Genomic DNA, 54,546 nt, shown 5'->3' with positions numbered 1-54,546 from the left:
GTTGCTCGAAGCGCGGCCGGGCGTCGCGCTGATCGACACGCAGTTCCGCAACGTCGGCACGCAGGCGACCGACGTCCGCGCATGGAACGTCGCCGCGCACCGGCTGCTGCCGGCCGCGGCCGGCGCGGGCGGCTACTGGACCTATTCCGGCGCGAGCCACGCGGATCGGCGCGACTGGGTGCAGCCGGTGAAGACCGGCTTCGACCAGCGCAATTTCATGGGCATGAACGCGTCGGACTATGGCGGCGGCACGCCGGTCGTCGATGTGTGGCGGCGCGATCAGGGCATCGCGCTCGGGCATCTCGACACCGTGCCGCGCCTCGTATCGCTGCCGGTGAAGGCGGTGCGCGACGAAGTCTCGCTCGGCCTGCGCGGCGAGAAGACGATCACGCTCGCGCCGGGCGCGACGCTCGATACGCCGACCGCATTCGTGATGCTGCACGACGGCGATTATTTCGTCGCGCTCGACACGTATCGGCAGATGATGGGCGCGCAGGGTTTCCATTCGCCGCAGCCGCCGGCGAGCGCGTACGAGCCGATCTGGTGTGCGTGGGGCTACGAGCGCCAGTTCAGTCTCGACTACGTGCGTGCGACGTTGCCGAAGGTGCAGGCGCTCGGCTTCAAGTGGGCGGTGCTCGACGACGGCTGGCAACGGCGTACCGGCGACTGGGTGCCGGACCGCGCGAAATTCCCGGCCGGCGACGCGGACATGAAGGCGCTCGTCGACGACATCCATGCCAGCGGGCAGAAGGCGCGGCTGTGGATCGCGCCGCTCGCCGTCGCGCCGGGCAGCGACGAACTGCACGACCACACCGACATGCTGCTGCTCGACGCGGACGGCGCACCGCAGGCGATCACCTGGTGGAACAGCTTCTATCTGTGCCCGGCCTACGAAAAGACGCAGGCGCACGTCGCCGCACTCATGAAGAAGGTGATCGGCGAGTGGGGCTTCGACGGCGTGAAGATCGACGGCCAGCACCTGAACGGCGTCGCGCCGTGCTACAACCCCGCGCACCGGCATGCGCGGCCGGAGGATTCGGTCGAGCATCTCGCCGATTTCTACCGCGTGTTTCATGCCGCCGCGCATGCGGTCAAGCCGGACGCGGTCGTCGAAGTGTGCCCGTGCGGCACCGCATACGCGTTCCACAACATGCGCTACATCGATCAGGCGCCTGCATCCGATCCGCTGTCGAGCTGGCAGGTGCGCCACAAGGGCAAGACGTTGAAGGCGTTGATGGGCGCGTCGTCCGCGTATGCGGGCGACCACGTCGAACTGAGCGACGGCGGCCGCGATTTCGCGTCGGCGGTGGGCGTCGGCGCGGTCATCTCGACGAAGTTCACGTGGCCCGTCGATCCGAAGCCGAAGGATTCGTTCCTGCTGACGCCCGAGCACGAGCAGGTGTGGCGGCACTGGGTCGAGGTCTACGACGCGCACCGGCTCGCCGAGGGCCGCTATCGCGGCGAGCTGTACGACATCGCGTTCGACAAGCCCGAGGCACACGTCGTGGAAAAGGACGGCGTGCTGCATTACGCGTTCTACGCCGACCGCTGGAGCGGCCCGGTCGCCCTGCGCGGCCTGCAGCCCGGCCGGTCGTACCGGATCGTCGACTACGCGAACGGCAATCGCGAGGTCGGCCGCATCGCGCCGGGGCACGACGCGATCGCATTGCGCTTCGAGCATGCGGCGCTGCTGCGCGCCGAGCCGCTCGACGCGTGAGTGTCGCCTCGCAACACCGCGTACCACCGCCCGGCGCGCGTCTCGTCGCGCCTCACCGGGCAACCGGCAGTTCCGCAACGCGCAGTTCCATTCGTCATTCCGATCCCTCCACTGGAGATGCTTCGATGAAAAAAATTGCACGCAACCTTTCCGGTGTCGCGGCGCTCGCGCTGTGCGCCTCGATCCTGCAGGCCTGCGGCGACGGGTCGTCCGACCCGCTGTCGGCCAAGGCCTTTGCCGCACCGCCGCCGGCCGTGGCGGCGCCCGCGCGCGCCGCGTCGCACTGGACGCCGGTGGTTGCCGATACGTGGCAATGGCAGCTCAAGGGCAAGCTCAATACGTCGTACGACGTGGCCATCTACGATATCGACCTGTTCGATACCGATCCGGCGACGATCGCGGCGCTCAAGCAGGCCGGGCGCAAGGTCGTCTGTTATTTCTCGGCGGGGAGTTCGGAGAACTGGCGGCCCGATTTCTCGAAGTTCAAGGCGTCCGACCAGGGCAACAAGCTCGACGAGTGGGAAGGCGAGCGCTGGCTCGACATCCGTTCGAGCAACGTGCGCGACATCATGACGGCGCGTCTCGACCGCGCGGTGGAGAAGGGGTGCGACGGCGTCGAGCCCGACAACGTCGACGGCTATGCGAACGACACCGGTTTCCCGTTGCAGGACACCGATCAGTACGCGTTCAACGTGTTCATCGCGAACGAGGCGCACAAGCGCAATCTGGCGGTCGGGCTGAAGAACGACGTCGACCAGCTCGTGGCGCTCGAACCGTCGTTCGACTTCGCGGTGAACGAAGAGTGCAACGAGCAGAAGGAGTGCGACGGCTACACGGTATTCACCTCGAAGAACAAGCCGGTGCTGAACGCCGAGTATGCGGGCAAATACCGGACGCCGAGCGGGCAGCGCACGCTGTGCAATGCGGCGCGCGCGCTCAACATGCGCACGCTCGTGCTGGCGAAGAAGCTCGACGACAGCTACCGGTTCAGCTGCGACGCCTCCTGATCGAACCGCGCCCGTCGTGACGGGCGAACCCGTGTAACCGATGTCCGCGCGCGCACGCTCTGGGTCCGGGCGTGCGCGCCGCGAGTATCGCGATATCGCGAGCGGGTGCGCCATGCACGGCCGATGCCGCATCGATGTATGTCCAAATCGATTCGCACTACTTATCCATAAATACGATGAAAAATTGCATGCTGATTGCAGGCGCCGCCGTGGCGACCGCGTTGTCCGTCGCCGCGCGCGCGGAGGGTTCGGTCACGCTGTACGGCACGATCGACACGGGTATCGCGTATCTGAACCACGCGGAAGGCGGGAAGTCGCGCGTATCGATGTCGTCAGGCGCGTTGTCGGCGAACGAATGGGGATTGACCGGCAGCGAGGAACTCGGCGGCGGAATGAACGCGATCTTCACGCTCGAGAACAATTTCGACGTCGGGACCGGCCAGCTCGACGGCGGCCGGCTGTTCGGCTCGAAGGCGTTCGTCGGCATCGCGTCCGGTACGTGGGGCACGCTGACGCTCGGCCGGCAGAACGACCCGGTGACGGATCTCGTGCAGCCGATCACGGCCGATGCGTTCAGCGGGCTCTTCGCGCCGCCCGGCGACGTCGACAACTACGACAGCAGCGTGACGTTCAGCAACGCGGTCAAATGGACGAGCGCGGTGTGGCACGGCGTGACGGTTGCGGCGATGGTGTCGCCCGGCGGCGTGGCCGGCGCATCGGGGTCGGGGCTCGCGTATGCCGGCGCGCTCGGCTATGCGGACGGTCCGTTGAGCGCGGCGGCCGGCTACGTGCACGTCGACAACGGCAACGCGATCCGTTCGACGCGCGGCGTATCGTCGGCCGATTCGTTCTTCAACAGCGCGGTGAACCGCGCGTATGCGTCGGCGCGGTCGATCGAAATCGCGCGCGCCGGTGCGCAGTACGCGATCGGCAACGTGACGGTCGGCGCGGCGTTCAGCTTCAGCGAATACCGGCCCGACGCGTCATCGACGTTCGTGCATGCGCAGCGCTACCGGAACGGTTCCGCATTTGCGCAATGGCAGGCGCTGCCGTCGTTGCTGACGATCGTCGGCTACAACTTCACGTGGTCGGGCGGCGATTCGTCCGCGCGCTATCACCAGGTCAACGTCGGCGTCGACTATCTGCTGAGCAAGCGCACCGATCTCTACACGACGGTCGGCTACCAGCACGCGAACGGCTTCAACGGAACCGGGCCGGCCCAGGCCGTGATCGGGTCGTACAACGTCGATGCCGGCACGAATTCGCAGTTGCTCGCGATCGTCGGCATCCGGCACCGGTTCTGAGCCGGATGCTGGCGCGCGCGTTACTTCCGGCTTTTCAGGAAGGAGCGCCCTTCGGCCGTGATCGACGCGCCGGAGCGGCCGTGCGGGGGATGGCAGACGAAGCCGGCGCCGACGAGCTCTCGCGCGATCGACCAGCCGAGCGCCGGCGCGTCGCGACCGTAGCGAACATCGGCGAGGCGTTCGAGCGCCCAGATCGCGGAGGCCGACAGGTTGGGGGTGTTGGACGTCGGATTGTCGTTCATCGCTTCCTCGGGAAATGGCGTTTCGGGGTGGACGGCTCGCGGCCGCGGGATTGGCGACGCCAGGCGTCAGCTTGCCTGGAGCAACGGCAGCAGCGCGTGCAGCGCCGCTTCCTCGTCGGGGCCGGTGGCGAGCACCTGGGCCGACGTGCCGCCGTGAACCTGGAGCGACGCAATCGCGCCGCTGTCTTTTGCGTTGCTGCCGTGCCCGTTCGCGATCAGCTGGATGTCGCTGTGGAAGCGGCGCGCCGCTTCCACAGCCGCGTCGCGCGCGGCGCGACCCCGATTGCGGTTCCAGGCGGGGCCGATTTCAACGTACACAACGGTTGCCACGATGCTGGAAAGCCTCCGGACAGGTGGGCGGGGCGGCGCGCGACACGCATGCTTGCGCACATGTCGCGGACATCGGGCGGCCGGCATGTCACGATTTCCCGCAGGGTCGCGGAGCGCCGGCCGGGCGGATTGTACGCGCCATTCGGCGCGAACATGCCGACATCCGCTGCGAAGGCGCTTTCAAGTTCGCGGATTGTCGCAAGTGGGTGATTATAATGCATCGGCCTGCATCATGTGAATTGCATTATAATGCGGTGTGCGCCGACGCCGGCCCGCGGCGCTGCCGCGGGGCGATTCGCCGCGCGGCCGGGCGCGCAATCTGCTCGCCCGGCATCGTCGATCGACCCGAACTCCTCCCCGAATGGAAACCGCAATGAACGCCCCCGCCTGCCCGCAATGCGCGATGGAAAACACTTACCCGGACGGCGCGCTGACCGTGTGCGCGGACTGCGGCCATGAATGGTCGGCCGACGCCGGCGCCGAGGCCGGCGACGAGCCGGCAGGCGACGTCGTCAAGGACGCGAACGGCAACGTGCTGTCGGACGGCGATTCGGTCGTGCTGATCAAGGATCTGCGCGTGAAGGGTTCGTCGATCACGCTGAAGATGGGCACCAAGGTCAAGAGCATCCGGCTCGTCGGCGGCGATCACGAAGTCGACTGCAAGACCGACATGGGCGGCTTCATGCTGAAGGCGTGCTACCTGAAGAAGGTCTGAGCGCACGGTTCAGGCGACCGTCGCATCCGCGTTTTCATCCGCCGCGTTTTCACCCGAGTACCCGCACATGGCCGAGGATCGAATTTCCTACGACGCGTTCGTCAGGTTCCTGGCGACGCCGCTGAATGACGGCCGGCCATTCGTGCTGGAGACGCAGAACGCGGTCTCGCTGCACTTCGATCATCTCGGCACCCAGAGCTTCATGTCGCTGCGCGATCCGCTGCGGCTCACGCTCGGTTATACGCGCGTGATGATGGGTTTCCTGCTGCTGCAGGCCGAGCCCGCACACATCTGCATGCTCGGGCTCGGCGGCGGTTCGCTCGCGAAGTACTGCTACCGCCATCTGCCCGGCACGACGATCGAAGCGGTCGAGATCAATCCGGACGTGATCGCGCTGCGCAACGTGTTCAGGATTCCTGCCGACGACGCGCGCTTCAGCGTGGTATGCGCCGACGGCGCGGATCATCTGGAACGGGCGGACGTCCGCACGGACGTGATCCTGCACGATGCGTTCGTCGCCGACGGTATGCGCGGCCGCTGTACGGGCGGCACCTTCCTCGACGCGTGCCGCGCGCGCCTGAGCGAATCCGGCGTGCTCGCGATCAATTTCATGGACGACGATCCGGCATTGCCGCGCCACCTCGAGCAACTGCGATCGGTATTCGGTTCGTCGTATGCGCTGGTGCCGTGCGGCGACGACAACAACTTCGTTGCATTCGCATGGAAGGACGGCAGCCGGCTGCCGTCGTTGCGTATCCTGTTGGAGCGGGCGCTCGCCTGTCCGCAGGCCGGCGAACTGAAGCTGGCCGCCACCGCGAGGCGCATGAAGCACGGCGAGGGCATCGATCCGCGGCGGCTGGTCTGGCGCGCGCAGTCGCACGAACGCTGGGAGATCGGCGCGTAACGGTACTTCGGATACTTGAGGTGCCTGGGGTATCGCGGCGGCGCCGCGCGCGCCTTTGCGGCCGCGCTTACTTCACGCGCTTGCCGATCGCGCTCCGGGTTTTGTACGTGACGCCGTGCCGGTCGAGATATTCGCGGATCAACTGCCGCACGACTTGCGACGGCGTAAGATCCTGCTCCGCGCAGAGCATCTCGAAGGCTTCCTTCTTCGCGGGATCGATCAGGACGGTCAGGCGGGCGGTTTTCGTTTCCATGACGGGGCGAGGGTGGTCGGTATGTTAATCAAATTATAATCGATCCGCTTTCGGCGTTACCGCGCGCCAGCGCCGTCCGTGGTGCACGATCAGCGTTTGCCGCGCAGCAGCGCGAGCAGGTCGTCGATCACCGGCACGATGGCGAGCGTGACGAGCACCGCGGCGAGCGGCACGGTCGATATGTAGCCCACGTGCTTGAAACCAATCGCGCCGGCCAGGCCGCCGACGAGGAACGACGCGAGCATCGTCGCGTGAATCCTCAGTTTCGAACGGTTGGCGATCACCGCGTGCGCGTCGACGTCGATCGCCGAGCGGTTCCAGTAGAACAGCTTGCCGAGCTCGATGCCGAGGTCGGTCACGATGCCCGTCACGTGCGTCGTGCGGATCTCCGCGCCCGACAGCTTCGTGATCGTCGCGTTCTGCAGCCCCATGATGAAGCACAGCAGCGTCACGGTCACCGGCACGAAGAACGTTTCCCACAGCGCGAGGTGGCTGCCGAGCAGCCCGAACAGCAACAGCAGCGCGGCTTCGAGCAGCAGCGGCAGCATGAACTGGCTGTGCAGCCCGCGGCGGCGCCCCCAGTTGACGAGGATCGCCGAGCAACTGGCGCCGATCAGGAACGACCCCAGCGAGCTGATGCCGGCGAGCGCGAGCCGCACGTCGCCGAGCGCCGTCGTGTCGGCGATCGCCGACACGATGCCGCTCATGTGCGACGTGTACTGCTTGACCGCGAGAAATCCGCCGGCATTGGTCGCGCCGGCGACGAACGCGAGCGAAAACCCGAGCTGGCGGTTCGCGGTCGCGCTGCGGTGTTTTCCCGTCAGGGTTCGGAAGTACTGCGCTGGCATAAGGGTTTCGCTCAATCGTCGCGGATGCGCGGGTACGGGCGGAAAACCGGTGCGGGCGGCGTGACGGGCACGCTGCCCGCACCGGATGCCGGGGCCGTCGAATCATGTGATGAACATGATAATGTCATTATCATACTCTGTTGGCCGGATGGTGCTTTCAGTACAATGATGCGAGGCGCTGCCGGCCGGCTGTTCCGTTGCCGCGCGGCGCGTGCTTGCGATTACTTCTGCTCACCGCTTCATGACCCCGATCAAGTTCATCCTTCGCTACACGGCGATCCCGTTCACGGCCATCGTCGCCGTGGTGATCTGGACTGTCATACCATCGTCGAAAGAGATCGATGCGAGACAATATGCGGCGCTGTCGCGCGCGTACGCGAGTTTCCCGCTGCCGTTCCGGCGCGAGATCTCGGACACGATGGAGCACGGCACGATCAACGACCGGCGGTATCAGGCACTCGTGCGCGATTCGCTCGGCAATGGCGTCGCGCTGGACTGGCCGGCGTCGGGCGTCGGCGGCGTCGCCGACGAGCGGCAAAAACTGGCCGAACTGATTCAGGCCGATTCGGATCTTCAAAGGCAACGGCAATGAAAACCCTGCTGGTTTCCGTGGCATTCGCGATGATCATCGCGAGCCTTATCTTCGCGCTGTACTTCATGAATCACGATCGCGGCAAGTCCAAGCGGATGGCGTGGTCGCTTGCCGCGCGTGTCGGGTTGTCGATCACGCTGTTTCTGTCGCTGCTGATCGCGTACAAGCTCGGCTGGATCGAACCGACGGGCTTGCCGATCGGGCGGTAAGCCGGTGGACGCCTCGCGGCATGCGGGGCGTTTTCGCAAACGCAGGTTTGCGTGGCTGATGCGTCTATTGTGATAAGAATACTTATCCCGATGGTCGCGATGCGAATGCGTGGCGTCGACGGAATCGCAACATCGCGTGCCCGATGGACGCGGTAACGACGCTAGTTGCCCGACTCGTTCGTCACGTCATGACGATATGCGCGCGGCGAACGACCCACGATGCGTTTGAACGCATGGCCGAACGCGCTATCCGAGTCGTAGCCGAGCCGCTGCGCGATCGCCGATATCGACGCGTTCGAGCGGCGCAGTTCGCGCATCGCCACCTGTATCCGCCACCGCAGCACGTATTCGAGCGGCCCGAACCCGAGCCGCCGCTTGAAATGCAGTGCGAACGTGGAACGCGACACGTGGCAGCAGGCCGCGAGGGCGTCGACGGTCCAGCGTCGCTCGGGCGCGGCGTGAATCGCGGCCAGCGCCGCGCTGACCCGCGAATCCGCGAACCCGGCAAGCCAGCCGACGTCGCCGTTCGCGCCGGCGTCCACATAGCGCCGCAGGATCTGCACGAGCATCATGTGTCCGAGATGCCGAACCATCAGCGACCCGCCCGGCGACGACGCGCCGAATTCCCGCGCGAGCTGCTGCAGCGACCAACGCAACACCGCCGCCTGTTCGGAATCGCCGCTCACGATCACCACGGGCGGCAGGTTGCCGAGCAGCAGCGGCATGCCTTCCTCGTAGGCGAAGCGGCCGCCGATCAGAAAGCAGTCGGCCGGTTCGGCATAGTGCGCGATACCGTGCTCGACATGCCGGTACACGTCGGCGACCGGTACCGGCGCGACCGACGGATCGCTCGCCAGCGAAAATGCCCGCGGTGCGGCGAGCAGGAAGCAGTCCCCCGCGCGTAGCTGGACGGGCGGTCCCTCACCGTCGACGGTCAGCCAGCAACTGCCTTCGACCACCGCATTGAACTTGATCCCGCTGGGCGGGGGAAGGTCGACCGCCCATGGGCCGCCGGCGCGCAGGCCGGTGAAAAACGAGTCGCGCGTCTCCAGCAGCGACAGCACTTCCGATAGCGGGTCCACGCGCAATCCCCGGACGATCTCGACGAAAAACCGGATTCTATTGCATTCACAGTCCGGGGGTGCGGCCGGAGAATGATCTCGTGCAGTGACGCGGCCGATCGGCGGCCGCGTGCTTCGCGCACCCTTCCTGGAGCCTTCGATGACGAGCAGGCAGCACCCCCTTCATTCCGGATTCGACGCCGCGTCGACGGCGACCGACGTCCTGGCCGGCTTCGACCTGCGCGGCAAGACCGCCATCGTCACGGGCGGCCATTCGGGTCTCGGCCTCGAAACCACGCGTGCACTGGCGCAAGCCGGTGCGCACGTCGTCGTCGGCGCACGGAGCGCCGAGGCCGCGCGCGAGGCGACCCGCGGCATCGCCGGCGTGGAGATCGCGCCGCTCGAACTCGCCGACGCCGCGAGCGTGGCCGCATTCGCCGCGCGGTTCGTCGACGCGCGACGCAACGTGCATATCGTCATCAACAGCGCGGGCATCATGGCGTGCCCCGAGACGCGCGTCGGCGACGGCCGGGAAGCGCAGATGGCCGTCAATCACCTCGGTCACTACGCGCTCGTCAACCGGCTGTGGCCGGCGCTTGCGCACGGCGACGGCGCGCGCGTGGTCGCGGTGTCGTCGCTCGGCCACCGGCTGTCGCCGATCCGCTGGGACGATATCGGGTTCGCGCGCGGTTACGACAAATGGCTCGCGTACGGGCAGTCGAAAACCGCCAACGCATTGTTCGCGGTGCAGCTCGACGTGCTGGGCGCGCCGTTCGGTGTCCGAGCGTATTCGCTGCATCCCGGCAAGATCGCGACGCCGCTGCAGCGTCATCTGACGCGAGAAGAAATGATGGCGCAGGGCTGGGTCGACGAGCACGGCGTGCCGGTCGATCCGACGTTCAAGACGCCTGCGCAGGGGGCGGCAACCCAGGTATGGGCGGCGACGTCGCCGCGCATCGCCGATCTCGGCGGCGTCTATTGCGAGGATTGCGACGTTGCGGCGGTGACGCGCGGCGACGAGGAATCGGGCGTGCGGCCGCATGCGATCGATCCGGAGGAGGCGGCGCGGCTGTGGGCGTGGTCCGCGGCAGCGACGGGCGTCGATGCCTTTGCGGCGCGCCGCTGACGCTCAAGCATTCGCCGGGCGCGGGCGTCGTGCGCCGTGCGGGGTTCGGTGGCGGCACGACGCCCGCGCCCGGCAGCCTATCCGCGCGTCTGCCGCAGCACGCGCCCCATCTCCGCGATCGGCATGGCAACGATCGAATTCAGCAACCGCATTTCCCCGGCGTCCGGATGCGCGACGTTCCGCACTTCATCGAGCGTGCGCTCGACGTGACGATCGAGCGGTTCGAGAAAACGCTGCAATTCACTGGCGGCCGCTTTCTCCCTGAGGCCGAGCACCTGACCGAACGCGACCAGCGCGTCCACGTCGATATCGGCGAACCGCGTCGCATTCCCGAGTGGCATCGTCAGCTCGCAGTGCGGCCAGTGATCGCCGCGATGGTCGGGCCGGTGCGTCGGCGTGTGATACGCGACCGTGCTGACGATGTCGTAGAACGGCGCGAGCCGGTAGCCGCGCGCGTCGACGAAGAACGACAGGTTCTTCAGGTGCGCGTCGGCATTGCCGACCACCACGTTGAACACGGTCCAGCGGAACACCGACAGGCGTGTCAGCGCGCGCGTGCTGGTGCGGTCGATCGCGCGGGCGAGCTCCTGCGCATTGGCCCGCTGGTACTTGAAACCGCGGTCGTAGTTGAGCAACTGCATCGCGTCGATCGTATGCACGCGCCCGGCCGGTTCGGACGCGACGTCGCGGTCGAACCGGTCGATCACGTAGCAGGCGGACGGCGCGCGCAGGAAATGCACGTCGGGCACGTCGAGCCCCATCTTCTTCGCGAGCTGCATGCAGAAGAACTCGTTGATCGCCGAATGCGGATAGCCGGCCGCGCGCATGTCGGGTTTGAGCAGGTGCATCGACGGTTCGCTGCCGACCGGCTCGAACAGCGCGTAGTCGGGCGCGTCGCCCCGCAGCACCAGCAGCAGCTTCTGCTGTGCGCCGGCCGCCGACATGCGCTTGGGCGCCGTGGCCGTCAGCGCGCGCTCCGGCATTGCCTGAATCCGGCGCTCGAGCTCGTCGAGCGGCAGCGGTTGCAGGCCGCCGGCCGCCTCGTGCTCGCCGTCGGCCAGCAGCGTCAGCGCGCCGGCCGATTCGCGGCCGAAGTACGCGAGCAGGCCCCACGCGTCGGCCGCATCGACCTTCGCCTCGCGCGCGAGCGACGTGCGCATGCCTTCCTCGGGCAGCAGGTTGTCGAAGAACCATTGAACCGGGCGATCGGTCGACGTGTCGGTGAACACGCCCGCGCGGAGCGGGAACGCCGGCGACAGCGGGTAGGCGGCGGGTGACGCGAGCCAGTGCGCGTCGTACGCGAACGACCAGATGCCTTTGTCGTCGGTCAGCGTGCCCATGCGCACGCCGTTCGCGGACGCGATCAGCGTTCTAGCCGCCATGGCTGCTCCTGCGGCGTTGCGCGGCCTTCAGTGCGGTGGCTTCGGAAATCTCGATCGACGACTCGGCGTACAGCCGCACCCCCAGTTCGCCGAGCAGCAGCATGACCTTGCCGATTTGCGCGGTCGGCTTGCCGGCTTCCACCTGGCTGATGAATTTCGGCGACAGCCCGGTCGCGTTGGCGAGTTCGTCCCGCGTGAACCCCTGCTGGATCCGCGTCGCGCGAATGAGGTGGGCGAGCGCGCCGATCGTATCGACGGACTGCGACTCCGACATGACGTTCTCCGTGCTTCGTATCTGATCGGGAACAGTATTGCATAACTCGCCGCGACGGGCATTAATTCGTATTCGTACGGGAACGAATACAGGATCGCGACGGCCGGAACGTCATTTCGTACCCGATCGGGAACCGAATGTCGCGAAATGATTGCAGAGAGGAGGTCCGTATCTGATCGGATACGGAGAAGAATGGCGCGCGTCGCGCCTCAGCATGCGTGCTCGATCGGCCATGCCGGTGAGGCGGCCCGGAAGATGTCCGCGGGCGGCAGAGAGTCCGCCGCCGTCCCGCGCGACGAGCGGCGGCCCACGATCATTCGGCGAACAGATCCGGCCCGAACACCTCGTAGTGAATCCGCGTCTCGTGGATTCCGAGGTTCTTCAGCGCATCGTGCTGCATTCGCATGAACGGTACCGGGCCGCAGATGTAGTAATCGGCATCGGGCAAGAGGATCGCGCCCTTGATCGCGTTGACATCGACCAGACCCTTCAGGTCGTAATCCGTTCCTTCGATGTCCTGCGGTAGCGGATCGTCGTAGAACACGACGAGATTGAAGTTCGCATACGTGTTCGCGGTCTCGCGCAGCCGGTCGCGCATCGCATGCACGCCGCTGTTGCGCGCGCCGTGCACGAACACCACCTGCCGCTGCGGATCCTGGATCGCGCGCTTGAGCATGCTGATCATCGGCGTCAGCCCGACGCCGCCGCTGATCAGCACGATCGGCGTTTTCGCGTTGACGTCGATGTGGAAGCTGCCGTACGGCGCCGCCACCTTGATCTCGTCGCCGACGTTCACGTGGTCGTGCAGCAGGCACGAGACATAGCCAGGCGGATAGGTGCCGCCGCTTTCGCGCTTCACCGAAATCCGGTACGTATGTCCGTTCGGCATGTCCGACAGGCTGTACTGGCGAATCTGCTGCAGGCCGAGCTCGGGCACGTCGACCGCGACGCTGATGTACTGGCCCGGCTCGAAGTTCGCGACCGGCTTGCCGTCGGCCGGCTCCAGGATGAACGATGTGATCACGGTGCTCTCGGGCCGCTTCTCGCGCACGACGAAGCTGCGCCAGCCGGTCCAGCCGCCGAGCTGCCCCGACGACTGTTCGTACAAGCCGCTTTCCATGCCCATCAACACGTCGGCGAGGTTGCCGTAGGCCTGCGCCCACGCGGAGATGATGTCGTCGGTGGCCGCGTCGCCGAGCGTCTCCTTGATCGCCGCGAGCAGGTGTTCGCCGACGATCGGGTAGTGCTCGGGCCGCACGCCGAGGCTCGCATGCTTGTTCGCGATGTTCTTCAGCACGGCCGCGAGACTGCCCGGATCCTCGATGTTTTCCGCATAGGCATAGACGGCGCGCGCCAGCGCCTGCTGCTGCTGGCCCTGTTCCTGGTGCGCCATGTTGAACACGTTCTTCAGCTCCGGATGCGCGTTGAACAGGCGCGTATAGAAGCATTTGATGATGTCGTAGCCGTGTTGCGCGAGGACGGGGGCCGTGGCCTTGACGATGTCTTTCGTTTTCTGCGTGAGCATGGTCGAACTCCTTCGTAAGGGGGCGTATCGGGCGTATCGGGCGGGGCGAGCGTGGGCGGCGGTCGCCGCGGCATGGTCGGGCACGCGGTGCACGATTCGGGCCCGTGCAGCACGATCGACCGAACGCATATTGTCCGGTCGTCGCAAAGCGCGGGTCAAAACTGACGGCAGCCGTTCGCCACTCTGGCGCGGTGCTCGCGGAACGTTCCTTTCTACAATTCGGTCCGCCACGCTACACGCGTCGCCGCACCCCGAAGGCAGGCCCGATCCTTGCGACCGGCAAGCGTCATCGGCGGCGTTCGCGCCCCGACACATGACGATTTGCACGGGAGGCGCATATGGAGCCGATGCCGGTCGTACTGCAATGGAACGACGTTCTCGTCAGGATCGTGCTGGCGCTCGTCGCGGGCGGGCTGATCGGCTTCGATCGCAGCGAATCCGGCAAGACGGCCGGCCTGCGCACGACGATCCTCGTCTGTCTCGCCGCATGCCTGTCGATGCTGCAGGTCAATGCGCTGTTGCTGCAAGCGGGCAAACCGGAGGGCGCGTTCTCGGTGCTCGATCTGATGCGGCTGCCGCTCGGCATCCTGACCGGGATGGGCTTCATCGGCGGCGGCGCGATCCTTCATCGGGACGGCCTGGTGTCCGGTGTCACGACGGCCGCGACGCTGTGGTTCGTGACGGTCATCGGGCTGTGCATCGGCGGCGGCCAATTGTCGCTCGGCGCGCTCGGGCTGGTGCTCGCGCTGCTGGTCGTCTGGCCGCTGCGGTTTGTGGAGCAGCGCTTGCGGCGCGTCAGGACCGCGCTGGTCACGGTCGAATATCCGCTGGGGTCGGTTGCGCTTGAACAACTGACCGCGAAGCTGCACGACGCGGGTTTCACGTGCCGGACGAAGCGCTTTTGCGAAACGGCCGCACGCGCCGTGCGCGAGGAGGAACTGCTCGTGCAATGGCGCGAAGTGGCCGGCGCCGACGTGATGCTGAAGCAACTGATGCGGACCGTCGAATCGGTCGGCCTGACGTCGGTCCGCTGCTCGACGGAGGACTGACGCGCGCGCGGCCGCCGGAACGCTCGATGCTCGTGCTGCTGGCCGCCGTGGGCGGTTTATCAAGGAGCGAAACATGACATGTGTATCGGAAGTGATGACACGCGACGCCGCGACCATCGGCCCGACGCAGAGCCTGCGCGATGCGGCCAGGTTGATGAGCGACCTGAACGTCGGCGCGCTGCCCGTGTGCGACGGCACGCGGCTGATCGGCATGCTGACGGATCGGGACATCGTCGTGCGCGCGGTATCGATGGGCGTGCCGCCGGACGAGGCGGTCGAGGGCGTCGTCAGCGGACCCGCGAACTGGTGTTACGAGGACGACGACATTTCCGCGGTGCAAAAGAAGATGGAAGACGCGCAGATTCGTCGCGTGCCGGTGATCGACCGGCAGAAGCGGCTGGTCGGCATCGTCGCGCTGGGTGATCTTGCTACCGCCGCGGACGGCGGGATGTCGTCGACGCTCGGCGCGGTGTCGGCGCCATCGCGCCCGGATCGGTGATCGCCATGGCAGACACGGAGAACGACATGAACGTAGACAGGGAAACGCGGGTCCGCGAGCGCGCGTACCGGCTGTGGCAGGCGGACGGCGCGCCGGACGGCAAGGCCGACGAATACTGGCAACGGGCCGAGCAGCAGCTCGATGCAGAGGGCAGCAGCGCGGACGGGCGCGCCGGGCAGGCGACGGATTCGCCGGCCGATCAGTCCGCGAAGCGCCGCATCCCCGGCGAGCCGCTGCAGGACGTCGACGCGGTGCCGACCGGCGAGATCGCGCACGAAAGGCGGCGCACGCGGTGAAACGTGGCCGGCCGTGACCCAGCGACAGCCGCACAGGACGACGCATGCGGGACACGCGCGATGGCGGATCCCGTGCGGCGCGCGCGGTCGGCCCGACACCATCCGAACACGGAGATATTCATGACCCAGGACACTCAACCGAAGGACATCGCGTCGCCCGAGGCGCCGGACCGGCGCGGCCCGACACCCGGCGGCGAATCGACCGCGCGCCCCGGCCATGCGCCCGGCGGCGGCGAGCTCGGCACGATTCCGGACGATCAGGCGCGCAAGGTCGTGCCGGACGATCCGCGCCAGACCGAGGTGCACGATCCGGCCGGCAAGCCGTGGCCGGACGAGCACGACGCACCCGACGATTCGGGCAACCGGCCGCGACCGCTGTAGCGGTGCCGCCGCCCGACTCGCCGCGTCTCGTTCCATTCCGTCATCCACGCACCGGAGTCCATCATGTCATCAGACGAAGTTTCCGAATCCCGTCGCAAATGGGTGCAGGGCACGACGGCCGGACTGGTCGCCAGTGTCGCCCTGCCGACGATCGCGCAGACGGGCAGCCCGCCCGACGCCGGCGATACGGCGCCGCGCGATCCGCGCACGCTCTATCCGCATGCGCCGTTTCCGCAGCAACACCAGCCGTGGCCGGGCCTCGCGGGCCGCATGACGCCCCGCCCCGATCACGGCGAGCGTAGCTATCGGGGCAGCGGCAGGCTCGAGGGCCGCAAGGCGCTGATCACCGGCGGCGATTCGGGCATCGGCCGCGCGGTGGCGATCGCCTGCGCACGAGAAGGCGCAGACGTCGCGATCGTCTATCTGCCCGACGAAGAGCCCGATGCGCGCGAAGTCGTGGACATCGTCCGCAGCGCGGGGCGCAAGGCGGTGCCGCTGCCAGTCGATATCCGCAGCGAAGGCGCGTGCAACGGGCTCGTCGAGCGGGCGGTCGCCGCGCTCGGCGGGCTCGACATTCTCGTGAACAACGCGGCGCGCCAGCAGAGCCACGAATCGATCCTCGACATCAGCACGGAGCAGTTCGACTGGACGCTGCGCACCAACCTTTACGCGATGTTCTGGATCACGCGGGCCGCCATTGCGCACATGCCGCCCGGTTCGGCGATCGTCAATACGACGTCGGTCAATGCGTACGACCCGTCCGCGAACCTGCTGGACTACGCGATGACGAAAGCGGCGATCGCGAATTTCACGAAGGGGCTCGCGAAGCAGATGATCAAGCGCGGCATCCGCGTGAACGGCGTCGCGCCGGGGCCGTTCTGGACGCCGTTGCAGGTCAGCGGCGGACAGACGACGCACAACGTGGAGACGTTCGGCGAGCAGGTGCCGATGGGGCGGCCCGGACAACCGGCCGAGATCGCATCGATCTACGTCGAGCTGATGTCGTCGCGCGCGAGCTATGTGACCGGGCAGATCTATGGCGCGTCGGGTGGCGCCGGGCAGCCTTAGTTGGCTGGCGGCGCAGGATGCGGCTGGATACGGCCGCACCCCGGTCATCGCCCCGGTTGACGATTCCGCCCCGAATCGACGCCGTATGCGTGAGCAGCGATCTTTATCACCGCAGCAGATAAACGTATCCGAATCGCTTCGTTGACGCACGCCGGCACGCCCTCGTAGATTCGCGTTTTGACCGAATCAGGAGCCGTGCCGTGACGACTACCGCCATCCGCGACGCCGCAACGCTTTCCGCCGGGCATCCCGCCTTGCGGCCGGACGGCGCGGCGCAGCACTTCGACATCGTGCCGTTCGACGCGCCGCTCGGCGCCGAAGTGATCGGCCTCGACCTGTCGAAACCGCTCGACGCCGACGATTTCGCGCGCATCCATCGTGCGCATCTCGATCACCACGTGCTGGTATTTCGCGACCAGCGCATCACGCCGGACGAGCACATCGCGTTCAGCCGCCGCTTCGGACCGCTGCAGATTCACGTGCTGCACCAGTTCGCGCTGGCCGGCCACCCGGAAGTGCTGATCGTGTCGAACATCGTCGAGAACGGCAAACCGGTCGGGCTCGGCGACGCCGGCCATTTCTGGCATTCCGACCTGTCGTACAAGGAAAAGCCGAGCCTCGGCTCGCTGCTGCACGCGCAGGAACTGCCGGCGGAAGGCGGCGACACGCTGTTCGCGAACATGCATCTCGCGTGGGATACGCTGCCGGCCCATCTGCGCCGCGCGGTCGAAGGGCGGCGCGCGGAGCATACGTATCTCGCGCGCTATGCGGAATTGCAGGCGCGCAGCCCATGGCGGCCCAACCTGTCGCCCGAGCAGATCGCGCAGGTCGCGGCGGTCGTTCATCCGGTCGTGCGCACGCATCCGGAAACCGGCCGCAAGGCGCTCTTCGTCAGCGAGCATTTCACGACGCGCATCGTCGGGCTGCCGGACGACGAAAGCCGCGCGCTGCTCGACGAATTGTTCGCGCACAGCGTGCGCGCCGAGCACCTGTATCGACACGCATGGCGCGACCACGACCTGGTGTTCTGGGACAACCGTTCGCTGATGCATCTCGCCGCCGGCACGCCCGACCATCTGCGCCGCAAGCTGTACCGCACGACGATCGAAGGCGACGCGCCTTTCTGAGCCGCGCGCCGCGTCATTCTTTTTCGTCTCTTCCCGACCGGAGTTCCGATGTCGTTTTCGCTTTTGCCGGCGCGTCGCGCGCTGGCGGCCACGCTCACCGCCGCGCTCGCCTTCGCGGGCGCGGCGATCCCGCAAGCCGCGCACGCGGAGGGCCGCATCCGCATCGCCGAGCAGTTCGGCGTCGTCTATCTGATGCTGAACGTCGCGCGCGACCAGCAACTGATCGAGAAGGAAGGGCGCAAGGCGGGCCTCGACATCAAGGTCGACTGGGTGCGGCTGTCGGGCGGTGCGGCCGTGAACGATGCACTGCTGTCCGGCGCGGTGGACGTCGCGGGCGCGGGCGTCGGCCCGCTCTTGACCGTGTGGGACCGCACGCGCGGCCGGCAGAACGTGAAGGGCGTCGCGTCGCTCGGCAATTTTCCGTACTACCTCGTGAGCAGCAACCCGAACGTGAAGACGATCGCCGACCTGAGCGCGAAGGACCGGATCGCGGTGCCGGCGGTCGGCGTGTCGGTGCAGTCGCGCGTGCTGCAGTACGCGGCCGCGAAGCAGTGGGGCGACAAGCAGTTCGACAAGCTCGACGCGCTCACGCAGGCGATTCCGCATCCCGATGCGACGGCGGCGATTCTCGCGAACAGCAACGTGATCACCGGTCACTTCGGCAATCCGCCGTTCCAGGAACAGGAGCTCGCCGGCAATCCGAACGCGCACGTCGTGCTGAATTCGTACGACGTGCTCGGCGGCCCGAGCTCCGCGACGGTGCTGTACGCGACCGAGAAATTCCGCGACGACAACCCGAAGACCTACCGCGCGTTCGTCGCCGCGCTGGCCGACGCCGCCCGGCAGATCGCGGCCGATCCGGAGCGCGCGGCCGATACCTATATTCGTGTGAACGCGTCGAAGATCGATCGCGCGCTGCTGCTGAAGATCCTGCGCAATCCGCAGGTGCAGTTCAAGACAGCGCCGCAGAATACGCTGCCGCTCGCGCAGTTCATGCATCGCACCGGCGCGATCCGCAACGAACCGAAGTCGTGGCGCGACTACTTCTTCGACGATTCCGCGACGGCCGACGGCAGTTGAGCGGCGCCGATGCAGCGACGCCGCGATCGACGCTTATGCGTCGGCGCGGTTTCGATATGCGCAATCGATGGTTGGTCCGCACGATGCCCAGCCGTATGTTGACGCTTTTCCCGCAAGAGATTCGATCGTGAACGCCACTTCTCCCCGAACCTGGTTGCCGCCGTATGCGGCGCGTGGCGGCGCGACGCCGGCCGCATCCGCCGCACCCGATACACGTGCCGCCGGCCGGCCCGCGGCGAACGCCGCGCCCGCTGGCGCACACAGCGAACGCCTGCTGGCCATCGACCAGGTCAGCCTCGAATACCGCAGCGGCGCGCGGATCGTTCGCGCGACGCATCAGGTGAGCTTCGACGTGTACGGCAGCGACCGCTTCGTGCTGCTCGGCCCGTCGGGGTGCGGGAAGTCGACGCTGCTCAAGGCGATCGCCGGCTTCATCGAGCCCGTCTCGGGTTCGATCGCGCTCGACGGCCGGCCGGTACGCGGGCCGGGGCCCGACCGCATCGTCGTGTTCCAGGAATTCGACCAGTTGCCGCCGTGGAAGACGGTCGTCGAGAACGTTGCGTTTCCGTTGCGCGCCGCCGCGAAGCTGTCGCGCGCCGAAGCACGCGAGCGCGCGCTGCACTATCTCGACAAGGTTGGCCTCGGCACGTTTGCCGACGCCTATCCGCATACGCTGTCGGGCGGCATGAAACAGCGCGTCGCGATTGCACGGGCGCTTGCGATGCAGCCGCGCGTGCTGTTGATGGATGAGCCGTTCGCCGCGCTCGACGCGCTCACGCGCCGCAAGATGCAGGAGGAACTGCTGCGGCTGTGGGACGAATTCCGCTTCACGCTGCTGTTCGTCACGCATTCGATCGAGGAGGCGCTCGTGGTCGGCAACCGGATTCTGCTGCTGTCGCCGCATCCGGGCCGCGTGCGCGCGGAGCTCAACAGTCACGAGCATTCGCTCGACAACGTCGACACCGGCGACTTCCGCGACAACGTCGCGCGGATCCACCGCCTGCTGTTCGACACCGATACCGCCCACGTACCGACGACGGAGGACGCCGCATCATGAGTACGCTCGACCCGGTCCTGCCGCCGCTGCCGCCCGTGCGTGCCGAATACACGTGCACGCTCGACGCGCCGCCCGACGCCGAGCGCGCGGTGCCGCCGCCGCTGCCGCGCCGCATCGCCGGCGCCGCATGGTTTCGCCGCAGCGTCATCGCGCTCGTGCTGATCGCCGCATGGGAGATCGTCGCGCGCATCGTCGCGAACGATCTGCTCGTCCCGACCTTCGGCGCGACGCTGGCCGCGTTCGTGCAAGGCATCGAGTCGGGCGAACTGCTGGTCAAGACCGGCATCTCGATGTCGGTGCTGCTGCGCGGCTATGCGCTGGGCGTGCTGCTGGCGTTCGCGCTGACGTCGCTTGCGGTATCCACGCGCATCGGCCGCGATCTACTGACGATGCTCACGTCGATGTTCAATCCGCTGCCGTCGATCGCGTTGCTGCCGATCGCGCTGCTGTGGTTCGGGCTCGGCACCGGCAGCCTGCTGTTCGTGCTCGTGCATGCGGTGCTGTGGCCGCTCGCGCTCAGCATGTATACCGGCTTTGCCGGCGTGCCCGCCACGCTGAAAATGGCCGGGCGCAACTACGGGCTCACGGGGCTGCGCCAGATCGCGCTGATCCTCGTGCCGGCCGCGCTGCCGTCGATCCTGTCGGGCCTGCGCGTCGGCTGGGCCTTCGCATGGCGCACGCTGATCGCGGCCGAACTCGTGTTCGGCGCGAGTGCGGGGCAGGGCGGCCTCGGCTGGTATATCTTCCAGAACCGCAACGAGCTGTATACGGATCGCGTGTTCGCGGGCCTTGCGGCCGTCATCGTGATCGGGCTGCTGGTCGAGAACCTCGTGTTCGACACGCTCGAACGCGCGACCGTGCGACGCTGGGGCATCCAGCATTGACGCGCACGGGCGCGATACAGGTGCCGTCAGGACCCTTCAGAACTTCACGCGCAACCCGCTGACGAACGCAAGCTGGCGGTTCGTCGACGACGCGCTGCCGATGTTCGAGATCGACGCGATCTTGCGATAGCCGCCCGACGTTGCAGTGCTCGCGTCGCCGGCCGCGAGCTGGTAGATGCCCGACACATAGATATCGGTGCGCTTCGACAACGCATAGTCGAACCCGAGCGTGAACTGGTGCCAGCGCGGCTTCAGCGTCTGGCCGCTCGTGCCCGGCAGGTTGCTCGCGCGCCCGTCGGTAAACGTATAGACGCCGATCAACGTGGCCGCCGGCGTGATCTGGTAGCGCGCGTTCACGTCGTAGTTGTTGAACTTGCGCGACGAGCCGTCGAGATAGTCGAGCTGCGTGTGGCTCCATGCGAAGCCGAGCGTCGCGCGACCGAGCGCGTAGTTCGCGCCCACCGCGCCGATCTGCTGCTTCAGTACGCCGCCGTTCAGCCCGTAAAAGAATGCGCCGCTGTAGTCGTTGCCGGTGGTCGAGGTCGCGCCGCCCACCGCGCCGCTCGTATTCGACGTCGCATTCGGATGGTTGAATCGCACATAGCCGCCGCCGATCGACAGCGGGCCGCTCACGTAATTCGCCGATGCACCCCACGCGTTGTTGTTCGAGAATCCGGTGCCCGCGCCGCCATTGGCCTGGTTGCTGAATGCATAGAGCAGGTCGGCCGTGAAGCCGGCGATCGTGTCGCTGCGGAACTTCACCGCGTTGTTCAGCCGGAAGCTCTGGTTCATGTTGTCGTTGTCGCCCACGTGCGTGGCCGGCGACCAGAAGCCCGACCCCGAGTACTGCGCGACGAGATCGGTGATCGGCTCGTACTGACGGCCGAACGTCAGCGTGCCGAGGCCTTGCTTGCCGAGGCCCACGTAGGCGGACCGGCCGAACAGGCGGCCGCCCTGGCCGAGCCCGCCGTCGCTCGGCCGGAACCCGCTTTCGAGCGTGAAGACCGCCTGCAGGCCGCCGCCAAGATCCTCCGCGCCTTTGAGGCCCCAGCGGCTGCCGCTCAGCTTGCCGCTCGTCTGCTGGATGTTGCTCGCGCCGCCCTGGTTGTTCGTATATGCGATGCCGGCGTCGACCACGCCGTACAACGTCACCGAACTCTGCGCATGCGCGCTGACCGAACCGATCGAAACCAAACCCAGCGCCACCGTTTTTTTGATCATGACCATCCTCTGTTTTTGTCAGTACGTTGATGAGGATCACGATGCTATTGACGACGAACGCGCCGATGAACGGCCGATCCGTGGTTTGTAAATCGCTGTGCGGCCGATTTGCAATGTGCGTCGTCGCCGGCCCGACATGCGCGCCGCGACCGCGTCCGGCACGCCTGCTGCGGCGAACGCATCGCGCGGACCGCGAACGCCGCTCGCCGGAAATGCATCTGTGCGGTCATATCGATCGATGAAATCGTTCGATATGCGCAATACCCGTCGTCCGCATGACGATGCGTTTACGCAACAGCGTGGCGGCGCTGCTCGTCCATCTCGAAGCACGGGCTGCGCGCAAAGACGTTGTTCCTGACGAGACCGACGTCGAAAATTCCGGCGGCGGCATCCATAGTCGGATCGGTTGACGCTTGCCGGCGTCCGGTTTCACCGGGTTGTTCGGAGGCGCAGCGGCCCGAATTGGCTATCGCCACAGGCGGCCGGTGAACGACAGGGAACAATGGCAAGCCGACCGGAGAGGGGCCCGCCAAATGAACGTCGGTGCGGCTCGTCGCGTGACACGCGCGCGGAACGATCCGACCATGCGCTCTCGCCGCGAAAATCTTGTAGCATCACCAGCGTGCCGGTAGGCATGCCGCCATCCCCGCTGCATGCCCATTTTCTCGTTTGTCGCGGCGCCGCCGGTGCCCGCCGTCGGCGCCGATTCGCGTGAGGTCAGTATGCGTCGCATTGGGCTTGTCCTCGTCCCCCAGTTCCAGGTGATGAGCTTACTCGCGTTATCGGTGTTCGATATCGCCAATCTCCGGGCCGGGCGTTCTCTGTACGAAGTCAGCGTCATTTCGGAAGACGGCGGGCCGGTCGAAGCGTCGTTCGGCATGTACGCGTCGACCAAGCCGGCACAGACGTCGGATCTGCACACCGTATTCGTCGGCGCATCGCTGTCGAAGCCCCCGCTCACGGACGGGATGCGCGAGTTGTTGCTCGATCTGTCGGGAAAAGTCGAGCGGATGGCGTCGATTTGCCTCGGCGCGTTTCTGCTGGCCGAGGCGGGATTGCTCGATGGGCGTCGTGCCACGACTCACTGGGCGTTCGTCGACCGGTTCAGGGATGGCTATCCGGCAGTGACGGTGGAGAAGGATTGCATCTTCGTGCGCGACGGCAATGTATGGAGTTCCGCCGGCATGAGTACCGCCATCGACATGGCGCTTGCGATGCTCGAGGAAGACCTCGGACCGGATGCCGCGCTGGAGGTCGCAAGGGATCTTGTGCTCGAGCGCTGGCGGCGTTCGGGATCGCAGCCGCAAACATCGGTACTGCTCGAGCATCCCGCACGCACCAACCGGATCCACGACGTCATCACACACATTCGGGAGAATCTCGGCACCGAACTGAGTGTCGAAAAACTGGCCGACGTGGCGAGAATGAGCAAGCGCCAGTTTACGCGTCGCTTCAAGGATGAAACGGGCCTGACGCCGGCAAAGGCGGTCGAGCGCATCAGGCTGGAAACAGCGAGGGATTTCGTGACGAGTTCGTCATGGACGATCGATACGATCGCGCGCGAAACCGGATATGCGGACCCGGAACGCATGAGGCGGTCGTTCCTGCGCGCATTCGGGCAGCCGCCGCAGGCGATGCGGCGAGGGCGCAAGCTCGAACCCACGGGCGCCGACTGAAGCGTTCGCATGCGCAGCCGTGCCCAGCATGGCACGAAACGAGGGAACTGCGTCCCTCCGCGCGCATTTTTCCCCCCTAGAATGATCGCTGTCCGGATGGCATCGGTTCCGGGATGCGTCGGCCGAGGATGTCGGCTCAACGGAGCGTGTGCCACCAGCCGGCACGGATACCCATGCGCGCCGCGTACCGGTTCGCGTGCGGCGCTTCGTGCACCGCAGCCGTGCGTATCGAAGGTCGGTGACACGCCGCCTTGGGCGCACCCGGGTTCGGCATCCGTCGCGGAATTCGTCCGCGGCGATGAACCATAATTGAATGGACGGTTGAAACCCACGATATGTCAGTCGTAGCGACGAAAGACGATTCGACGCCCGTCGTGTACATCGTCGACGACGATTCCGCGATGCGCGCGTCGCTCGATACGCTGTTGCGCTCGATGGGCCTGCGCGTCGTGACGTTCGCGAGCACCGCGGAGTTGCGCGCGGCGCAATTGGAAGACACGTCGAGCTGCCTGCTGCTCGACGTGAGGCTGCGCGGAGAGAGCGGGCTGGTGTTCCAGCAGGCCACCGACCGGCCGCCGGTCCCGATCGTCGTCATCACCGGCTTCGCCGACGTCGACATGTGCCGCAAGGCGCTGAAGGGCGGGGCGGTCGATTTCCTGGTGAAGCCCTTCACGGATCAGGAATTGATCGACGCCGTGAACCTCGCGCTATCGCTCGATGCGGCACGGCGTACGCACGACTGCACGCGCCAGCGACTGCAACAGTCGTTCGAGCAGCTCACGCGCCGCGAGCGGGAAGTGCTCGCATACGTGGTGGGCGGCGCGTTGAACAAACAGATTGCTTCGCACCTCGGGTTGAGTCTGATCACGATCAAGCAGCATCGCGCGTCAGTGATGCGCAAGATGAATGCTTCATCGTTGGCGGACCTCGTGCGCAAGTCGCAAGCGATCGGCGTGCAGCTGTCGGCCGCCCGTTAGCGGCGCGCGGCGTGCGGTGCGCGTCCCACCGGCACGCCGATCCTCGCGAAATACTCGCGACGCGTCGGGCGGCGAGGTTCGCCGCGGCGTGTGCGGCGGTGTCGAGCCCTTCGTCGGAGCGGGAGTTCGTGACTTGATCCGGTCACGGCCTGCCGGCGTGCGATATGCGACGTTCGCACGCCGTTCCGCGATCGTCGCGCACGCCATGCTCGCAGCGTACTGAAGCGCTCGACCGGAGGCGTGACACATGCCCAGCGCGATCAAGCGGCCACGGCACCAGCGCCCCGGCGCGCGGGAAGGGCGAACGAGAAGGCGCACCCCGTTCCCGGTTCGCCGCGGGCCCAGATCCGGCCGTTGTGCGCGTCGACGATCGAGCGTGCGACGGTCAGGCCCATTCCCATGCCGTCGCGCTTGCTCGTGAAGAACGGCTGGAAAAGCTGTTCGATCGCTGCCTGTTCGACCCCCGGCCCTGTATCGCGCACGTCGAACACGACCTCTTCCGCGCTCGCGGTGACCGACACGGTCAGCGTACGCTCGCGCGACGGGCCGATATCGATTGCCTGGATGCCGTTCAGCAGCAGATTCGCGAGAACCTGCTGGATTTGAACCGGGTCGGCGAATACGCGCGCGTCCGGATCGATCTCAAGGTCGATGCGAACGCCCTTTGCACCGGCTTCGGGCGTGATCAGGAACAGCGCGGCATGCACGGCCTCCGACGCCGCGAATTCGACGAACTGGACAGGCGCTTTACCGATGAAGCCGCGAATCTTGCGGCATATCTCGGTCGCATCGCGCGCCCAGCGAGCGGCGCAGGCGATTGCGGCCTTGGCCTCGTCGATGTCGGGCTCGTCGCGTGCCAGCCAGCGCAACGCGGCCTCGGCCGATGAGCCCACGGCCGACAGCGGCTGACTGACCTCATGCAATATCGACGCCGACATCTCGCCGAACAGCGAAACGCGCGCCGCGCGCGCGGCCTCCGCCCGCAACGCGTCGAGCCTGTCGGCGTTTTCCTTCTGCTCGGTCACGTCGAACGCGTAGAAATGCAGCCGCCGGTAACCGTCCTCGTTCTTCGGCAGCGAACAGCGCCACACGATCGGCACACTGCGACCCTTGAGGGTCACCAACGTGTGTTCGCCCTGGCAGGTCGGGCGATCTTCGTAGATCGCGCGCAGCACCGCGTTGTTGCAGAGCCGGTCGGCCGGCAACAACACCGCCGCGTGTTCGAGGAAATGCGTTGTCGATTCCGCTTCCAGCAGCGTCACCACCGCATCGTTGGCGGCGACCAATGCGCGCAGCGCGTGAAGGTCGGAGACGGCCTGCGAATGCTCGTCGAAATAGCGGTCGATATCGACGACGCCCGACTTCCGCAATTCTTTCACCGCCCGATAAATGCGCGACCAGTCCTCGATCAGGATCGGTATCGGCGCCGACTGAAAAAGCTCGCTGTCCGCGGGATGGGCGCCCGGGAGTGGATCGAGCGCGAGGGCTGGGGACGTGGACATGGAGACCTGATGTTCGCGCTGAGGCTCGCGCACTGCGAGCGAAACCGGAGAGCCGGCGGTAAAGGAGCGGGGCGACGAACGAAGCGTTGCGTCCGCCCTCGAAGCAGTTGCAACTATAAGGCAGAACGTCGCGTCTCGCTTGGCGTGACAGGGGGCGCGGCCGAAGCGCATGGAGGGGCGACGTCGCGGTGCAAACCTTGGTATGGGGGAGCATCGACCACAGGCTGATGGATGGCGGGAAGTCGTTCGAATAGACTCGGTTTCAACGTGAGCGAAGCGTATCGCGCCGGAACTCGAACAGGCTCGACCTTCGCGGTTTCGACGGCGTGCGCACGTTGCGCGCACCACTGCGCGTCCGATGCGAGAGGAACGGTAGATATGGCACAGCCTGGGTTTGCTTACGACGATGTGTTCGAAGGTGCGCTGATGCGCTTGCTCGATCCGTCGAGACTGCCCGGCACGCGCGACGGTCCGGCAGGCGCGGCAGGCCGGCGGATGCGGCGCGTGCGTATTGCGCGCGGCGACGGTGCGAGCGGGGTGGCGGCGCCGGCGGCCGCCCGAGTCAGGATCGTCGAGATTTTGTCCGATACGTCGGTCAGTGTGCGCTGGAGCGATCCGAGATCCGGACATTTCGGCGAACAGGTTTGGCGGTGCGTGACCGCGCGAACCGCATCACGCTGCGTACTGACCGGCATGCCGATCCATTGCGGCGATCGCGTGTATCGGCCGCAAGGGCGCGGCCGCACCGTTCCGTGCAACTGGGACCGGATGATTCATGCGGCCGCCGTCGCTTCGAGGTCGTCGCACGATGCCAGCGACGAGTGAAGCGCGGGCGGGCGCGGTGGGTATGGGCGGAGCCATACCTCGGCATGATTGCCGGCACAGGGTGCGACGGATACGCTGTCCGGAATCCTGTTGCGTTCCCGGCGCCGCCGGCGAGCGTGGCATCACGCGAGACACGCTGTGCACGACAAGACGGTTTGCATCATCGACGATGAAATGGCGATGAGACAGTCGCTGGAATCGCTCGTGCGCTCGATGGGTGTCCGCGTGAGGCTGTACGCATCGGCCGAAGCGTTTCTCGAGCACGACGGGAGCGCGCCGTCCCACTGCATCGTGTGCGATATCCAGATGTCCGGCATGTCGGGCATCGAGTTGCTGGCCGTACTGCGCGCAGGGTGTTGCGACGTGCCGATCGTCTTCGTGACCGCGCACCCGAGCGCGCGCCGCATGCTCGAAGCGAGACGGCTCGGTGCATTGTGCGTGCTCGAGAAGCCGTTCGATCCGCGGGAACTCGTGCAGTGGGTGATGCGGGCGCTCACCGGATGCTGACGGCGCGGCATGGAGGCATACGCGTACGACAACGTCGCGTTTGGGACGCGTCATCGCGATTGCGCGTTTCCACCACAAGGTTTCGTTTTCAAACGACGGGAGAAGTTATGGCAAACGATACACCGAGCCTCGGCGCGAGAACGCAGTTCGTCGACGTCGACGGGCGACGCCTCGCGTACCGCACCTTCGGCAGCGGAACGCCGATCGTGCTGTGCGTGCGCTTTCGCGGAACCATGGACACGTGGGATCCGCTGTTCCTCGACAGCCTCGTCGAACAGGGGTTCCAGGTCACGATTTTCGACTACAGCGGGCTCGGGCAATCGACCGGCGAGCGCACTTACCACCCCGCGTCGCTCGCGAAGGACGCGATCGACCTGATCGTCGGTCTGAAGCTGGAGAACGTCGTCATCGGCGGATGGTCGGTCGGCGGAATGGCCGCTCAGATCGTGCTCGCGAAGGCGCCGCAGCTCGTCACGCATGCGGTTCTGATCGCGACCACGCCGCCGGGTCGACTGGTCAAGCCCGGCGAGCAGCTGTTCTACACGATGGCAAAGCGCGAAAACGACTTCGACGATTTCGTCACGCTGTTTTTCGAGCCGACCTCGCCCGCGAGCCGCGCGGCGGCCGAGCAGGCCGCGGCGCGGCTCGCGCAACGCACGGTCGATCAGAGCCCGGCCGTGCCGGTCGAATGGGCGGGGCAGCAGGTCGGCGACGGCCCGCGAAACCCGGCGTTCCCGGTCGACGCCGTGCTCGACGCGCTGAGGTCGACGTCGATACCGGTTCTTCATGTCGGCGGCGATCACGACATCGTGTTTCCGGTGGAGAACTGGTATGCGCTCAACGGTCAGCTTCCGACGCTGCATCTCGTGACGCTGCCGCGCACCGGGCACGGGCCGCAACTCGAGTATCCGGTGGTTTGCGCCAAACATATCGCGGCGTTCGTCGGCGCAGACGCCGGCTGATCGCACACGCGAAAGAGAAGGGGCGCGGCAGCACGCCGCCGATCGAACCCTGCTCTGAAGAATTGAAGAAGATATTGTCGAATTGATCAGGATTACAAATGGAAGATCTGGTTGAGTTTGCGATTCGCGCGGCAGGCGGCATGGAGCGCTTCATGAGCTTTCGCAGCGTATCCGCGCAGTTGCACCACACGGGCGTGATCTGGTCGCTGAAGCAGCGCGACGGCGTGCTGACCGATTCGCGCGTGACGGTGCAGTTGCACGAGCAACAGGTGTCGCACGCGCCGTTCGCGCCGACGACGGATCACTCGATCTATACGCCTTCACGTGTCGAGATCCGGCGGCCGGACGACAGCGTGGTCGATGCGCTCGACGCGCCTCGCGCATCGTTCGACGGCTACGAAATGGACACCCCGTGGTCGAATGCGCAGCTGGCCTACTTTGCCGGCTACACGATGTGGACGTATCTGACCTCGCCGTTTCTGCTGCGGCACAGCGGCGTGAAGAGCCGGGAAATCGAGCCGTGGGTCGTCGACGGATTGCCATGGCGGCGCTTGCGCGTCGAGTTTCCGGCGGAGATCGCGACGCACAGCGCGGTGCAGACGTTCTACTTCGACGCCGACGGACTGCTGCGCCGGCACGACTACGAGGTCGACATTCAGGGGCGCAACGCAGCGGCCCGATATCTCGGCGATTACGTCGAGGTGCAGGGCATCCGCATGCCGACGCGTTTTCGCATTTATCCGCGTACCGCGGAGAACCTGGCTCTGCCGGCGCCGCTGATCGTCGGCGTCGATCTGTCGAACTTCCGTTTCGAATAACGAGGACAACATGACACATTCAGCGACCTACCGCGCGGCGGTAGTCAAGGCGCCGGGGCAACTGGAACTGGTCGACCGGCCGATTCCCGAGCCGGCATTCGGGCAGGTCCGCATCCGCGTGGAAGCCTGCGGCGTATGCCACTCCGACAGCGCGACCGTCGAACGCCAGGCACCGGACGGCGCACCGCCGCGCGTGCCGGGCCACGAGGTCGTCGGGCGCATCGATGCGGTGGCCGATGGCGTCGAAGGCTGGCACGTCGGCCAGCGCGTCGGCGTCGGCTTCCTGGCTGGCGAAGACCGTACGTGTTCATCGTGCCGGCACGGCGATGTCGTGAACTGCGAGAACCCCGTGATCACCGGGATGACGACCGACGGCGGTTACGCGGAGATCATGCTGGCCGAAGCGCGCGGCCTCGTCCGTGTGCCTGACGATCTCGACGCGGCGGAAGCGGCGCCGCTGCTCTGTGCGGGGCTCACGACGTTCAATGCGCTGCGCAATGCCGACGCGCGGCCGGGCGACGTGGTGGCGATCCACGGCCTGGGCGGCCTCGGTCATCTTGCCGTGCAGTTCGCGAACAGGATGGGGTTCTACACCGTCGCGATCGCGCGCGGCGCCGACAAGGCCGCGCTTGCCGCGCAGCTCGGCGCGCATCGCTATATCGATGCTCGCACCGAGGACGTCGCCGCCGCGCTGCGTGCAATCGGCGGTGCGAAAGTCGTGCTCGGTACGGCGCCGACCGGTTCCGGGATGGCGGAAACCGTCGCGGGGCTGTCCGCGCGCGGCAAGCTGATCGTCGTCGCCGTGCCGGGCGAGCCGATCGCGGTGAATGCGGTCGACCTCGTGTTCGGCGGCCGTTCCGTCGTCGGCGCGCTGACCGGCACCGTGGCGGACAACGAAGAGACGCTCGCGTTCGCACGGCTGCAGAACGTGCGGCCGATGATCGAGACGTTTCCGCTCGAGCAGGCGCAGGCGGCATACGACCGCATGATGCGCGCCGACGTCCGGTTCCGCGCGGTACTGACGATGAATTCCACACCCACAGGAGTTACCGCATGAACGCAATCGCTCAATCCGTCATCGATGCCCACGGTGGGCTCGACCAGTGGCGCAAGTTTCGGCAGGTTCGCGCACGCCTCGTTCAGGGCGGCGCCCTGTGGGGCCTCAAAGGTCACGCCGGCGTGATGGACGACACGACCGTCACCGTCGCGACGGATCGTCAATGGGCGTCGCATGCGCCGGTCGGTGAATTGGCCGCGCGCAGCGAATTCACGGGCAAGCGCATCGCACTGCTCGATTCGTCCGGGCGGGTGCTGGCGGAGCGCGAGCAGCCGCGCCGGTCGTTCGACGGACATACGCTGGAAACGGGCTGGGACGCGCTGCAGCTCGCATTCTTTGCCGGATGCGCGATGTGGACGTATCTGAACGCACCGTTCGTGCTTGCGTGGGACGGCGTGAGCTGTGAAGAGGACGGCATCTGGAACGAGCAGGGCGAACCGTGGCGCAGGATTCGCGTCCACTACCCGGATACGCTCGAGGTGTTCAGCAAGACGCAGACGATCTACGTCGGGCCCGATGGCCTGATTCGCCGTCTCGACTACGACGTCGAAATCGCCGGCAACACGCCCGGCGCGCATTACGTCAGCGACTACACGACCGTGTCCGGCATCCGTTTCCCGACGAAGCGCCGCATTTATCCGCGAACGCCGGACGGGCACGCGCTACCGGAACCGCTCGTCGTATCGATCGACCTGCACGACATCGCGCTCGGCTGAGAGCGAACCGCGGCGCGCGGCGCGCGCCCACCGAGGATCCAACCATGACCGAAATCGCATCATCCATTGCTCCGACTCGCTACGTCGACGCATCCGGCGTGCGCTATGCGTATCGCCGTTTCGGCAACGAAGGTGGCGGGCGGCCGCTGCTCTGCCTGCAGCACTTCACCGGCACGCTCGACAACTGGGATCCCGCGATCGTCGATGCGCTCGCGCGGGATCGCGAAATCATCCTGTTCGAGAATGCCGGCGTCGGCCGTTCCGGCGGAGAGGTGCCTACCTCGATTGCGCAAATGGCGGAGCACGTGCTGCACTTCGTCGATGCGCTTTCGATCGGCAGGCTGCACATCCTGGGATTTTCCCTCGGCGGCTTTCTCGCACAGGACATCGCGATCGCGCGGCCCGAACTGGTCGAGCGGATGATCCTGTCCGGCACCGCGCCCGAAGGCGGCGAGGGCGCCGGGATGGACCGCCCGGAGCTGCTCGCGATCTATACGGACGGCGGGATGCCGATGAGCGACAAGCTCAAGCGCCTGTTTTTCCCGGCGACGCCGGTCGGCCAGGCAGCGGCGGCCGCGTTCGTCGATCGCCTCGACGCGCGCACCGCCGAGCGCGATTTGCCGGCCGGGCCGCAAGTCGCATCCGCGCAACTGCAGGCGATGATCGGGTGGGCCAACTGGAGCGGCGACGTGGCCGGCAAGTTGAGCGGGATCAAGCAGCCCGTTCTGGTCACCAACGGCGACGACGACCACATGATTCCGACCGCCAACAGTTTCGTGCTCGCAAAAGGCTTGCCCGATGCGACGTTGATCGTCTACCCGAATTCCGGTCACGGGGCGCTCTTCCAGTACGCGCCGGCGTATGTGTCGCACGTGCGGGAATTCCTGCGAGGCGCTTGAGCGCCTCGTGCACCCTGTCAAGGAGCCGAAGATGAAAGCCGTTGTTTATGCCAGGGCCGGCGTACCGATCCCGACACGCTCGATGCGATGCCGCTGAAGCGCAAATCCATTTCGCTCCATTGGAATTCATGTTCACGCGTTCGATGTCCCGGACGCAGGACAGGGACCGTCAGCATGCGCTGCTCGCGCGCGTGGCCGCGCTGATCGACGACGATGTACTCAAGGGCACCGCCGGCGAGCATTTCGGCAAGAGCGATGCGGCGAACGTGCGGCGCGCGCGCGCACTGACAGAAGCAGGGCGCGCGAAGGGCAAGATCGTGCTCGAAGGATTCCGAGCGTATCTCGACATCACTCCATTTGAACCAACATGACGACCATCACCACCCAAGACGGCACGCAGATTTTCTACAAGGACTGGGGCACCGGCCGCCCGGTCGTTTTCTCGCACGGCTGGCCGCTGAACGCCGATGCATGGGACGCGCAGATGCTGTTTCTCGTGCAGCACGGCTACCGCGTGATCGCACACGACCGGCGCGGCCACGGCCGCTCGGGGCAACCGTTCGCCGGCAACGACATGGACACGTATGCCGACGACCTTGCGTCGCTACTCGATGCACTCGACGTGCGCGACGCGACGCTGGTCGGCCATTCGACGGGCGGGGGCGAAGTCGCGCGCTACATCGGCCGTCACGGGACGAAGCGCGTCGCGAAAGCCGTTCTGATCGGCGCCGTGCCGCCGATCATGCTGAAAACCGACGCTTATCCGGGCGGTTTGCCGCGCGACGTGTTCGACGGAATCCGCAGCGGCGTGGCTGCGAACCGTTCGCAATTCTATCGCGATCTCGCGGTGCCGTTCTTCGGTTTCAACCGGCCGGACGCGAAAGTGTCGGCGGGCACCGTCGATGCGTTCTGGGCACAGGGCATGACGGGCGGCATCCATGGGCAGTACCAGTGCATTCGCGAATTCTCGGAAGTCGACTACACGGAGGATCTGAAGAAGATCGACGTGCCCACGCTGATCCTGCACGGCGACGACGACCAGATCGTGCCGATCGACAATACAGGCCGGCTGTCAGCGCGGATCGTGAAACATGCGACGTTGAAGGTCTACGAAGGCGCATCGCACGGCATGTGCGTCGTCGATGCCGATCGCGTCAATGCGGACCTGCTCGCGTTCCTGCAGTCGTGACGCGGGAACGCGCACGATTCGTATGCGCTGGGGATAACAAATGAAATCTGGAGAGCAGAATGGCAAACGTCAAACGGGTTGAATACCTGTTTCTGGGCGGCGGCAAGGGTGGAAAATCACTCGCGATGGACATGGCCCGGCAAGGCAAGCGCGTTGCGGTGATCGAGCGGGGGATGATCGGCGGGTCGTGCATCAATGTCGCGTGCATCCCGAGCAAGGCATTGATTCACCATGCGCGGGCGATGCACGCATGGCGGGAAGCGGCGCAACGGGCGGATGTCACCGCGGATATGGCCGCCGTTTCCTCGTACGTTGCGTCGGTCGTGGACGGGATGGTCGACGTCAATCGCCGCGCATTCGCGCAGTCGGGGCTCGAACTGGTGATCGGGACCGGACGGTTCGTCGCGCCGCGAGCCATCGCCGTACGCGCGGCCGACGGGACCGAAACGATCTACGAGGGCGAGAACGTCTACATCAACACCGGCACGGTCGCGTCGGTCCCGGACGTGCCGGGCCTGAGGGACGCGCAGCCGCTCACACACGTGGAGGCGTTGCGCCTCGCGACGCTTCCGGCGCACCTCGTCGTCATCGGCGGCGGCTATATCGGGCTCGAGATGGCGCAGGCATTTCGGCGGCTCGGCAGCGCTGTCACCCTCGTCAGCGATACGCCGCGCGTGGCGATGCGCGAAGACGACGATGTCAGTACGGTCATCCAGCAGGCGCTGACCGACGACGGCATCCGGCTCGAACTGGCTGCAAAACTCGTCGACGTGCGCGGGAAAAGCGGCGAGCGTGTCACGGCGAGGCTGGCCGACGGCCGCGTCGTCGAAGGCTCGCACCTGCTGGTCGCAACCGGGCGCACGCCGCAGACTACCGGCATCGGACTCGATCTTGCCGGCGTTGAGACGAACGAGCGAGGGTTCATCAAGGTCGACCATCAACTCGCGACGACCGCGGAACGTACGTGGGCGATCGGCGAAGTCGCGGGCACGCCGATGTTCACGCATGCATCGTTCGACGACTACCGCGTGCTGAAAGCCGGTATCGAAGGCCGACCGGCAAGCACCGCGGAGCGCATCATCCCTTATGCGCTGTTCATCGATCCGGAGCTCGGTCGAATCGGGCTGAACGAAACCGATGCGACTTCGCGAAACATCGATTTCCAGGTCGCGAAGCTTCCGATGGCGTCCGTACCGCGGGCACGCACCGACGGCAACACGCGGGGCTTCATGAAGGCACTCGTGGACCCGGGCACCGGTGCGATTCTGGGGTTCACGATGATCGGCACGGGCGCCGGAGACGTAACGACCGCCGTCCAGATGGCGATGCTCGGCGGGTTGCCGTATACGGCGGTGCGCGACGCGATCATCGGCCACCCGATCGTTTCGGAAGGACTGAACCTGCTGTTCGCGACGTTGCGTTGAGTGTGACGCTGCGGGGAGAAGGGGCCACCGTGCGGTGGCCCGCCGAAAGCGCGCCGGATGCTGCGTCGCGCATGCCGGATCAGCACAGCGCGGGATTGCGCAGGCGGTGGATGTGACTTTGCATAATTCGATCACATCTGCTTGAAGAGACCCGCACAAGCACGGCTAACCGGCAAAACGTCTCCACTTCCGCGCAAATGGATGCGCTGGCGACCAAGCAGGTCGCGTTCGATATGGTCGATCGCTGCATAGGCGACGATCACGCCGCGATGCACCTGCGCGAAACGCGCGCTATCGAGCCGCGGGAGCATTTCCTTGAGGGGAGTGCGGATGATGTGCCGGTCGCTCGCGGTCACGACCTCCGTGTATTTGTCCGCGGCCTGGAAATACAGCACCTCGTCCACCGAGACGAGCCGGGTCGTGTCCCGGAGGCCAACGGTCAGCCACCGGATGGGCGCGGTATCCCGCTGCTCCTGCGTGCTTGCCAGCAGCGCGGTGTCGGTCGGTGCGGGGCCGCCGCGCTGCAGTTTCACGATGCAGCGGAGCAGGCGGTCGTCGGTCACGGGTTTCAGCAGATAGTCGATCGCCGACTGGTCGAACGCCTGAACCGCGTACTCGTCGTAGGACGTCACGAATACAACGTGTACGTGCGGCACGAGACTCGCGATCTTCAGCCCGTCGATACCAGGCATCCGGATGTCGAGGAATGCGAAATCGGGGCGCTTTGCATTCAGCTCGGCGAGCGCGTCGACGCCGTTGCGCGGCATCCCGACGATCTCGAGTTCGGGCCACAGCGTACCGAGGCGCGCGGCGAGTTCGGCGGACAGGTTCGGTTCATCGTCGGCGATCAGGGCTGTCGGCATATCAGGCGATAGGGATCTGCAAGGTTGCGGTCACGCCCTGCATGGCGTCGGCATTCGTGCCGACCGACACGCGGCCGCGCTCGCCATAAAGGCTGATCATCCGGGCGCGGACGTTCGCGAGTCCCACGCCGCCGTGCAGCTTCGTGTTGCCGTTACCGAGCCCCACGCCGGTGTCGCTCACGCTCAGGACGAGGAGGTCGCCGTCGCGCGTCCCGCGAATGCACACTTCACCGCCGTCGACCGACGGCTCGATGCCGTGCAGCAATGCATTCTCGACGAGGGGCTGCAGCAGGAGGGGTGACAGAGGCAGAACCCGCAGTGCATCCGGCACGGCGATCGTATAACGCAGGCGATCCTGGCCGAGCCGGATCGTCGCGATCTTCAGCAGCGCCTCGACCAGTTCCAGTTCTTCCCCCAGGGTGGCGGTGGCCTTGCGCGTGCGCCCAAGGCTCGCGCGCAAATAGCGGTTCAGGCTGTCGAGCATCGTCGTGGCGCGGGCCGGATCGCGCTCGATCAGGCTCTGCACGTTGGCCAACGTATTGAACAGGAAATGCGGTTCGATCTGGGCCTGCAGCAGGGCGAGCCGCGCGGCCGTTTCGGCTTGCCGCGCCTCGGCGGCCTCGCGCCGCTGCGTCTCGAGCGACGTGCGCATGCGTGCGGCCTGTACGAACACCGAGACGAATGCGCAGGCGGCGCCGGCGACGATGAACGAGGAGCCGTACGCCAGCCAGACCTTGACGCCCGCATGTCCGATCAGGTGCGGGACGTGCCCGACCGTGGAGGCCGCGACCTCGAAACCGATGAATACGCTCGCCGGTGCGACGATCAGAATCTTCGGCACCAGCGCGAGTTTGCCGCGCACGAGCCTGTCGATCGCGATGCCGAGCAGCGTCGCGCTGAAACCGATGCCGTTCGCAACGACCAGGTAGGGCAGTAGCGCCTCGTTGCGCCGCGTCGCCCAGAAGATCAGTCCGACCGCCGAATTGAAACAGAAAAGACCCAGCAGCGAGCGGCCTCGATGCGCGGGGCCGACGTAGGGTTCGGACGACAGGAATGCGAGCAGCTTGCTTGACATGGCAGCGAGCGGGGGCGGATTGCGGAGATGTTAGCGCAATTCGCGACGGCGTAGCTATCGGCGGTCGGCCGGGACGCGCGTGCGGCGGCCCGCGCGGACGTTCGCCCGACCTGAGGGCAGTTCGTCGGTCGATTTCCACCGTTCATCGCAAAGCGCGGCGCGCGGTCCGGCCGGTCGCTATAGTCGCCGACATGTCCGCTGGTTGCGGCGCTCCCGGATAGGTACCCCCATGCCACATTTCCCTGCCTACGTTTATTTCTTGTTCTGCGTGCTCGTCTATATCGGCGTGAAGCGCTGCTTCGTGCGCGAAGTCCGGCCCGTCCGTCCGATCCTTTTTCCGGTCGTGTTCGTCGGTCTCGGCCTGTCCAGCCTCGACCACCTGTTTCCAGGGGCGGGCGCCGATACCTACGCGGCGGGCTTCGCGATGCTCGGGTTCGGCACGGCGGGCGGATGGTTCCACGCGAGCCGCTGGCGCCTGCAGTTCAGGACTGGTCCGGAAGGCATGCTCGTGCGCCTGCCGGGCGACGCGAGCCTGCTGGTCACGCTGCTCCTGACGTTCGTTGCCGAAACGTTCATTCATTACGCGATCGCGACCTCGCGGCCGTGGGCGGCGACCGGCGCCTTCGCGTCCCTGTCGTTCGCGGTCTGGGGCGGGCTCGTCGGCATGCCGCTCGGACGTGCGATCAACGTGGTGACGCGCTGCATCCGTCACGCAAACGGCGCGGCGGCGGACGGCGGCGGGTCTACGCTCGAGTCGCGCTGAGCGCGGCGGGGGCGGCGAGAGCGGACGGCGCGGTTCGTCGCGATTTCCGGCGGGCCGAGTGTTGTTCATGCCGTCCTTTCCCGAATGATAGAGGCCCGTCCGACGTCACACCATTTTCCGCGCCCGCCGCATCGCGCCGGGCGCGTCTGGCATGATGCGTGCCGGCGGCTACGCTTGCCCCGTTTCCCTGTTCAAAAGAAGAACGTCGCGATCGCCTGCACGATCTGGCTTTGCGCCTGTGCGCCGTAGACGCTGTGCGCCGAGCCGTGGTTGCTCTGCCATTGCACGGCGAAGTCGGTGCGGGGCCAGTGGTAGCGCGCTTCGAGCCACGTGAAGTAGCTATGGTCGTCGAGGTTGTAGCGCGCCATCGCGGTCAGCCCCAGATGCTGGACGAAGGCGTCCGGCATCGATGCGTAGACGAACAGCGAGCGCCGCGTCATCAGCTCCTGCGCGATGCTCGCCGTGTCGCGATAGCGCCAGTATCGCGACGGATCGCTTTGCAGCGCCCGCCACGCGGCGGCGCTCGCGCTGGCGCCGTCGTAGTCGTACTCGAGCGTCAGCGACAGTTTGTTCGCGAAGGTGTGGGTAACGCCCGTCGCGAGCTTCGAGGCCCAGGACGACTCGGCCTGCGAGAAATCGGCGACCGCGCTGCCGCGACCGATTGCGTATTCGAGGAACCCGACCGTTGCATCGTCGATCAGCGTGGTGGCGTTCACCCCCAGCTGCGGCGCAATGCCTTCGCCGCCATACAGCAGCCACTGCGGCGAGAAGTTGCCGAACAGCCGCTGCGACCCGCTCAGCATGTAGCGGGTGCGCGCGTTCGTCGCGCCGAGATCGGGATTGAAGGTTGCATCGTTCGGATGCGTGTCGAGCCGCGGCGACACCAGGGCGGTCATGGAGCCGCCGCTCCACAGCAGTTGCCCGCGCGCCATCACGCTGCCGAGCCGGTTCTCGCGCAGGCTCTCGGGATCGATCGACACGACCGAGCGCAGCGCGCCGGCCTTGAAGAAATCCGTGGGATTGAAGCCCGACGCAACCCCTTCGCGCAGGTTCACGCGGCCGACGTCGACGATCGCGTTCGGGCCCGCCTGCCAGCTCACGTAGGCCTGCTTGAGCGTGTCGACCGCGTTGTACTGCGACGTGCCCGCACGCCATCCCGCATCGAAGCGATTCGAAACGATCGCCCGCCAGTTGCCGGCCGTGCCGTCGTACGACAGCGTGTTCGATATACGCGCGTTGTCGTTGAGCACCACGGGCGCGGTCTGGCTTGCCGCCGTGTAGTTCGCCGCGGCGGCCTCGAACGTGCCGCGCCAGTTGCTCGGCATCACGGGCGCCGCCGTCGCCGTGTCGGCGAGCCGCAGCGCGTCGCCGTCCGCGTCGTCGGCCGCGAGCGCGGCCTGCGCGGCTGCGAGGCCCGCCGCGCAGACCAGCACCGCGACCCGGGATCGCGCCATCGTCTAGTCGGCCTTGAAGCGGGACAGGTACGCGCGCTGCAGCCATGCGTCAGGAATGTCGCGCCACGCGTAATCGGAGTAGCGCATCACCGTGACCCAGCCGGGATCGAGCCCGTCGATGATGACGGTTTCCGTCGGCCGCGCCGCGCCCAGCTGATCCTGGTAGTGCCGGTAGTACGCGATTTTCAGCACGCTGCCGCTCGCCGCGAAGAAGCGTGCCTTGACCGGCCGCTTCGTATCGCTCGCGATCCACAGATCGATCGCGTGGTACGTGACGTCCGGCGCGCGCGCCGTCAGGCGCAGCCGGTAGCAATGCCGAGTCTGGTGCTCGCCGTCCGCCACGTTTTCCTCGCCCGCGAGCGACGCATCGTAGTCGTTTGCCCAGTTGACGGTCACGACGTCGCCGTTCGCGGCCTGGCCGAGCAGGCGCTGCTGCGGCGAGATCCGTACGCTGGCCTGGCTCGACGGATCGTAGAACCACAGGTCGTTGCCGTTCTTCAGCATCAGCTTGTTCGCGTCGCGGGCCGGGGCGACGAACTGCACCAGCGTGCGGAACTGGCTGGTTGCCGGGTCCGCCTTCGAGTAGATCTTCAGCACCTCGGCGTCCGTCTGCTGTCCGTTGCGAAATTCGAGCAGCGTCGTCGTCAGGCCGAACGGTTTGTCGGGGTTGCGCACCGCGTCGCTTTGCGCGAGCAGCTGTTGCGCCGACGGATCCGCCGCCGCCGCTGCGGTGGCGGCGATCGCGAGCAGCATCGCGGCGGCGCGCACGATCCGGATGGGGAATCTCATGGTGGCGGCTCCTGGTCAGGCGAAGCGCAGCGCGTCGACGATCGGCAGGCGGGCAGCGCGGTGCGCGGGCAGCCAGGCCGAGAGCGTCGCGACCACCGTCACGCCGAGCGCGTAGCGCGCAATCATCCCGAACTCGCCCCACACGCGTACCGACAACGCGACGGGATCGGTCTGTCCGGGCGGCGTCCAGTGCAGGCCGGCACGGTTGATCGCGACACCGGCCGCGAGCGCGAGGACGGTGCCCGCAACCGCGCCGCACATGCCGAGCAGGCACCCTTCGCAGACGAACAGGCGGCGAATGCCGGCACCGCGCAGGCCGAGTGCGCGCAGCGTGCCGATCTCGTGCGTGCGCTCCATCACGGCCATGTTCATGGTGTTGCCGACCGTGAACAGCACGATCGTGGCGATCAATACCGCGATGAAGCCGAAAATCGCGCCGAACATGCCGGTGACCTGGCCATACTGCGGATTCAGCGTCGCGAAGCCGAGCACCTCGAGCGGCTCGCCCGCGAGCCGGGTGCGTAGCAGCGTCTGGATGCGTGCGCGTGCAGACGGCAGATCGACCGTGTGCTTCAACTGCACGACGATGGATGTCACCTTCGCATTCGGGCCGCTGCCGTAGACGAGCTGCTGCGCCTGCGGCAGATGCACCTGTACGAACATGTCGTCGATCTGCTTGACGCCTTGCTTCTGCGCCGCGATCACCGACAGTTCGGCGACGTTCGGTGCGCCGTACGCATTCGACGTCAACAGCTCGAGGCGGGCGAGCCCGTTGCGATGCGCGGGCTTCGCGGCGGCCTCGGCCTGCGAGAGCGACGCGATGTCGTCGGGCATGTCCGACGCGCCGGCCGGGGCGGCCGTCACCGGATCGCGGCAATCGGGTACCCGCAGCGCGTCGCACAGGCGCAGCACGCGCGCGACACCCGTGCCGATTACGGCAGCATTCGCCGCGCTGCCGGTCAGTGCAAGGGGAGTCGCCCGGTCGGCGAAGCCGTAGTCGTTCCACTGGCGCATCCGGTTCTGGTCGGCCACGACGATCCCGCTGCCCGAAACGGTGCGCGACACGCCCGCCGTGAAATTGCCGCCGATGCCGTTGATCGTCAGCACCGGCGTCACGACCGTCACCTCCCGTGCCAGCTCGGGATCGCCGAGCACGGTGTCGATGACCTTCCGGTAGTCGGCAATCCCGTACGAGACGGGGTCGCCGCTGCCGTACAGGAAATAGTCGCGGTGCTGGATCTGCAGATGACCGCCCTGGCGCACGTAGCTGGTCTGGAGTCCGTAATTGATGTTGCGCGCGTAGCCGCCGAACAGCAGGATCGCGGCCAGGCCGACGACCATCGCGAGCAGCGTGGTCGACGAGCGGCGGCGGTTGCGCAGCAGGTTGCGGAAGGCGAGAACCCAGAGGTTCATTGGCAGGCCTCCTCGTGCAGGGTAGCCGAGCGGGTCGTGACGACGCGCCCGTCGCAGATCGTCGCGACATCGTCCGCGGCGGCGATCACCTGCGGGTCGTGCGACGAAAATACGAACGACGTCGTGTGCTCGCGCTGCATCGTGCGCATCAGCGCGATGATGGTCGCGCCCGTCGCGCTGTCCAGATTGGCGGTCGGCTCGTCGGCCAGAACCAGCGCCGGCTCGGTGACGAGCGCGCGTGCGATCGCGACGCGCTGCTGCTGGCCGCCCGACAACTGGCCGGGCCGGCGATTCGCCTTGTCGCCCATGCCGACGGCATCGAGCAGCGCGAGCGCCCGTTCTCGTCGCCGCGCGCGGGCGACGCCCAGCAGGGTCAGCGGATATTCGACGTTCTCGAACGCGCTGAACACGGGCAGCAGGTTGAACGACTGAAACACGAAGCCGACGTGGCGTGCGCGGAAATCGGCTAGCGCATTCTCGCGCATCGCGTCGATTCGTTCGCCCGCGACCGTGATGGCGCCGTGCGTCGGGCGATCGATGCCGCCGAGCAGGTTGAGCAACGTCGTCTTGCCGCTGCCGGACGGCCCCGACAGTACCGTGAAGCGGTTCGCGAGAATCTCGAGCGACGCATCGTCGGCCGCGGCGACCGCGAGCGGGCCGGTTCCATAGTTTTTCGTGACATGACTCAAGCTGGCCGCCAACACGGACACCTCCCAAGGTATTCGATCGATGTCGCTACCTTAGCGGCACCCGCGGCTCCGTATTGCGCAGTGCGACGAACGGCGCAACGCGCGGACGAACGGCATTCCTCCCCGACGAACGGCGGCCGTCGGCAACGCCGTCGCACGCCGGCGCGGCGAGCGGGTCGCGGCCCGCCGTCGGCCGCACCCCCGCGTTGCATTCCATCGGCCCCATGCGCGGTTCGTCGCCCGTTTCTGCAATTGGTCGCATGATCGTTTCTTTCGGCGACGAATCGATACACTCGCAGCCGATCAGCACTTGATCCGCACGACATCGGCCGACGTGAGAGCAGTCACCGGGGTGCGAGAAGCCAAAACACAGACATAACAAGGCATAAAAATGAGACATACCAGGTTTGAGAGGGGGAGCGAGACGGCGCGGCCTGGCTTTCTTGCCCTTTGTCGCGTGATCCGCGATCCGTCCGATCCCGCGCGTTTCGCGGGCGATGCGGATCCGCGGCGGTATGGCGACTGGTCGAGCGCACGGCCGGGGCTGCTCGTCATCGAGGCGCTGCATCAGTTCGCGGTCAAGGCGGCGCGCACGATGCACGGCGAGCCGGCGCTGATGGTACCGGCGCAGCTGCGCGAGCTGACGCTGCACCGCGTCGACGGCCATCCGCGGCTGGCGCTGGCCGGCACCGTCGCGAGACACGGCGACGGGTACCGCGTCGAGGTGTCGGCGCGCGACGCCGATGCCGGCACGTTTCCAGCCGTCGCGTCGGGTACCGTGTTCGTCGCGCTGATGCCGGCTCACCTGCACGCGTCGGCCGCACCGGGAGACCGGCCATGATGCCCGCGATCGCAACGCCGGCGGCTACCATCACCGGCGATCAGTTCGGCGTGATCGACGTAGCGAGCGCCGCGCCGCTCTTCGACGAACACTTCGAGCAGTTTCCCGTGCTGCCCGGTTCGTTCAGCCTCAGCCTGGCGATCGCGATGCTGTTCGATGCACTCGGCCTCGCGGCGAACCGGCCGATTCCGGCGCTCACGCTCCGCAAGATCAGCTTCATCTGCCCGGTACGGCCGGGCGAGCGCCTGACCGCGCGCCTGCGGCGCCTGCAGCAGGACGGGGCGCGCACCACCGCGCACGTCGAGCTACGCAATGCGAATGGCCAGGGCGTGATGGACGGCATCCTCAGCTGGGAGCACGACGCATGACGAAGCTCGCCATCGTCACGGGCGGCACGCGCGGGATCGGGCGCGCGATCGTCGATGCGCTGGTCGCCGACGGCCACACCGTCTACTTCACCTACCGATCGAATCCTGAATTGGCCGACGCACTGGAGCGTGCGTACGACGGCGCGGTGCGCGGCTTTCGGGTCGACGGCGGCGACTGGGACGCCGTGCAGGCGTTCGCCGACCATGTGAACGCGGAAGCGGCCGTCGACGTGCTCGTGAACAACGCAGGCATCAACGACGACGCGCTGCTGATCGGCAGCCCGTTCGCCCGCTACTGGGAAACGTTACGGATCAACCTCGGCGCGACGATGGCGTTTTGCCATGCGTTCGGCGAAGGGATGCAGTCGCGCCGGCGCGGCGCGATCGTCAACGTGTCGTCGATCGCCGCGCGCAAGCCGAAGACCGGCAACGGCGCATACGGCGCGTCGAAGGCGGCGATCGAGCGCTTCACGAAAACGCTCGCGCTCGAGATGGCGCGCTTCGGCGTGCGCGTCAACGCGGTCGCGCCGGGGTTCGTGCGCTCCGACCTGTTCGAGCGCTTTCTCGCGTCGCAGGACGCGGCGGCGTTCTACCGCCAGATTCCGATGCGGAAGATCCTCGAGCCCGAGCAGGTCGCGCGCACGGTCCTGCTGCTCGCGAACGGCTCGCTCGAAACGACGGGAAGCGTCGTCGATCTCGGCAATGGCGAAAACATCAGTGGCTGACCCAGTGACTCAAGGAGAGTGGACCATGAAGGAAGACATCAAGAACATCGTCGCGCAAATCCTCTATCTGAGCGGTCCCGAGCAGGTGGCCGACTCCGCGTCGCTGTTCCGCGAGCTGAACATGAGCTCGATCGACTACGTCGACCTGTGCTACGAGCTCAAGGACAAGGTGGACAACCGCATCAGCCTCGAAAACCTGTGGCCGTTCAACCGGATGCTGCTCGATCCGCAATGCCACACCGGCACCGAGTGGACCGACGCAGGCTGGCAGCAGGTGTGCGACGTGATGCGCTGGAACGATCACGAGAAATGCAGCCTGCAGGATCTCTACGAGCACTTCTCGGTGAACTACATCGAGCGCCGCATCGCGCAGTTCAGCTGATCCGGGCGTTCCGTCCGTGTCGCAGGAACGCCGCACCGTGCGCCGCGGCATCGCGCGCCCGCCCGGTTTTCGACTCACGTGAATGGGGACTTGCCATGTCGTACATCACCGGCCTCGGCATCGCGACGGCCGCCTTTCCCGACATCGCGTCGCTGCTGGACGTCGACTTCGCCGCGCGCAAGCCGCTCGCACCGGCCGCGAAGCCTGGCGACTACACGCGCGCCAACCTGCCGTTTCCGCTCGTGCAGCGCATGGCGCGCGAGGATCGTTCGCTGCTGAACCCGGGGTCGCGTCTCGCGCTGCAGGTGGCCGCCGAGGCGTTTGACGCGGCATCGGCCGGCCGACCTTACACGGCCGAAGAGCGCGAGCGGTTTGCGGTATTCACGGGGGTCGAGGGCGAAGACGCGACGATGGCCGTGCTCACGCCGCTGCACGAGCGTCACGGCCTCGACGGCTGCCGCTACTTCGGCGAGGTCAAGGCGGACCTGAATCCGCTCGACATGCTGCGCCTGCTGACCACCAACGCGCTGTACCAGATATCGAAGCTGTTCGAACTGCGCGGCGAAGGCTATCCGTTGCAACGGATGTCGCTGACCAGCCTGTGTGCGCTCGAGGAAGCGCACCGGCAGATCGAGGGCGGCGCGATCGACCGGGCCGTCATCGCGGCCGTCGGCGATATGACGTCGGCCGACAACGTCGCGGCGTTCGAGAAGATGGGCCTGTTGCGAACGACGTCGCACCCGGTCGGCATCGTTCCCGCGTTCGGGGCCGTCGGCGCGGTCGTCGAACGCACGCCGCGCGACGGGCGCACGCCCTGCGCGCAGGTGCTCGACGTTCATTCGCTCTACAAGCCCGATACGTCCGTGTCGAGCGCCGACTGGTCGAGGCTGTTCGCCCGCTTTCCCGGCGAGGCCGCGCTCGGCGTGCCGCACGTCGTGCTGTACCAGAACGGAGAACCGTCGCTCGGCAAGGCGGAGCGCAATGCCGTGCAGCATGCGTGGCCGAATGCCGTCATGCACGCATACAAGCCGCATGTCGGCTATACCGGACGGGCTAACAACCTGATCGATCTGGTCCTCGCCATCGCGGATCCGGCCATTCCTGTCGGCGCACCCGTCCTGGTCAACGGCATCGGCGTGTCGTCGGGCCTCGGTGCGATCCTGGCACGCAAGCTGAGCGGGGTGGGGCGATGAAACCGCGATCGGACGCAATCGTCATCAGCGCATTCGGCGCCGTCACGCCGCTCGGCGGCAGCTACGACGAACTTCACGCCGCGCTGCGCGAAGGCCGCTCCGGCATTCGCCGGATCGAGAAATTCGACTGCTCGACCTATACGACCCAGCACGCGGGCGTTCCCGACGAAGGCAACGAGCGCGTGCGCTGGCCTTCCGCACGGCGGATCGCGACCGAGCAGCTGTACGGCGATCTCGCCGCCGCGCGGCTGCTCGCGCAGGCGCCGTTCGTCGTGCGCAACTACGCGCCGGAGCGCATCGGCTGTCTGGTCGGCGTCGACGTGCCGGCCACCGACGTGCAGAGCGCGCTCGAGCTCGTCGACAAGGTCAATGGCGACAAATCGCGCGACGCGCTGATCCGCGTGCTCGTGTCGCACATGCGCATGAGCGAGTTCGTGAGCGGCGACGCGACCGCCGTGTTCGGCGCGATTCATCGCCACATTCCGTTCAGCGGCTGCGCGCTCGCGCACGTGGGCCTGTGCTCCGCGTCGCTGCAGGCGATCGGCATGGGCCTGCTCGCGCTGCGCCAGGGGCGTGTCGACGCGGCCATCGTCGGCGGCGTGTCCGGCAAGGTCAATCCGCTCAATCTCGCGCGACTCGAATCGCTCGACGTGATCTCGACCGACCTGAATCTCGATCCCCGGCACCGTTCGCGGCCGTTCGACACGCGTCGCTCGGGCTTCGTGCTCGCGGAAGGCGCAGTGCTGTTCCTGATCGAGCGCGAATCGGCCGTGCGCGCCCGGGGCGATACGCCGCTCGCGCGCGTCGCCGGCTACGGGGCGAGCCTGGCCGCCGAGCACATCGTCATTCCGCACCAGCAGTCCCTCGAGATGCGGCTCGCGATGCAGCGTGCGCTCGACGACGCGGGATGCGCGCCGGCCGATATCGACTACGTCAACGCGCACGGGACGTCGACGGTGCTCAACGACAAGCACGAATCGGAGGCGATCCGCGCGATCTTTCCGACGCGGCCCGGGATGCCCGTCACCGCCAACAAGTCGCAGCACGGTCACCTGATCGCGACGGCGGGCGCGATGGAAGTGCTGAACACGGCGATCGGGCTGCGGGAGGGTTTCATTCCGGCGACCATCAACCTCGACGAGCAGGCGCAGGAGTGCCCCGTCAACGTGGTGCGCGCGCCGACGCCCAGCGATGCGCGGCGCGTGCTCAAGAATTCGTTCGGCATGGGGGGCCTCGCGGCCTCGCTCGTGCTGGAAGGAGCGGCCGCATGAAATTCGCGTCGCTGCTTGCCCGAGAGGCGAACTGGCAGATCGTGCTGCACGGGGCGCGCCTGACGGCGGAAGACCTGCGCGCGCGCCTGAGGGCGGCTCGGCGTGCGCTCGGCGCGCTGGAGCCGCACTTACTAGGGCGCGGTTGCCTGATCGCGGTCGGCTTCTCGGGGTTCGATTATTTCCTGTTCACGCTGCTCGCATCGACGCTCGGCTGCCGGATCGTCCTGTGCGATCCGAAGATGCTGTCCGCCGCGCGGCACCAGTACCGGCTCGATGCACTCGCGGTCGTCTCGACCCGGTCGATCGCGTGCGACGGGCTGCCGGTCGTCGTGCTCGACCCGGCCATGGCCGATGCCGAAGCGCCCGGGCACGACGCGTTCGCGTGGGCCGATGCCGGCGCGCCGCGCGCGCAGATCGTCTTCATGACCTCAGGCACGACGAGCGCGCCGAAGCTGGTCGTCTACGACGAAGCCCAACTCGTCGAGAATGCGCTGGCGGTCGGCCGCTATCTGGGCGTGCAGCCGGGCGACGGCGTCCTGTGCATGTTCCCCACGCACTACATGTACGGGTTCTCGACGATGATGAACGGCCTGCTGGCCGGCGCGACCGTCTGGCTTGAACGGGCATCGCTGACCGCGCACGAGGTGCTCGGCTACCTGGGCGGCGGCCGGATCCGCTTCGTGCCGCTGATCCGCAGTATTGCCGAGCGCGTGTGCGACCTGGCCGAAGCGACGGCGGGCATGAGGTTCGACGGAATCGTCGTGCTCAATGCATCCGACCGCATCTACGCGGCGCAGGTGCGCCGCCTGCTCGCGCTCGGTGCTTGCGTGTGGAACAACTTCGGCCAGACCGAATCCGGGCCGCGGATCTTCGCGCTGCCGCTCACGCCGGACGATTTGCCGCGCGTCGATTCGTATTGCTTCGAGGGTGTCCTCGCACCGGGCCGCCCGATCGATCCGCGCATCGAGCTGTCGATCGTCGACGCGCAGGGGCGGCCGTGCGCACCCGGCGAGCCCGGCCATCTGCTTTACCGAACGCCGTATGCGATGCACGGCTATCTGCTGCCCGACGGCAGCCTGCGGCGGTTCACGACGCTGGAATCCGGCGACCTGGTGTTCCGCCGCGACGACGGCGTCGTGTTCTGGGTCGGCCGCAGGGATGAAACGGTCAAGTGCAACGGCCGGCTCATCAACGTCAGCCTGCTGCACCAGCATTTCGATGCGTTCGACGACATCGCGAAGAGTTATTTTCTCGCCGATCCACAGACCGGCGCGCTGACGGTGTTCGTCGTGCCCGGCCTGGCGCCGGCCGGTGCGAACGTGGATTTCAAGGCGCGCATCCTGAGCCGCTACCGGGCAGCGTTCCCGCTGTATCCGCGCATCGCCGACGTGCTGTTCGTCGACGACCTTCCGGTCACGAGCACCGGAAAGATCTCTTTGCGTCTCCTGCGCGAAAGCGCGTGATCGCGGCCTGAACCTGGAGCCCACGATGTCCGACCGCACGACCCGCTTCGATTGCTCCGCCGTGAACGAAGCGCTTTCGTACGATGCCCGCTATGCGCATTTGCTGCCGGCGGGCGTGGCCAGCTACGCGGCCTTCCGCACGCTGATCGCGATCGAGACGGCCGACGACCTGAAGCGGCGCGTGCTGGACCGCCTCGACCACGACGGTCTCGCCGGCGCGACGTTCTACACCACGTCGGGCACGAGCGGCGAGGTCAAGCTGCTGCTCAATGCGCCGGCGCGCAAGCGGCCCGACACGACCTATGGCCGAGCGCTCGCGAACGTGCTGGCCGGGACGGCTATCGTGCCGACGGACCGGGTGGCGAACCTGTTTACCGCTGGCGGTTTTTCCACGCTGTACGACGGCGTGAACCGGCTGCTGGAAGCGATCGGCGCGAACGTACTCCCGATCGGGCGGCTGGACGCATACGGCGCCGATTTGCCCGCGATGCTGAACCTGATCGGCCGCGCCCGCCCCAACGTCCTGGTCGGAACGCCGACGAGCGTACTGCAATGTCTGCGGCTACTCGACGCGCACGGTGTCGATCTCGACGTGACGAAGATCCTTTACACCGGCGAGGCGTTCACCGAGCGCAAGCGGGCGATCGTGCGGCGGCGCTGGCGCGATGCCGCATTCTTCGGGCTGTACGGGGCCACCGAAACGGGCTTTCTCGGCTATCACACGCCGCGCTGCGCCGACGGGTATTACCACGTGCTCGACGACTGGTTCTTCCTCGAGGAGGAGGGCGGGCAACTCCTCGTGACAAGCCGCGCGAACCCGGGCCTCGCGATGCTGCGCTACCGGATCGGCGATCGCGTGCGCGTCGGGCCGTCGGTGCGCTGCACTTGCGGGGAGGGCGGCTCTGTCGTGGTGCTGCAGGGACGCACGGATCAGCGCTTCAAGTTCGCGGGCAACCTGGTCAGCACCGAGCTGCTCGTGCAGCGGCTGGTGGCGTGCGTCGGCCGGCCGCTCGATTGCCAGTTCCGCCTGGACGCGGACGCGCACGGGCGCGATTGCCTGACGGTCGCGCTGGACCTGGGCGACGACGAACTGGCGCCGCTCGTGTCACGACTCGCCGCCGCGCTGCTCGAGATCGAGGACGTGCGCGAATGCATCGACAAGGGCGAGGGCCGCCTCGATGTGCTCGGTCGCGACTCATTGCGCTTCTCCGCGCGCCAGAAGCTGCCGCGCCTGATCGACGAGAGGCACACCCATGTCTGACGATCGCGCTACCGTCGCGCCTGCCGCGACCGCCACGTTTGCTTCGACACGCGCGTCACGGGCCGATCGCACGCGGCAGTTCGCGGCCGAGGTGCGCGCGACCTGGCTGATGCTCTATCCGATGGTGCTGTCGTCGATTTTCGGCTACTGCATGACGCTGTTCGACTATCGCTGGATTCGTGACCTGCCGGCGGAGGACATGGCGCTGCTCGCGCTCATCAACGGCAGCGTGGCGACTTTCCTGTTCCTGCTCGGCAAGAGTTTCGAGGAGTCGTTCGTCGCGGTGTTCGCCAAGGCGCCCCGCGAGGACCAGGGCCGGCTGTTCGTGCAGAGCCTGGTGTTCGCGGGCGCGATCGGCGCACTGGTCGTGCTGGTGCTGATCGGCATGCGGGCGCCGCTGATGACGTTCATTTCCGGCGGCCAGTTTCGCGGCGAGCGCATGTTCGGCTATTACGCGCTCGTGATCGGCAGCTTTCCGCTCACGCTGCTCAGCACCGCGCTTTCCGCGGCGATGCGCACGTACGGCGACACCAAGTCGCCCGCCCGCATCAGCATCGCATGCGGCGTGGTCAACAACATCCTCGATCCGCTGCTCGTGTTCGGGCTGTTCGGCCAGCATCCGTCGCTGCAGCTGTTCGGCCTCGCGCTGACCTCGTGGATCACCAAGAGCCTGTATCTCGGCTGGTGCGTCCGGTGCATACGCCCGCGGCTACGCCGCGAGCAGGTCGTGCTGCCGCGTCCCGGCGTGGAATGGCCGACGCAGCGACGGCTGCTGCGCATCTTTCTGCCGTCGGCCGCGCTCGAAGCGCTGACCTTTCTTGCGAATACGGCCGTCTACTCGCTGATCGCCCGCTACGGCGTGCGTGCGATTGGCGGTTACGGCATCGGCTTCGAACTGATGACGATCGGATTCATCCTCATCAAGGGCCTGAGCATGGTCTTCATGATCCGGATCGGGCATCTCGTGCGCAGCCGCGCGCCATCCCGCGCGGCACTGCAGTCGGTGATGCTGCTGGGCGTGTTGTTCACCGCGGCGATCAGCATCGCGTTCTTCCTGATGCGCTCGCTTGCGCTGCACTTTCTCGCGTCCGACGCCGGCGTGATCGCGGTCGCGACCGCGCTGCTCGACTACGTGCCGCTGTTCGTCTTCAGCTATCTGCTGACGAATCTCGTGACGGGCTGCTTCCAGATTCTCGAACGCCCGGCGCGCGCGATGGCGCTCGGGCTGTTCTTTTCCTGGATCGTCACCCCGGGCGCGATCTATCTCGGCGTCACGCACCATCTCGCGCTCACTCAGCTGTTCGCACTACTCGCGGGCGTGAGCGTCGTACGCCAGGCCGTGTACCTGACGATTTTCCTGCGGCTCATGCGCAGGCTCGGCGCCGCGCCGGCCGCACCCCCGGCCGGCGCGCGTCCCGCAGCCGGATGATTCCACGACCGTTGTACCCCTAGACCTCACGACTGGAGACCTGCATGCGTACCAATACCCCCGCCGAAGTCAATGCCGACACCTACGACCACTACGTCGACACGTTCACGCTCGAATGGAACCGCAATCTGGTGCAGCGCGTCGAGCACGAGCTCGCGCAGCGACGCATCGCGTCGGGCCGGTTGCTCGACGTCGGCACCGGTACCGCGCGTACGCTGATCGAGCTGGCCCGCGTCCCGTCGCTCGCCCCGCTGGGCTTCGTCGGGGTCGATTACTACGACGACATGGTGCGGCGCGCCGAACAGAACGTGCGCGCGGAAGGGCTGGAAGGGCGTATCGAAATCCGCGCGGGCGACGTCCACGCTCTGCCGTTCGACGACGGGACGTTCGTCGCGGTGATCGGCCGTTCGGTCGTGCATCACTGGGCCGACCCCGTCGGCGCGTACCGGGAGATCTTCCGCACGCTGGCGCCCGGCGGTTTCGCGCTGATTCACGAACCCTGCAGCGATCCTGCGCCGGAAGCGCTCGCGTTCTTCAACGAGCGGCGCGCGGCCGCGGGCGTTCATCCACTCCATCTCGACGGCAAGTTCACGGTTGCGGAGTCGGTCGGGCACCTGCACGAAGCCGGCATCGGCGAATACGCCAGCGTATCGAAGGGGGCGGGGATGCTAGCGATCGGCTTCGAGGTGCTGATCGCCAAACCGGCGCGGCAGTAAGCGGGGCATCGCCGATGCGAACCGATCACGACCTGCCGACGCCGGACGCCGCCCGTCCGCGCGCCGCACGCGACGAAGGCGAGATCGATGCGGTCTCGATCTCGCCCGACCGGCTTTCGGTACGCGGCGTCGATCTGCTTCAGCTGATCGAGTCCGTCGATTTCACTGCCGCGATCCTGCACGTGCTCACGGGCCGGATGCCGGAAGAGGACGACGTGCGCGCACTCGATCGCGCACTGGCGGCGCGGCTTGCCGACGACGGGCCGCCTGACGATGGCCTGCTCGCCGCGCAACTGGCTCGCCGCCAGCGCCGGCCAGAGGTGTTCCTGGTCGCGGCGGTCGCGGCCGGGCTGGCTGCCGGGCCGCAAGCGCAGCCGGTTGCGTGGCCCGACGGGTTGTCGGGTATCGGGCAGGACGACGCGGTGGCGACCGGCCTGGGCATCGTCGCCGCGCTGCCGCGCCTGCTGGCGGTGTGGCGCACGATGGACGACGAGGCCCCGGCCTGGCCGCGGCCGACGGACGCCGCTCGCGGTTTCAGCGCATCGGTGCTGGACTGCCTGTGCGGTGGCGAATCGCGCGACGCCCAGGCCCGCCTGTTCGACGTTCTGCTGGTGGCGTTGCATGGCGGCTTCGGTCTCGTCGCGCCGACCATCGCACTGCCGCGGTTCTCGGCGAGCACCTATGCAAGCATCGACCTGAACCTGATCGCGGGCCTGACCGGCAGCGGTTCCGCGCACGTGGGCGCGTGCAGCGACGCGACGCGGTTTTTCGCGAACCTGGTCGGGCGGTCGCCTGCGGAGATTCGCGATCGCGTCGCGCAGCGCGTGCAGGCGGGCGACCGGATTCCCGGGTTCGGCCATCCACTGCTCGAGTGCGACCCGCGGCCGGCCGCGCTCGAGCGCCACGCGGTGCGGCTGGGCGTCGACGGCGCGGCGTTCGACGCGTATCGGGCGGTATGCGGTGCGATGCAGGACCTGCGTGGCCTGCCGCCGAACATCGATTCGGCCGCTGCGGCGATCCTGCTCGAACTGGGAGTGCCCGCCGTGCTGGCCACGCCGGTGTTCCTGTTTGCGCGGATGCCGACGATGCTCGCGCACGCGTTGCAGAAGAAAGCCTACCCGCCGTTCGGCCAGACCCGACCCGTCGCGCGCGAACGCCTCGCAGCGCTGCCGAAAGCCTGGATCTGATGCCGGCTCGCCGGCGCCCCTCAACCTGAAATTGGATCGACACCGACATGCTGACCAATCTGCCGCTTGCGCCGCATTGTGCGGCCAACGATACCCAGTGCCGCATCGACTTCGTGAAGACCCAGATCCATCGCTGGATCGACGAGATGTTCGTGTCACCCGACCGACACGATCTGCGAGCGTGTTTCGCCAAGACGCTGCTGATCCGCAACTACCTGCTGTCCCCGGTGCTCGATGCGAACGAGACCGGGCTATTCCTGCGCGACGGTACGGTGCGTGAGTACATGAAGCGATTTCAGGCGCTGTCGCTGGACAACGAGGTCCGCTTCGAGCGGCAGATGAGCGACGTGCTGCGCGCCGGGCCGGCGAGCGACGGGTTGCTCCTGATCATCAAGGAGTACTACGCGGAGATCTACCGGCTTCTCGCGCGAACCGAGATCTTCCTGTCGGACATGTCCACCGATTCGACGGTGGCGATGATCGGCTCCGGCGGGATGCCGCTGTCGCTCTTGTTCATGCAGTCGTTCAGCGGCGCCCGCATCGTCGGGCTTGATCTCAGCGAGGAATCGCTCAGGACCGGCGAGCGGTTCGTCGATCATCTGTGCGCATCGAACCCCGTACGCTATCGCCGCGCCGCGATCGAGATGGTTCATGCGGATGGCGCGGCGTACGACTACGGTGCGTGCGACATCATCATCCTGTCGATTCATATCGAGAACAAGGGGGAAATCGTCGAGCGGATCATCGAGACGGCGCCGCGAGACCGCCGCGTAATCGTGATCGAGCGGCAGGTGCAGGGCCTCGGCCAGTATTTCTATCCGAACCACGGATTCGATCCGGCCGGGCTGCCACTCGTGAAGCTGGCGACGCTGTGCTCGTCGCTGCTGGTGAGCACGGCTTATCAGCTCGACTGGTAGGAGGGCGGGATGACCACGTGCGAGATCCGTTCCGGTGGAATCGGCCTGTTCCATGCATGGGAGCGGCAGGTGCTCGCGCTTTACATGGACGCGTTTACGACGGGGCCGTATGCCGGCCACTACCTGGACGAGGCGGCGGAGTGCGGCTGGATCTACGGACTGTTCACCGAGCATGCCGCGCGCTGCCATCTGTGGGTGACCGGCGAAGTGCTCGTCGGTTTCCTGCTGTCCGCCGATTCGGACTACGATCATAAATTACCGATGCCGCTGCGCGCGACACTCGGCGACCGACCCGTGAGATCAATCGCCGAACTCGCGATCGCGCCGGACTGGCGCTCACGCGGGCTCGGCGAAGCGCTGGTGCGGCGTTGTGTCGGCGAGGCGACGACCGGCTACGGGAATGTCATCGTGCGCAGCAACGGGAACGCGCTCGCCGCACATCGGCTTTACCTGAGACTCGGGTTCGAGCCGTTCGGTTCGGTGCAGGTTCCAAATGACATGCTCATCAACGGGCGCCGTCGTGTCGAATGGGTCGACAAACAATATTTCCGGTACCGAATGGCCGACTGGAAGCGGGGGTAAAAATCGACCAAAGATGTTCGAGCGCACGAGAAACGCCGATGAAACCGCTGCTGGCGTTTCTTGGCTACGAACAGGCGCCAACCGAATGCGGCGGGCAGCCATCAGTTGCATTTCGCGAAGAGTGCTCCAGCCTTGCGAAACTCGTGGCTTTCCAGGATGGCTGCTCAAGGAAGCCGCGTTGTAGCGAATGGCCTCGCACGCGTCGACAGTGTCGCGACAGCGGGCTTCGGCAGGTGTCAGGCGGACCGGTGTCGCAGCTGGAAATTCAGTCATTGCAATCGTCATATGCTTTGAGCATCGACATAATTTAACATAATGCGTATTATCACCGGATTTGGTTGTAGCAGCCATATCCTAATGTCGTGTTCTGGCTATTTACAGATGTCGTGTTTTTGACTGCTGGCATGCTGGACGGCTCGTTGAGCAAGCACGGGAGCCGACCATGCAGCCAGCCGGATTGGT

60 protein-coding genes and 1 pseudogene (1 of these 61 only partly in view) are annotated in these 54,546 nt (G+C 66.8%); 45 read left to right on the top strand and 16 right to left on the bottom strand.

Annotated features, from left to right (window positions below):
• The 3 genes from C4B30_RS25560 to C4B30_RS25550 form a co-directional block, all read left to right on the top strand.
• Positions 1 to 1,717 carry the 3' portion of a glycoside hydrolase family 36 protein gene (locus C4B30_RS25560; RefSeq protein WP_027785931.1) on the top strand. 419 nt of this gene lie to the left of the window's left edge, so the window shows 1,717 of its 2,136 coding nt (coding positions 420-2,136); its start codon lies beyond the left edge, outside the window; it ends in the stop codon at positions 1,715 to 1,717.
• Between the two features lie 125 nt (positions 1,718 to 1,842).
• Complete coding sequence (locus C4B30_RS25555; protein WP_027785930.1) at positions 1,843 to 2,724, top strand: endo alpha-1,4 polygalactosaminidase; 882 nt, start codon at positions 1,843 to 1,845, stop codon at positions 2,722 to 2,724.
• 176 nt (positions 2,725 to 2,900) lie between these two features.
• Positions 2,901 to 4,028, top strand: a complete 1,128-nt coding sequence (locus C4B30_RS25550; RefSeq protein ID WP_027785929.1) for a porin — start codon at positions 2,901 to 2,903, stop codon at positions 4,026 to 4,028.
• Between the two features lie 20 nt (positions 4,029 to 4,048).
• Here C4B30_RS25550 and C4B30_RS25545 read toward each other — a convergent pair whose 3' ends face one another.
• Positions 4,049 to 4,270: a hypothetical protein gene (locus tag C4B30_RS25545; RefSeq protein ID WP_027785928.1), complete on the bottom strand. Its 222-nt coding sequence runs from the start codon at positions 4,268 to 4,270 to the stop codon at positions 4,049 to 4,051.
• Positions 4,271 to 4,336: 66 nt separating this feature from the next.
• A complete protein-coding gene (locus C4B30_RS25540; RefSeq protein WP_027785927.1) occupies positions 4,337 to 4,600 on the bottom strand; it encodes an HPr family phosphocarrier protein in 264 nt (87 codons plus the stop codon).
• 361 nt (positions 4,601 to 4,961) lie between these two features.
• On the opposite strand from C4B30_RS25540, the gene C4B30_RS25535 reads away from it, so the two are divergent.
• On the top strand, positions 4,962 to 5,315 hold the full coding sequence (locus C4B30_RS25535) for a zinc ribbon domain-containing protein YjdM (RefSeq protein ID WP_373557108.1): 354 nt from the start codon (positions 4,962 to 4,964) through the stop codon (positions 5,313 to 5,315).
• A 67-nt stretch (positions 5,316 to 5,382) separates the two neighbouring features.
• Positions 5,383 to 6,219: a spermidine synthase gene (locus C4B30_RS25530; protein ID WP_027785926.1), complete on the top strand. Its 837-nt coding sequence runs from the start codon at positions 5,383 to 5,385 to the stop codon at positions 6,217 to 6,219.
• Between the two features lie 67 nt (positions 6,220 to 6,286).
• On the opposite strand, the gene C4B30_RS25525 is transcribed toward C4B30_RS25530, so the two are convergent.
• Positions 6,287 to 6,472: a ribbon-helix-helix protein, CopG family gene (locus tag C4B30_RS25525; protein WP_006489181.1), complete on the bottom strand. Its 186-nt coding sequence runs from the start codon at positions 6,470 to 6,472 to the stop codon at positions 6,287 to 6,289.
• 89 nt (positions 6,473 to 6,561) lie between these two features.
• Positions 6,562 to 7,320 carry a YoaK family protein gene (locus tag C4B30_RS25520; RefSeq protein ID WP_027785925.1) on the bottom strand — a complete coding sequence of 253 codons (759 nt, stop codon included), beginning with the start codon at positions 7,318 to 7,320 and terminating at the stop codon, positions 6,562 to 6,564.
• A gap of 241 nt (positions 7,321 to 7,561) precedes the next feature.
• Here C4B30_RS25520 and C4B30_RS25515 point away from each other — a divergent pair, with 241 nt between their 5' ends.
• Both C4B30_RS25515 and C4B30_RS25510 read left to right on the top strand, forming a co-directional pair.
• The gene (locus C4B30_RS25515; RefSeq protein WP_006489163.1) at positions 7,562 to 7,912 is read left to right on the top strand and encodes a hypothetical protein; all 351 of its coding nucleotides are present in this window, start codon (positions 7,562 to 7,564) and stop codon (positions 7,910 to 7,912) included.
• On the top strand, positions 7,909 to 8,121 hold the full coding sequence (locus tag C4B30_RS25510; RefSeq protein WP_027785924.1) for a twin transmembrane helix small protein: 213 nt from the start codon (positions 7,909 to 7,911) through the stop codon (positions 8,119 to 8,121). Before C4B30_RS25515 ends, C4B30_RS25510 begins: the two co-directional genes overlap by 4 nt.
• A gap of 161 nt (positions 8,122 to 8,282) precedes the next feature.
• Here C4B30_RS25510 and C4B30_RS25505 read toward each other — a convergent pair whose 3' ends face one another.
• Positions 8,283 to 9,203, bottom strand: a complete 921-nt coding sequence (locus tag C4B30_RS25505; RefSeq protein ID WP_027785923.1) for an AraC family transcriptional regulator — start codon at positions 9,201 to 9,203, stop codon at positions 8,283 to 8,285.
• Between the two features lie 139 nt (positions 9,204 to 9,342).
• Here C4B30_RS25505 and C4B30_RS25500 point away from each other — a divergent pair, with 139 nt between their 5' ends.
• Positions 9,343 to 10,308: an SDR family NAD(P)-dependent oxidoreductase gene (locus tag C4B30_RS25500; protein WP_027785922.1), complete on the top strand. Its 966-nt coding sequence runs from the start codon at positions 9,343 to 9,345 to the stop codon at positions 10,306 to 10,308.
• 77 nt (positions 10,309 to 10,385) lie between these two features.
• On the opposite strand, the gene C4B30_RS25495 is transcribed toward C4B30_RS25500, so the two are convergent.
• From C4B30_RS25495 to hmpA, 3 genes are all read right to left on the bottom strand, one after another.
• Positions 10,386 to 11,690: a HipA domain-containing protein gene (locus tag C4B30_RS25495; RefSeq protein ID WP_027785921.1), complete on the bottom strand. Its 1,305-nt coding sequence runs from the start codon at positions 11,688 to 11,690 to the stop codon at positions 10,386 to 10,388.
• Positions 11,680 to 11,964 carry a helix-turn-helix domain-containing protein gene (locus C4B30_RS25490; RefSeq protein ID WP_027785920.1) on the bottom strand — a complete coding sequence of 95 codons (285 nt, stop codon included), beginning with the start codon at positions 11,962 to 11,964 and terminating at the stop codon, positions 11,680 to 11,682. Before C4B30_RS25490 ends, C4B30_RS25495 begins: the two co-directional genes overlap by 11 nt.
• Positions 11,965 to 12,277: 313 nt before the next feature.
• Positions 12,278 to 13,489: an NO-inducible flavohemoprotein gene (gene hmpA / locus C4B30_RS25485; protein ID WP_027785919.1), complete on the bottom strand. Its 1,212-nt coding sequence runs from the start codon at positions 13,487 to 13,489 to the stop codon at positions 12,278 to 12,280.
• A 338-nt stretch (positions 13,490 to 13,827) separates the two neighbouring features.
• Here hmpA and C4B30_RS25480 point away from each other — a divergent pair, with 338 nt between their 5' ends.
• The 9 genes from C4B30_RS25480 to C4B30_RS25440 all read left to right on the top strand — a co-directional run bounded on the left by C4B30_RS25480 (position 13,828) and on the right by C4B30_RS25440 (position 20,930).
• Complete coding sequence (locus C4B30_RS25480; RefSeq protein WP_027785918.1) at positions 13,828 to 14,538, top strand: MgtC/SapB family protein; 711 nt, start codon at positions 13,828 to 13,830, stop codon at positions 14,536 to 14,538.
• A gap of 73 nt (positions 14,539 to 14,611) precedes the next feature.
• Complete coding sequence (locus C4B30_RS25475) at positions 14,612 to 15,037, top strand: CBS domain-containing protein (RefSeq protein WP_027785917.1); 426 nt, start codon at positions 14,612 to 14,614, stop codon at positions 15,035 to 15,037.
• A gap of 26 nt (positions 15,038 to 15,063) precedes the next feature.
• On the top strand, positions 15,064 to 15,333 hold the full coding sequence (locus C4B30_RS25470; protein WP_027785916.1) for a DUF2934 domain-containing protein: 270 nt from the start codon (positions 15,064 to 15,066) through the stop codon (positions 15,331 to 15,333).
• Between the two features lie 120 nt (positions 15,334 to 15,453).
• The gene (locus C4B30_RS25465; protein ID WP_027785915.1) at positions 15,454 to 15,714 is read left to right on the top strand and encodes a hypothetical protein; all 261 of its coding nucleotides are present in this window, start codon (positions 15,454 to 15,456) and stop codon (positions 15,712 to 15,714) included.
• A 63-nt stretch (positions 15,715 to 15,777) separates the two neighbouring features.
• The gene (locus C4B30_RS25460; protein ID WP_027785914.1) at positions 15,778 to 16,782 is read left to right on the top strand and encodes an SDR family oxidoreductase; all 1,005 of its coding nucleotides are present in this window, start codon (positions 15,778 to 15,780) and stop codon (positions 16,780 to 16,782) included.
• A 200-nt stretch (positions 16,783 to 16,982) separates the two neighbouring features.
• Entirely contained in the window at positions 16,983 to 17,909 is a 927-nt protein-coding gene (locus tag C4B30_RS25455; RefSeq protein ID WP_027785913.1) for a TauD/TfdA dioxygenase family protein, read from the top strand.
• A 48-nt stretch (positions 17,910 to 17,957) separates the two neighbouring features.
• Positions 17,958 to 18,989, top strand: a complete 1,032-nt coding sequence (locus tag C4B30_RS25450) for an ABC transporter substrate-binding protein (protein WP_027785912.1) — start codon at positions 17,958 to 17,960, stop codon at positions 18,987 to 18,989.
• A 67-nt stretch (positions 18,990 to 19,056) separates the two neighbouring features.
• Complete coding sequence (locus tag C4B30_RS25445; RefSeq protein WP_027785911.1) at positions 19,057 to 20,046, top strand: ABC transporter ATP-binding protein; 990 nt, start codon at positions 19,057 to 19,059, stop codon at positions 20,044 to 20,046.
• Positions 20,043 to 20,930 carry an ABC transporter permease gene (locus C4B30_RS25440; RefSeq protein ID WP_027785910.1) on the top strand — a complete coding sequence of 296 codons (888 nt, stop codon included), beginning with the start codon at positions 20,043 to 20,045 and terminating at the stop codon, positions 20,928 to 20,930. The genes C4B30_RS25445 and C4B30_RS25440 overlap by 4 nt, the downstream gene beginning before the upstream one ends.
• Positions 20,931 to 20,966: 36 nt before the next feature.
• Here the strand turns inward: C4B30_RS25440 and C4B30_RS25435 are convergent, their stop codons facing one another.
• Positions 20,967 to 22,151, bottom strand: a complete 1,185-nt coding sequence (locus C4B30_RS25435) for a porin (protein ID WP_027785909.1) — start codon at positions 22,149 to 22,151, stop codon at positions 20,967 to 20,969.
• 275 nt (positions 22,152 to 22,426) lie between these two features.
• On the opposite strand from C4B30_RS25435, the gene C4B30_RS36110 reads away from it, so the two are divergent.
• The 3 genes from C4B30_RS36110 (at position 22,427) to C4B30_RS25425 (ending at position 24,804) form a co-directional block, all read left to right on the top strand.
• A complete protein-coding gene (locus tag C4B30_RS36110; RefSeq protein WP_256980710.1) occupies positions 22,427 to 22,561 on the top strand; it encodes a hypothetical protein in 135 nt (44 codons plus the stop codon).
• A gap of 312 nt (positions 22,562 to 22,873) precedes the next feature.
• On the top strand, positions 22,874 to 23,827 hold the full coding sequence (locus tag C4B30_RS25430; RefSeq protein WP_027785908.1) for a GlxA family transcriptional regulator: 954 nt from the start codon (positions 22,874 to 22,876) through the stop codon (positions 23,825 to 23,827).
• Positions 23,828 to 24,162: 335 nt separating this feature from the next.
• On the top strand, positions 24,163 to 24,804 hold the full coding sequence (locus tag C4B30_RS25425; RefSeq protein WP_027785907.1) for a response regulator transcription factor: 642 nt from the start codon (positions 24,163 to 24,165) through the stop codon (positions 24,802 to 24,804).
• Between the two features lie 260 nt (positions 24,805 to 25,064).
• On the opposite strand, the gene C4B30_RS25420 is transcribed toward C4B30_RS25425, so the two are convergent.
• The gene (locus C4B30_RS25420; RefSeq protein WP_080681400.1) at positions 25,065 to 26,306 is read right to left on the bottom strand and encodes a sensor histidine kinase; all 1,242 of its coding nucleotides are present in this window, start codon (positions 26,304 to 26,306) and stop codon (positions 25,065 to 25,067) included.
• A gap of 267 nt (positions 26,307 to 26,573) precedes the next feature.
• Between C4B30_RS25420 and C4B30_RS25415 the strand changes: the two genes are divergently transcribed.
• The 10 genes and pseudogenes from C4B30_RS25415 (at position 26,574) to C4B30_RS25370 (ending at position 34,703) form a co-directional block, all read left to right on the top strand.
• Positions 26,574 to 27,131, top strand: coding sequence for a DUF3331 domain-containing protein (locus C4B30_RS25415; protein WP_230469152.1), 558 nt, complete (start codon positions 26,574 to 26,576; stop codon positions 27,129 to 27,131).
• A 180-nt stretch (positions 27,132 to 27,311) separates the two neighbouring features.
• Positions 27,312 to 27,638 (top strand): response regulator transcription factor, encoded by a 327-nt coding sequence (locus C4B30_RS25410; protein WP_230469151.1) that lies wholly within the window; start codon positions 27,312 to 27,314, stop codon positions 27,636 to 27,638.
• A 107-nt stretch (positions 27,639 to 27,745) separates the two neighbouring features.
• On the top strand, positions 27,746 to 28,600 hold the full coding sequence (locus C4B30_RS25405) for an alpha/beta fold hydrolase (RefSeq protein WP_027785903.1): 855 nt from the start codon (positions 27,746 to 27,748) through the stop codon (positions 28,598 to 28,600).
• 98 nt (positions 28,601 to 28,698) lie between these two features.
• Entirely contained in the window at positions 28,699 to 29,418 is a 720-nt protein-coding gene (locus C4B30_RS25400; RefSeq protein WP_027785902.1) for a hypothetical protein, read from the top strand.
• A 10-nt stretch (positions 29,419 to 29,428) separates the two neighbouring features.
• Positions 29,429 to 30,475, top strand: coding sequence for an alcohol dehydrogenase (locus C4B30_RS25395; protein WP_027785901.1), 1,047 nt, complete (start codon positions 29,429 to 29,431; stop codon positions 30,473 to 30,475).
• Positions 30,472 to 31,191: a hypothetical protein gene (locus C4B30_RS25390; protein WP_027785900.1), complete on the top strand. Its 720-nt coding sequence runs from the start codon at positions 30,472 to 30,474 to the stop codon at positions 31,189 to 31,191. Before C4B30_RS25395 ends, C4B30_RS25390 begins: the two co-directional genes overlap by 4 nt.
• Before the next feature lie 44 nt (positions 31,192 to 31,235).
• A complete protein-coding gene (locus tag C4B30_RS25385) occupies positions 31,236 to 32,090 on the top strand; it encodes an alpha/beta fold hydrolase (protein ID WP_027785899.1) in 855 nt (284 codons plus the stop codon).
• 66 nt (positions 32,091 to 32,156) lie between these two features.
• Positions 32,157 to 32,461, top strand: a pseudogene (locus tag C4B30_RS25380) (zinc-binding dehydrogenase); the annotation flags it as partial.
• Positions 32,458 to 33,279, top strand: a complete 822-nt coding sequence (locus C4B30_RS25375) for an alpha/beta fold hydrolase (protein ID WP_089502420.1) — start codon at positions 32,458 to 32,460, stop codon at positions 33,277 to 33,279. The pseudogene C4B30_RS25380 and the gene C4B30_RS25375, both read left to right, overlap by 4 nt.
• Before the next feature lie 59 nt (positions 33,280 to 33,338).
• The gene (locus tag C4B30_RS25370) at positions 33,339 to 34,703 is read left to right on the top strand and encodes an FAD-dependent oxidoreductase (RefSeq protein ID WP_027785896.1); all 1,365 of its coding nucleotides are present in this window, start codon (positions 33,339 to 33,341) and stop codon (positions 34,701 to 34,703) included.
• A 131-nt stretch (positions 34,704 to 34,834) separates the two neighbouring features.
• Here C4B30_RS25370 and C4B30_RS25365 read toward each other — a convergent pair whose 3' ends face one another.
• The gene (locus C4B30_RS25365; RefSeq protein WP_027785895.1) at positions 34,835 to 35,566 is read right to left on the bottom strand and encodes a LytR/AlgR family response regulator transcription factor; all 732 of its coding nucleotides are present in this window, start codon (positions 35,564 to 35,566) and stop codon (positions 34,835 to 34,837) included.
• A 1-nt stretch (position 35,567) separates the two neighbouring features.
• The gene (locus C4B30_RS25360) at positions 35,568 to 36,641 is read right to left on the bottom strand and encodes a sensor histidine kinase (protein WP_034185496.1); all 1,074 of its coding nucleotides are present in this window, start codon (positions 36,639 to 36,641) and stop codon (positions 35,568 to 35,570) included.
• A 229-nt stretch (positions 36,642 to 36,870) separates the two neighbouring features.
• Here C4B30_RS25360 and C4B30_RS25355 point away from each other — a divergent pair, with 229 nt between their 5' ends.
• Complete coding sequence (locus C4B30_RS25355) at positions 36,871 to 37,404, top strand: hypothetical protein (RefSeq protein WP_027785893.1); 534 nt, start codon at positions 36,871 to 36,873, stop codon at positions 37,402 to 37,404.
• 191 nt (positions 37,405 to 37,595) lie between these two features.
• On the opposite strand, the gene C4B30_RS25350 is transcribed toward C4B30_RS25355, so the two are convergent.
• From C4B30_RS25350 to C4B30_RS25335, 4 genes are read right to left on the bottom strand one after another with little or no spacing between them, the layout of a single operon-like run.
• Positions 37,596 to 38,858 (bottom strand): hypothetical protein, encoded by a 1,263-nt coding sequence (locus C4B30_RS25350; protein WP_027785892.1) that lies wholly within the window; start codon positions 38,856 to 38,858, stop codon positions 37,596 to 37,598.
• 3 nt (positions 38,859 to 38,861) lie between these two features.
• Positions 38,862 to 39,647: an outer membrane lipoprotein-sorting protein gene (locus C4B30_RS25345; protein WP_027785891.1), complete on the bottom strand. Its 786-nt coding sequence runs from the start codon at positions 39,645 to 39,647 to the stop codon at positions 38,862 to 38,864.
• Between the two features lie 15 nt (positions 39,648 to 39,662).
• Positions 39,663 to 41,060 (bottom strand): ABC transporter permease, encoded by a 1,398-nt coding sequence (locus C4B30_RS25340; RefSeq protein WP_027785890.1) that lies wholly within the window; start codon positions 41,058 to 41,060, stop codon positions 39,663 to 39,665.
• A complete protein-coding gene (locus C4B30_RS25335; protein ID WP_027785889.1) occupies positions 41,057 to 41,761 on the bottom strand; it encodes an ABC transporter ATP-binding protein in 705 nt (234 codons plus the stop codon). Before C4B30_RS25335 ends, C4B30_RS25340 begins: the two co-directional genes overlap by 4 nt.
• Positions 41,762 to 42,206: 445 nt before the next feature.
• On the opposite strand from C4B30_RS25335, the gene C4B30_RS25325 reads away from it, so the two are divergent.
• The 14 genes from C4B30_RS25325 to C4B30_RS35415 all read left to right on the top strand — a co-directional run bounded on the left by C4B30_RS25325 (position 42,207) and on the right by C4B30_RS35415 (position 54,395).
• Entirely contained in the window at positions 42,207 to 42,590 is a 384-nt protein-coding gene (locus C4B30_RS25325) for a hypothetical protein (RefSeq protein WP_230469150.1), read from the top strand.
• Positions 42,587 to 42,958, top strand: coding sequence for a hotdog fold domain-containing protein (locus C4B30_RS25320; RefSeq protein ID WP_027785887.1), 372 nt, complete (start codon positions 42,587 to 42,589; stop codon positions 42,956 to 42,958). The genes C4B30_RS25325 and C4B30_RS25320 overlap by 4 nt, the downstream gene beginning before the upstream one ends.
• Positions 42,955 to 43,683, top strand: a complete 729-nt coding sequence (locus C4B30_RS25315) for an SDR family NAD(P)-dependent oxidoreductase (protein WP_027785886.1) — start codon at positions 42,955 to 42,957, stop codon at positions 43,681 to 43,683. The genes C4B30_RS25320 and C4B30_RS25315 overlap by 4 nt, the downstream gene beginning before the upstream one ends.
• Positions 43,684 to 43,708: 25 nt before the next feature.
• Positions 43,709 to 44,065 (top strand): acyl carrier protein, encoded by a 357-nt coding sequence (locus C4B30_RS25310; protein ID WP_027785885.1) that lies wholly within the window; start codon positions 43,709 to 43,711, stop codon positions 44,063 to 44,065.
• Between the two features lie 95 nt (positions 44,066 to 44,160).
• Positions 44,161 to 45,258 carry a beta-ketoacyl synthase N-terminal-like domain-containing protein gene (locus C4B30_RS25305; RefSeq protein WP_027785884.1) on the top strand — a complete coding sequence of 366 codons (1,098 nt, stop codon included), beginning with the start codon at positions 44,161 to 44,163 and terminating at the stop codon, positions 45,256 to 45,258.
• Positions 45,255 to 46,529 (top strand): beta-ketoacyl-[acyl-carrier-protein] synthase family protein, encoded by a 1,275-nt coding sequence (locus tag C4B30_RS25300; protein WP_027785883.1) that lies wholly within the window; start codon positions 45,255 to 45,257, stop codon positions 46,527 to 46,529. Before C4B30_RS25305 ends, C4B30_RS25300 begins: the two co-directional genes overlap by 4 nt.
• Positions 46,526 to 47,992: a class I adenylate-forming enzyme family protein gene (locus tag C4B30_RS25295; protein WP_027785882.1), complete on the top strand. Its 1,467-nt coding sequence runs from the start codon at positions 46,526 to 46,528 to the stop codon at positions 47,990 to 47,992. The genes C4B30_RS25300 and C4B30_RS25295 overlap by 4 nt, the downstream gene beginning before the upstream one ends.
• 25 nt (positions 47,993 to 48,017) lie before the next feature.
• Positions 48,018 to 49,253 carry a hypothetical protein gene (locus C4B30_RS25290; RefSeq protein WP_027785881.1) on the top strand — a complete coding sequence of 412 codons (1,236 nt, stop codon included), beginning with the start codon at positions 48,018 to 48,020 and terminating at the stop codon, positions 49,251 to 49,253.
• Positions 49,246 to 50,682: an MATE family efflux transporter gene (locus C4B30_RS25285; RefSeq protein WP_027785880.1), complete on the top strand. Its 1,437-nt coding sequence runs from the start codon at positions 49,246 to 49,248 to the stop codon at positions 50,680 to 50,682. Before C4B30_RS25290 ends, C4B30_RS25285 begins: the two co-directional genes overlap by 8 nt.
• A gap of 44 nt (positions 50,683 to 50,726) precedes the next feature.
• Positions 50,727 to 51,398 carry a class I SAM-dependent methyltransferase gene (locus tag C4B30_RS25280; protein WP_027785879.1) on the top strand — a complete coding sequence of 224 codons (672 nt, stop codon included), beginning with the start codon at positions 50,727 to 50,729 and terminating at the stop codon, positions 51,396 to 51,398.
• Between the two features lie 14 nt (positions 51,399 to 51,412).
• A complete protein-coding gene (locus C4B30_RS25275) occupies positions 51,413 to 52,585 on the top strand; it encodes a citrate/2-methylcitrate synthase (RefSeq protein ID WP_027785878.1) in 1,173 nt (390 codons plus the stop codon).
• A 47-nt stretch (positions 52,586 to 52,632) separates the two neighbouring features.
• Positions 52,633 to 53,502: an SAM-dependent methyltransferase gene (locus C4B30_RS25270; protein WP_027785877.1), complete on the top strand. Its 870-nt coding sequence runs from the start codon at positions 52,633 to 52,635 to the stop codon at positions 53,500 to 53,502.
• 9 nt (positions 53,503 to 53,511) lie between these two features.
• Complete coding sequence (locus tag C4B30_RS25265; RefSeq protein WP_027785876.1) at positions 53,512 to 54,084, top strand: GNAT family N-acetyltransferase; 573 nt, start codon at positions 53,512 to 53,514, stop codon at positions 54,082 to 54,084.
• A 38-nt stretch (positions 54,085 to 54,122) separates the two neighbouring features.
• Complete coding sequence (locus C4B30_RS35415) at positions 54,123 to 54,395, top strand: hypothetical protein (RefSeq protein WP_143751680.1); 273 nt, start codon at positions 54,123 to 54,125, stop codon at positions 54,393 to 54,395.
• Positions 54,396 to 54,546 lie beyond the last annotated feature (151 nt).

The organism is Burkholderia sp. BE12 (assembly GCF_002959955.1).
Lineage (GTDB): Bacteria > Pseudomonadota > Gammaproteobacteria > Burkholderiales > Burkholderiaceae > Burkholderia.
Note: the sequence above shows the minus strand (reverse complement) of the source record. Positions and strands in the feature narration are given on the sequence as shown.

Coding starts and splice junctions, on each gene's coding strand:
- C4B30_RS25555 (WP_027785930.1), top strand. CDS start 1,843: ATGAAAAAAATTGCACGCAACCTTTCCGGTGTCGCGGCGCTCGCGCTG.
- C4B30_RS25550 (WP_027785929.1), top strand. CDS start 2,901: ATGAAAAATTGCATGCTGATTGCAGGCGCCGCCGTGGCGACCGCGTTG.
- C4B30_RS25545 (WP_027785928.1), bottom strand. CDS start 4,270: ATGAACGACAATCCGACGTCCAACACCCCCAACCTGTCGGCCTCCGCG.
- C4B30_RS25535 (WP_373557108.1), top strand. CDS start 4,962: ATGGAAACCGCAATGAACGCCCCCGCCTGCCCGCAATGCGCGATGGAA.
- C4B30_RS25530 (WP_027785926.1), top strand. CDS start 5,383: ATGGCCGAGGATCGAATTTCCTACGACGCGTTCGTCAGGTTCCTGGCG.
- C4B30_RS25525 (WP_006489181.1), bottom strand. CDS start 6,472: ATGGAAACGAAAACCGCCCGCCTGACCGTCCTGATCGATCCCGCGAAG.
- C4B30_RS25520 (WP_027785925.1), bottom strand. CDS start 7,320: ATGCCAGCGCAGTACTTCCGAACCCTGACGGGAAAACACCGCAGCGCG.
- C4B30_RS25515 (WP_006489163.1), top strand. CDS start 7,562: ATGACCCCGATCAAGTTCATCCTTCGCTACACGGCGATCCCGTTCACG.
- C4B30_RS25510 (WP_027785924.1), top strand. CDS start 7,909: ATGAAAACCCTGCTGGTTTCCGTGGCATTCGCGATGATCATCGCGAGC.
- C4B30_RS25500 (WP_027785922.1), top strand. CDS start 9,343: ATGACGAGCAGGCAGCACCCCCTTCATTCCGGATTCGACGCCGCGTCG.
- C4B30_RS25495 (WP_027785921.1), bottom strand. CDS start 11,690: ATGGCGGCTAGAACGCTGATCGCGTCCGCGAACGGCGTGCGCATGGGC.
- C4B30_RS25490 (WP_027785920.1), bottom strand. CDS start 11,964: ATGTCGGAGTCGCAGTCCGTCGATACGATCGGCGCGCTCGCCCACCTC.
- hmpA (WP_027785919.1), bottom strand. CDS start 13,489: ATGCTCACGCAGAAAACGAAAGACATCGTCAAGGCCACGGCCCCCGTC.
- C4B30_RS25480 (WP_027785918.1), top strand. CDS start 13,828: ATGGAGCCGATGCCGGTCGTACTGCAATGGAACGACGTTCTCGTCAGG.
- C4B30_RS25475 (WP_027785917.1), top strand. CDS start 14,612: ATGACATGTGTATCGGAAGTGATGACACGCGACGCCGCGACCATCGGC.
- C4B30_RS25470 (WP_027785916.1), top strand. CDS start 15,064: ATGAACGTAGACAGGGAAACGCGGGTCCGCGAGCGCGCGTACCGGCTG.
- C4B30_RS25465 (WP_027785915.1), top strand. CDS start 15,454: ATGACCCAGGACACTCAACCGAAGGACATCGCGTCGCCCGAGGCGCCG.
- C4B30_RS25460 (WP_027785914.1), top strand. CDS start 15,778: ATGTCATCAGACGAAGTTTCCGAATCCCGTCGCAAATGGGTGCAGGGC.
- C4B30_RS25450 (WP_027785912.1), top strand. CDS start 17,958: ATGTCGTTTTCGCTTTTGCCGGCGCGTCGCGCGCTGGCGGCCACGCTC.
- C4B30_RS25445 (WP_027785911.1), top strand. CDS start 19,057: ATGGTTGGTCCGCACGATGCCCAGCCGTATGTTGACGCTTTTCCCGCA.
- C4B30_RS25440 (WP_027785910.1), top strand. CDS start 20,043: ATGAGTACGCTCGACCCGGTCCTGCCGCCGCTGCCGCCCGTGCGTGCC.
- C4B30_RS25435 (WP_027785909.1), bottom strand. CDS start 22,151: ATGATCAAAAAAACGGTGGCGCTGGGTTTGGTTTCGATCGGTTCGGTC.
- C4B30_RS36110 (WP_256980710.1), top strand. CDS start 22,427: ATGACGATGCGTTTACGCAACAGCGTGGCGGCGCTGCTCGTCCATCTC.
- C4B30_RS25430 (WP_027785908.1), top strand. CDS start 22,874: ATGCGTCGCATTGGGCTTGTCCTCGTCCCCCAGTTCCAGGTGATGAGC.
- C4B30_RS25425 (WP_027785907.1), top strand. CDS start 24,163: ATGTCAGTCGTAGCGACGAAAGACGATTCGACGCCCGTCGTGTACATC.
- C4B30_RS25420 (WP_080681400.1), bottom strand. CDS start 26,306: ATGTCCACGTCCCCAGCCCTCGCGCTCGATCCACTCCCGGGCGCCCAT.
- C4B30_RS25410 (WP_230469151.1), top strand. CDS start 27,312: ATGAGACAGTCGCTGGAATCGCTCGTGCGCTCGATGGGTGTCCGCGTG.
- C4B30_RS25405 (WP_027785903.1), top strand. CDS start 27,746: ATGGCAAACGATACACCGAGCCTCGGCGCGAGAACGCAGTTCGTCGAC.
- C4B30_RS25400 (WP_027785902.1), top strand. CDS start 28,699: ATGGAAGATCTGGTTGAGTTTGCGATTCGCGCGGCAGGCGGCATGGAG.
- C4B30_RS25395 (WP_027785901.1), top strand. CDS start 29,429: ATGACACATTCAGCGACCTACCGCGCGGCGGTAGTCAAGGCGCCGGGG.
- C4B30_RS25390 (WP_027785900.1), top strand. CDS start 30,472: ATGAACGCAATCGCTCAATCCGTCATCGATGCCCACGGTGGGCTCGAC.
- C4B30_RS25385 (WP_027785899.1), top strand. CDS start 31,236: ATGACCGAAATCGCATCATCCATTGCTCCGACTCGCTACGTCGACGCA.
- C4B30_RS25375 (WP_089502420.1), top strand. CDS start 32,458: ATGACGACCATCACCACCCAAGACGGCACGCAGATTTTCTACAAGGAC.
- C4B30_RS25370 (WP_027785896.1), top strand. CDS start 33,339: ATGGCAAACGTCAAACGGGTTGAATACCTGTTTCTGGGCGGCGGCAAG.
- C4B30_RS25365 (WP_027785895.1), bottom strand. CDS start 35,566: ATGCCGACAGCCCTGATCGCCGACGATGAACCGAACCTGTCCGCCGAA.
- C4B30_RS25360 (WP_034185496.1), bottom strand. CDS start 36,641: ATGTCAAGCAAGCTGCTCGCATTCCTGTCGTCCGAACCCTACGTCGGC.
- C4B30_RS25355 (WP_027785893.1), top strand. CDS start 36,871: ATGCCACATTTCCCTGCCTACGTTTATTTCTTGTTCTGCGTGCTCGTC.
- C4B30_RS25350 (WP_027785892.1), bottom strand. CDS start 38,858: ATGGCGCGATCCCGGGTCGCGGTGCTGGTCTGCGCGGCGGGCCTCGCA.
- C4B30_RS25345 (WP_027785891.1), bottom strand. CDS start 39,647: ATGAGATTCCCCATCCGGATCGTGCGCGCCGCCGCGATGCTGCTCGCG.
- C4B30_RS25340 (WP_027785890.1), bottom strand. CDS start 41,060: ATGAACCTCTGGGTTCTCGCCTTCCGCAACCTGCTGCGCAACCGCCGC.
- C4B30_RS25320 (WP_027785887.1), top strand. CDS start 42,587: ATGATGCCCGCGATCGCAACGCCGGCGGCTACCATCACCGGCGATCAG.
- C4B30_RS25315 (WP_027785886.1), top strand. CDS start 42,955: ATGACGAAGCTCGCCATCGTCACGGGCGGCACGCGCGGGATCGGGCGC.
- C4B30_RS25310 (WP_027785885.1), top strand. CDS start 43,709: ATGAAGGAAGACATCAAGAACATCGTCGCGCAAATCCTCTATCTGAGC.
- C4B30_RS25305 (WP_027785884.1), top strand. CDS start 44,161: ATGTCGTACATCACCGGCCTCGGCATCGCGACGGCCGCCTTTCCCGAC.
- C4B30_RS25300 (WP_027785883.1), top strand. CDS start 45,255: ATGAAACCGCGATCGGACGCAATCGTCATCAGCGCATTCGGCGCCGTC.
- C4B30_RS25295 (WP_027785882.1), top strand. CDS start 46,526: ATGAAATTCGCGTCGCTGCTTGCCCGAGAGGCGAACTGGCAGATCGTG.
- C4B30_RS25290 (WP_027785881.1), top strand. CDS start 48,018: ATGTCCGACCGCACGACCCGCTTCGATTGCTCCGCCGTGAACGAAGCG.
- C4B30_RS25285 (WP_027785880.1), top strand. CDS start 49,246: ATGTCTGACGATCGCGCTACCGTCGCGCCTGCCGCGACCGCCACGTTT.
- C4B30_RS25280 (WP_027785879.1), top strand. CDS start 50,727: ATGCGTACCAATACCCCCGCCGAAGTCAATGCCGACACCTACGACCAC.
- C4B30_RS25275 (WP_027785878.1), top strand. CDS start 51,413: ATGCGAACCGATCACGACCTGCCGACGCCGGACGCCGCCCGTCCGCGC.
- C4B30_RS25270 (WP_027785877.1), top strand. CDS start 52,633: ATGCTGACCAATCTGCCGCTTGCGCCGCATTGTGCGGCCAACGATACC.
- C4B30_RS25265 (WP_027785876.1), top strand. CDS start 53,512: ATGACCACGTGCGAGATCCGTTCCGGTGGAATCGGCCTGTTCCATGCA.
- C4B30_RS35415 (WP_143751680.1), top strand. CDS start 54,123: ATGAAACCGCTGCTGGCGTTTCTTGGCTACGAACAGGCGCCAACCGAA.